Annotated in this window: 52 protein-coding genes and 13 pseudogenes (1 of these 65 cut by a window edge); 25 read left to right on the forward strand and 40 right to left on the reverse strand. The window is 68.5% G+C overall.

The window, feature by feature from the left end; all coding sequences use genetic code 11:
• The first annotated feature begins 291 nt into the window (after window positions 1-291).
• From ACFYY6_RS33480 to ACFYY6_RS33490, 3 genes are all read left to right on the forward strand, one after another.
• Entirely contained in the window at window positions 292-1104 is an 813-nt protein-coding gene (locus ACFYY6_RS33480; protein ID WP_389197102.1) for a hypothetical protein, read from the forward strand.
• Window positions 1105-1186: 82 nt separating this feature from the next.
• Window positions 1187-1837 carry a transposase gene (locus tag ACFYY6_RS33485; RefSeq protein WP_351525941.1) on the forward strand — a complete coding sequence of 217 codons (651 nt, stop codon included), beginning with the start codon at window positions 1187-1189 and terminating at the stop codon, window positions 1835-1837.
• Between the two features lie 508 nt (window positions 1838-2345).
• On the forward strand, window positions 2346-2750 hold the full coding sequence (locus ACFYY6_RS33490; protein WP_351525939.1) for a hypothetical protein: 405 nt from the start codon (window positions 2346-2348) through the stop codon (window positions 2748-2750).
• 757 nt (window positions 2751-3507) lie between these two features.
• Here the strand turns inward: ACFYY6_RS33490 and ACFYY6_RS33495 are convergent.
• Window positions 3508-4413, reverse strand: coding sequence for a LysR family transcriptional regulator (locus ACFYY6_RS33495; protein WP_389197144.1), 906 nt, complete (start codon window positions 4411-4413; stop codon window positions 3508-3510).
• Window positions 4414-4504: 91 nt separating this feature from the next.
• On the opposite strand from ACFYY6_RS33495, the gene ACFYY6_RS33500 reads away from it, so the two are divergent.
• The 4 genes and pseudogenes from ACFYY6_RS33500 to ACFYY6_RS33515 all read left to right on the forward strand — a co-directional run bounded on the left by ACFYY6_RS33500 (window position 4505) and on the right by ACFYY6_RS33515 (window position 7815).
• Window positions 4505-5647, forward strand: coding sequence for a diaminopropionate ammonia-lyase (locus ACFYY6_RS33500; RefSeq protein ID WP_386610121.1), 1143 nt, complete (start codon window positions 4505-4507; stop codon window positions 5645-5647).
• Window positions 5644-6792, forward strand: coding sequence for a M20/M25/M40 family metallo-hydrolase (locus ACFYY6_RS33505; protein ID WP_389197105.1), 1149 nt, complete (start codon window positions 5644-5646; stop codon window positions 6790-6792). Before ACFYY6_RS33500 ends, ACFYY6_RS33505 begins: the two co-directional genes overlap by 4 nt.
• A gap of 52 nt (window positions 6793-6844) precedes the next feature.
• A pseudogene (locus ACFYY6_RS33510) lies at window positions 6845-7039 on the forward strand (ISAzo13 family transposase); the annotation flags it as partial.
• A 161-nt stretch (window positions 7040-7200) separates the two neighbouring features.
• Window positions 7201-7815, forward strand: coding sequence for a TIGR03086 family metal-binding protein (locus tag ACFYY6_RS33515; RefSeq protein ID WP_389197107.1), 615 nt, complete (start codon window positions 7201-7203; stop codon window positions 7813-7815).
• Window positions 7816-7885: 70 nt separating this feature from the next.
• On the opposite strand, the pseudogene ACFYY6_RS33520 reads toward ACFYY6_RS33515, so the two are convergent.
• A pseudogene (locus ACFYY6_RS33520) lies at window positions 7886-8134 on the reverse strand (site-specific integrase); the annotation flags it as partial.
• A 333-nt stretch (window positions 8135-8467) separates the two neighbouring features.
• Between ACFYY6_RS33520 and ACFYY6_RS33525 the strand changes: the two are divergent.
• Window positions 8468-9571, forward strand: a complete 1104-nt coding sequence (locus tag ACFYY6_RS33525) for an MFS transporter (protein ID WP_389197109.1) — start codon at window positions 8468-8470, stop codon at window positions 9569-9571.
• On the forward strand, window positions 9568-9936 hold the full coding sequence (locus ACFYY6_RS33530) for a hypothetical protein (RefSeq protein WP_351523105.1): 369 nt from the start codon (window positions 9568-9570) through the stop codon (window positions 9934-9936). The genes ACFYY6_RS33525 and ACFYY6_RS33530 overlap by 4 nt, the downstream gene beginning before the upstream one ends.
• A gap of 168 nt (window positions 9937-10104) precedes the next feature.
• Here the strand turns inward: ACFYY6_RS33530 and ACFYY6_RS33535 are convergent, their stop codons facing one another.
• Both ACFYY6_RS33535 and ACFYY6_RS33540 read right to left on the reverse strand, forming a co-directional pair.
• Window positions 10105-10641 carry a hypothetical protein gene (locus ACFYY6_RS33535; protein WP_389197111.1) on the reverse strand — a complete coding sequence of 179 codons (537 nt, stop codon included), beginning with the start codon at window positions 10639-10641 and terminating at the stop codon, window positions 10105-10107.
• Window positions 10623-12125, reverse strand: coding sequence for a carboxylesterase/lipase family protein (locus tag ACFYY6_RS33540; protein WP_351523101.1), 1503 nt, complete (start codon window positions 12123-12125; stop codon window positions 10623-10625). Before ACFYY6_RS33540 ends, ACFYY6_RS33535 begins: the two co-directional genes overlap by 19 nt.
• A 1062-nt stretch (window positions 12126-13187) precedes the next feature.
• Here ACFYY6_RS33540 and ACFYY6_RS33545 point away from each other — a divergent pair.
• The 3 genes from ACFYY6_RS33545 (at window position 13188) to ACFYY6_RS33555 (ending at window position 15577) form a co-directional block, all read left to right on the forward strand.
• Window positions 13188-13643, forward strand: a complete 456-nt coding sequence (locus ACFYY6_RS33545) for a hypothetical protein (RefSeq protein WP_351523099.1) — start codon at window positions 13188-13190, stop codon at window positions 13641-13643.
• Between the two features lie 1086 nt (window positions 13644-14729).
• Complete coding sequence (locus tag ACFYY6_RS33550) at window positions 14730-14954, forward strand: peptidoglycan-binding domain-containing protein (RefSeq protein ID WP_351634083.1); 225 nt, start codon at window positions 14730-14732, stop codon at window positions 14952-14954.
• A gap of 146 nt (window positions 14955-15100) precedes the next feature.
• Window positions 15101-15577, forward strand: coding sequence for a hypothetical protein (locus ACFYY6_RS33555; RefSeq protein ID WP_351634086.1), 477 nt, complete (start codon window positions 15101-15103; stop codon window positions 15575-15577).
• 333 nt (window positions 15578-15910) lie between these two features.
• Here ACFYY6_RS33555 and ACFYY6_RS33560 read toward each other — a convergent pair whose 3' ends face one another.
• The 10 genes and pseudogenes from ACFYY6_RS33560 to ACFYY6_RS33605 form a co-directional block, all read right to left on the reverse strand.
• Entirely contained in the window at window positions 15911-16129 is a 219-nt protein-coding gene (locus ACFYY6_RS33560; protein ID WP_386610104.1) for a hypothetical protein, read from the reverse strand.
• Window positions 16130-16426: 297 nt separating this feature from the next.
• Window positions 16427-16765 carry a transposase gene (locus tag ACFYY6_RS33565; protein WP_389197114.1) on the reverse strand — a complete coding sequence of 113 codons (339 nt, stop codon included), beginning with the start codon at window positions 16763-16765 and terminating at the stop codon, window positions 16427-16429.
• A 172-nt stretch (window positions 16766-16937) separates the two neighbouring features.
• Complete coding sequence (locus ACFYY6_RS33570) at window positions 16938-17228, reverse strand: hypothetical protein (protein ID WP_386610127.1); 291 nt, start codon at window positions 17226-17228, stop codon at window positions 16938-16940.
• A 40-nt stretch (window positions 17229-17268) separates the two neighbouring features.
• Window positions 17269-17673, reverse strand: a pseudogene (locus ACFYY6_RS33575) (helix-turn-helix domain-containing protein); the annotation flags it as partial.
• A gap of 39 nt (window positions 17674-17712) precedes the next feature.
• A complete protein-coding gene (locus ACFYY6_RS33580) occupies window positions 17713-18438 on the reverse strand; it encodes a dienelactone hydrolase family protein (protein ID WP_351523091.1) in 726 nt (241 codons plus the stop codon).
• Between the two features lie 685 nt (window positions 18439-19123).
• Window positions 19124-19468: an immunity 51 family protein gene (locus ACFYY6_RS33585; protein ID WP_351523089.1), complete on the reverse strand. Its 345-nt coding sequence runs from the start codon at window positions 19466-19468 to the stop codon at window positions 19124-19126.
• Window positions 19469-19477: 9 nt separating this feature from the next.
• On the reverse strand, window positions 19478-19903 hold the full coding sequence (locus ACFYY6_RS33590) for an HNH endonuclease (RefSeq protein WP_351634098.1): 426 nt from the start codon (window positions 19901-19903) through the stop codon (window positions 19478-19480).
• A gap of 331 nt (window positions 19904-20234) precedes the next feature.
• Complete coding sequence (locus tag ACFYY6_RS33595) at window positions 20235-20429, reverse strand: hypothetical protein (RefSeq protein ID WP_351634101.1); 195 nt, start codon at window positions 20427-20429, stop codon at window positions 20235-20237.
• Window positions 20426-20680 (reverse strand): TadE family protein, encoded by a 255-nt coding sequence (locus tag ACFYY6_RS33600; RefSeq protein ID WP_351634104.1) that lies wholly within the window; start codon window positions 20678-20680, stop codon window positions 20426-20428. Before ACFYY6_RS33600 ends, ACFYY6_RS33595 begins: the two co-directional genes overlap by 4 nt.
• Window positions 20677-21069, reverse strand: coding sequence for a TadE/TadG family type IV pilus assembly protein (locus ACFYY6_RS33605; protein ID WP_389197117.1), 393 nt, complete (start codon window positions 21067-21069; stop codon window positions 20677-20679). Before ACFYY6_RS33605 ends, ACFYY6_RS33600 begins: the two co-directional genes overlap by 4 nt.
• A gap of 281 nt (window positions 21070-21350) precedes the next feature.
• Between ACFYY6_RS33605 and ACFYY6_RS33610 the strand changes: the two genes are divergently transcribed.
• Entirely contained in the window at window positions 21351-22610 is a 1260-nt protein-coding gene (locus ACFYY6_RS33610; protein WP_351634109.1) for an SLC13 family permease, read from the forward strand.
• Between the two features lie 4 nt (window positions 22611-22614).
• The gene (locus ACFYY6_RS33615) at window positions 22615-23124 is read left to right on the forward strand and encodes a universal stress protein (RefSeq protein WP_351523079.1); all 510 of its coding nucleotides are present in this window, start codon (window positions 22615-22617) and stop codon (window positions 23122-23124) included.
• Window positions 23125-23462: 338 nt separating this feature from the next.
• Here ACFYY6_RS33615 and ACFYY6_RS33620 read toward each other — a convergent pair whose 3' ends face one another.
• The 3 genes from ACFYY6_RS33620 to ACFYY6_RS33630 all read right to left on the reverse strand — a co-directional run bounded on the left by ACFYY6_RS33620 (window position 23463) and on the right by ACFYY6_RS33630 (window position 27389).
• On the reverse strand, window positions 23463-24671 hold the full coding sequence (locus tag ACFYY6_RS33620; protein WP_389197146.1) for a sigma-70 family RNA polymerase sigma factor: 1209 nt from the start codon (window positions 24669-24671) through the stop codon (window positions 23463-23465).
• A gap of 229 nt (window positions 24672-24900) precedes the next feature.
• Window positions 24901-26289, reverse strand: a complete 1389-nt coding sequence (locus ACFYY6_RS33625) for a DJ-1/PfpI family protein (RefSeq protein WP_351523075.1) — start codon at window positions 26287-26289, stop codon at window positions 24901-24903.
• A gap of 119 nt (window positions 26290-26408) precedes the next feature.
• Window positions 26409-27389 carry a helix-turn-helix domain-containing protein gene (locus ACFYY6_RS33630; RefSeq protein WP_351523073.1) on the reverse strand — a complete coding sequence of 327 codons (981 nt, stop codon included), beginning with the start codon at window positions 27387-27389 and terminating at the stop codon, window positions 26409-26411.
• A gap of 199 nt (window positions 27390-27588) precedes the next feature.
• Here ACFYY6_RS33630 and ACFYY6_RS33635 point away from each other — a divergent pair.
• Together ACFYY6_RS33635 and ACFYY6_RS33640 are read left to right on the forward strand one after the other, a co-directional pair.
• A pseudogene (locus tag ACFYY6_RS33635) lies at window positions 27589-28413 on the forward strand (transposase); the annotation flags it as partial.
• Window positions 28414-28681: 268 nt separating this feature from the next.
• A pseudogene (locus ACFYY6_RS33640) lies at window positions 28682-28882 on the forward strand (IS110 family transposase); the annotation flags it as partial.
• 1105 nt (window positions 28883-29987) lie between these two features.
• Here ACFYY6_RS33640 and ACFYY6_RS33645 read toward each other — a convergent pair.
• On the reverse strand, window positions 29988-31064 hold the full coding sequence (locus tag ACFYY6_RS33645; RefSeq protein ID WP_389197120.1) for an FAD-dependent monooxygenase: 1077 nt from the start codon (window positions 31062-31064) through the stop codon (window positions 29988-29990).
• Window positions 31065-31127: 63 nt separating this feature from the next.
• On the opposite strand from ACFYY6_RS33645, the gene ACFYY6_RS33650 reads away from it, so the two are divergent.
• Together ACFYY6_RS33650 and ACFYY6_RS33655 are read left to right on the forward strand one after the other, a co-directional pair.
• Complete coding sequence (locus ACFYY6_RS33650) at window positions 31128-31724, forward strand: TetR/AcrR family transcriptional regulator (protein WP_351523069.1); 597 nt, start codon at window positions 31128-31130, stop codon at window positions 31722-31724.
• 731 nt (window positions 31725-32455) lie between these two features.
• A pseudogene (locus ACFYY6_RS33655) lies at window positions 32456-33073 on the forward strand (integrase); the annotation flags it as partial.
• A gap of 34 nt (window positions 33074-33107) precedes the next feature.
• On the opposite strand, the gene ACFYY6_RS33660 reads toward ACFYY6_RS33655, so the two are convergent.
• From ACFYY6_RS33660 to ACFYY6_RS33695, 8 genes and pseudogenes are all read right to left on the reverse strand, one after another.
• Window positions 33108-33341 (reverse strand): hypothetical protein, encoded by a 234-nt coding sequence (locus ACFYY6_RS33660; RefSeq protein WP_351525633.1) that lies wholly within the window; start codon window positions 33339-33341, stop codon window positions 33108-33110.
• Between the two features lie 75 nt (window positions 33342-33416).
• Window positions 33417-34322, reverse strand: a complete 906-nt coding sequence (locus tag ACFYY6_RS33665) for a phosphotransferase family protein (protein WP_388653308.1) — start codon at window positions 34320-34322, stop codon at window positions 33417-33419.
• Entirely contained in the window at window positions 34306-34545 is a 240-nt protein-coding gene (locus tag ACFYY6_RS33670) for an HAD hydrolase-like protein (RefSeq protein WP_388653331.1), read from the reverse strand. The genes ACFYY6_RS33665 and ACFYY6_RS33670 overlap by 17 nt, the downstream gene beginning before the upstream one ends.
• 315 nt (window positions 34546-34860) lie before the next feature.
• Window positions 34861-34995, reverse strand: a complete 135-nt coding sequence (locus tag ACFYY6_RS33675; protein WP_351525631.1) for a hypothetical protein — start codon at window positions 34993-34995, stop codon at window positions 34861-34863.
• A 515-nt stretch (window positions 34996-35510) separates the two neighbouring features.
• Window positions 35511-35855: pseudogene (locus tag ACFYY6_RS33680) on the reverse strand (ABC-2 family transporter protein); the annotation flags it as partial.
• Window positions 35770-35952 (reverse strand): annotated as a pseudogene (locus ACFYY6_RS33685) (hypothetical protein); the annotation flags it as partial. The pseudogenes ACFYY6_RS33685 and ACFYY6_RS33680, both read right to left, overlap by 86 nt.
• Before the next feature lie 381 nt (window positions 35953-36333).
• Window positions 36334-36558: a hypothetical protein gene (locus tag ACFYY6_RS33690; RefSeq protein WP_389197122.1), complete on the reverse strand. Its 225-nt coding sequence runs from the start codon at window positions 36556-36558 to the stop codon at window positions 36334-36336.
• Between the two features lie 223 nt (window positions 36559-36781).
• Window positions 36782-37153: pseudogene (locus tag ACFYY6_RS33695) on the reverse strand (MFS transporter); the annotation flags it as partial.
• A gap of 261 nt (window positions 37154-37414) precedes the next feature.
• On the opposite strand from ACFYY6_RS33695, the gene ACFYY6_RS33700 reads away from it, so the two are divergent.
• The gene (locus ACFYY6_RS33700) at window positions 37415-37777 is read left to right on the forward strand and encodes a MerR family transcriptional regulator (RefSeq protein ID WP_351525627.1); all 363 of its coding nucleotides are present in this window, start codon (window positions 37415-37417) and stop codon (window positions 37775-37777) included.
• Window positions 37778-37848: 71 nt separating this feature from the next.
• Complete coding sequence (locus ACFYY6_RS33705) at window positions 37849-38649, forward strand: alpha/beta fold hydrolase (RefSeq protein WP_389197124.1); 801 nt, start codon at window positions 37849-37851, stop codon at window positions 38647-38649.
• On the opposite strand, the pseudogene ACFYY6_RS33710 reads toward ACFYY6_RS33705, so the two are convergent.
• A pseudogene (locus tag ACFYY6_RS33710) lies at window positions 38643-39463 on the reverse strand (IS5 family transposase). The gene ACFYY6_RS33705 and the pseudogene ACFYY6_RS33710 sit on opposite strands and share 7 nt — an antisense overlap.
• A gap of 110 nt (window positions 39464-39573) precedes the next feature.
• On the opposite strand from ACFYY6_RS33710, the pseudogene ACFYY6_RS33715 reads away from it, so the two are divergent.
• Both ACFYY6_RS33715 and ACFYY6_RS33720 read left to right on the forward strand, forming a co-directional pair.
• Window positions 39574-39802 (forward strand): annotated as a pseudogene (locus ACFYY6_RS33715) (hypothetical protein); the annotation flags it as partial.
• Between the two features lie 163 nt (window positions 39803-39965).
• Window positions 39966-40475: pseudogene (locus tag ACFYY6_RS33720) on the forward strand (IS6 family transposase); the annotation flags it as partial.
• Between the two features lie 50 nt (window positions 40476-40525).
• On the opposite strand, the gene ACFYY6_RS33725 reads toward ACFYY6_RS33720, so the two are convergent.
• From ACFYY6_RS33725 to ACFYY6_RS33750, 6 genes are all read right to left on the reverse strand, one after another.
• Window positions 40526-40681: a hypothetical protein gene (locus ACFYY6_RS33725; RefSeq protein WP_351524158.1), complete on the reverse strand. Its 156-nt coding sequence runs from the start codon at window positions 40679-40681 to the stop codon at window positions 40526-40528.
• Window positions 40682-40896: 215 nt separating this feature from the next.
• Window positions 40897-41241: a hypothetical protein gene (locus tag ACFYY6_RS33730; RefSeq protein ID WP_389197126.1), complete on the reverse strand. Its 345-nt coding sequence runs from the start codon at window positions 41239-41241 to the stop codon at window positions 40897-40899.
• 123 nt (window positions 41242-41364) lie between these two features.
• The gene (locus ACFYY6_RS33735; RefSeq protein ID WP_389197128.1) at window positions 41365-42117 is read right to left on the reverse strand and encodes an NAD(P)/FAD-dependent oxidoreductase; all 753 of its coding nucleotides are present in this window, start codon (window positions 42115-42117) and stop codon (window positions 41365-41367) included.
• Window positions 42118-42381: 264 nt separating this feature from the next.
• A complete protein-coding gene (locus tag ACFYY6_RS33740) occupies window positions 42382-43401 on the reverse strand; it encodes a cation diffusion facilitator family transporter (protein ID WP_386610304.1) in 1020 nt (339 codons plus the stop codon).
• 543 nt (window positions 43402-43944) lie between these two features.
• Entirely contained in the window at window positions 43945-44406 is a 462-nt protein-coding gene (locus ACFYY6_RS33745; RefSeq protein ID WP_351524155.1) for a GNAT family N-acetyltransferase, read from the reverse strand.
• Window positions 44407-44652: 246 nt separating this feature from the next.
• A complete protein-coding gene (locus tag ACFYY6_RS33750) occupies window positions 44653-45870 on the reverse strand; it encodes an MFS transporter (protein WP_388653319.1) in 1218 nt (405 codons plus the stop codon).
• Between the two features lie 64 nt (window positions 45871-45934).
• Here ACFYY6_RS33750 and ACFYY6_RS33755 point away from each other — a divergent pair, with 64 nt between their 5' ends.
• Window positions 45935-46321 (forward strand): MerR family transcriptional regulator, encoded by a 387-nt coding sequence (locus ACFYY6_RS33755; RefSeq protein WP_351524153.1) that lies wholly within the window; start codon window positions 45935-45937, stop codon window positions 46319-46321.
• A gap of 160 nt (window positions 46322-46481) precedes the next feature.
• On the opposite strand, the gene ACFYY6_RS33760 is transcribed toward ACFYY6_RS33755, so the two are convergent.
• The gene (locus ACFYY6_RS33760) at window positions 46482-46970 is read right to left on the reverse strand and encodes a helix-turn-helix domain-containing protein (RefSeq protein ID WP_351524152.1); all 489 of its coding nucleotides are present in this window, start codon (window positions 46968-46970) and stop codon (window positions 46482-46484) included.
• Between the two features lie 284 nt (window positions 46971-47254).
• Between ACFYY6_RS33760 and ACFYY6_RS33765 the strand changes: the two genes are divergently transcribed.
• Window positions 47255-48208 (forward strand): alpha/beta fold hydrolase, encoded by a 954-nt coding sequence (locus ACFYY6_RS33765; protein ID WP_351524151.1) that lies wholly within the window; start codon window positions 47255-47257, stop codon window positions 48206-48208.
• A gap of 315 nt (window positions 48209-48523) precedes the next feature.
• Here ACFYY6_RS33765 and ACFYY6_RS33770 read toward each other — a convergent pair whose 3' ends face one another.
• From ACFYY6_RS33770 to ACFYY6_RS33780, 3 genes and pseudogenes are all read right to left on the reverse strand, one after another.
• A complete protein-coding gene (locus tag ACFYY6_RS33770; RefSeq protein WP_389197130.1) occupies window positions 48524-48811 on the reverse strand; it encodes a hypothetical protein in 288 nt (95 codons plus the stop codon).
• 415 nt (window positions 48812-49226) lie between these two features.
• Window positions 49227-49862 carry a DUF7003 family protein gene (locus ACFYY6_RS33775; protein WP_389197132.1) on the reverse strand — a complete coding sequence of 212 codons (636 nt, stop codon included), beginning with the start codon at window positions 49860-49862 and terminating at the stop codon, window positions 49227-49229.
• Window positions 49863-50103: 241 nt separating this feature from the next.
• Window positions 50104-51159: pseudogene (locus ACFYY6_RS33780) on the reverse strand (IS110 family transposase); the annotation flags it as partial.
• Between the two features lie 9 nt (window positions 51160-51168).
• On the opposite strand from ACFYY6_RS33780, the gene ACFYY6_RS33785 reads away from it, so the two are divergent.
• Window positions 51169-51531: a DUF4259 domain-containing protein gene (locus ACFYY6_RS33785; RefSeq protein WP_386610320.1), complete on the forward strand. Its 363-nt coding sequence runs from the start codon at window positions 51169-51171 to the stop codon at window positions 51529-51531.
• A 219-nt stretch (window positions 51532-51750) separates the two neighbouring features.
• On the opposite strand, the gene ACFYY6_RS33790 is transcribed toward ACFYY6_RS33785, so the two are convergent.
• The 3 genes from ACFYY6_RS33790 to ACFYY6_RS33800 all read right to left on the reverse strand — a co-directional run.
• Entirely contained in the window at window positions 51751-52557 is an 807-nt protein-coding gene (locus ACFYY6_RS33790; RefSeq protein ID WP_389197134.1) for a class I SAM-dependent methyltransferase, read from the reverse strand.
• Between the two features lie 108 nt (window positions 52558-52665).
• Window positions 52666-54222: an aldehyde dehydrogenase family protein gene (locus ACFYY6_RS33795; RefSeq protein WP_389197136.1), complete on the reverse strand. Its 1557-nt coding sequence runs from the start codon at window positions 54220-54222 to the stop codon at window positions 52666-52668.
• A gap of 225 nt (window positions 54223-54447) precedes the next feature.
• On the reverse strand, window positions 54448-54832 hold the 3' portion of the coding sequence (locus ACFYY6_RS33800) for an alpha/beta fold hydrolase (RefSeq protein WP_389197138.1). The gene runs 452 nt beyond the window's last position; 385 of the gene's 837 nt are visible here — the last part of the coding sequence; its start codon lies off the right edge, out of view — the gene reads right to left on this strand; it ends in the stop codon at window positions 54448-54450.

The following is a 54832-nucleotide window of genomic DNA, read 5'->3' on the forward strand; positions in this document are numbered from 1 at the left end:
CTGCTCGCTCGTGTGCGCCGCTCCGTGGCGCCACTGCAAACAGTGTCCGCGCAGTTGGAGATCCTGATCCGTTCCACTCTCGACGCGGCCGCTGCAGCCTGACTGATGGTTTCAGGACGAGGTTCGGGGTCGTCTCAAGCAGATGACGCTGCACGAGAATGGGAGGTCGGCGCGTATCAGACTTCCGGCCTTATCACCACGCAATTCGGCGAGTTCGAACGTCCCGCTGACCGTCGCCCCGACTGGTTCTGGGACAACGTCCCGGAATCGGCGGAGTTGACCGTCCTGCGCATGACCCTCGATCAGTCGGTGGTCGCGGGATCGTTGAAGGACAAGCGTGGCCGGCGCGGTGTGGGCGTGTGGGAGGTCGCCAGTGGGCGGTTCAGGTGGGGCCGGGACTGGGCCGACGCCGTCCGGTTCGCCGAATCCAGCCCAATGGTGGTGGCCTTCGACGACGATCGGATCGGCCGCTACTCGTGGCCGGAAATGACCCTCGTTGACGAGGTCGGGCTGGTCGGATATCCGCCTGCTGAGACGTTGGCGCTGTCGCCGTCCGAACGTTTCGCCGTCGTCTGGCAGCGGCACCAGGGCGACGCCGGCTGCGAGGTGTTCGCCCTCGACGGCCCGATCCGCCGGGTGGCCGGCGGCACCAGCGGCGACGCGTGGTCCATGCCCGCGTTCTCGCCGTCGGAGAACCTGCTGGCGTGCTCGACCGGGTCGGGTGACCCATGGTGGACACCGGACCCGGAGGAGTGGGCCGAGCAGTGGGACGAGTGGCTGGACGTGTACTACGACGAGTGCTACATCCCCAGCGTCGGCGGCCGGGTGCGGTTCGGCCGACTGATCATCCATGATCTCCAGACTGGTGTGGGCCAGCAGCACACGCTGGAGTTCGACCTCCCCGTGGGCTGGCGGCCGGAGCTGAAGAACGACCGCTACGACTACTGGGTCTACGGAGCTTCAGGGATCGAATTCCTCACCGACGACCGCATTCGGCTGCGTCTCCCCGACGACAGCACGGCCGATCTCCAGTTGCCGCTGCCGGACGTCGTCCTGCTCCCCACGCCAGAGGCCGCGGAGGAACGGGAGGACGAGGACGAGTAGCGGACCGTCGGCCTCAAACGGTTGATTCCAGGGGCAGGGGTGTGCTTGTCGCCTGATGGGGCGGTTTGGTGCGGCTGGTCGGATGGCGAGGCTGTGGCGGCCGAAATTGGGGCCATCGAAGGTCGAGCTCGCGGCGTCGATGATCCGGCTGATGGCGGTGTGCTTGAACCGACCACTGCACGTGATCGCCGACGCTGCCTACCACGGCAATGCCCTGCGTCACCTGCCCGAGCAGATCACCATCACCACCCGGTTGCCCGCGAACGCTGTGCTGTTCGACCTCGCCCCGCCGCCCACCGGCCGACGCGGTCGGCCGCGGCTCAAAGGCGACCGCCTCGGCGTCCCCGCCGACCTTGCGCAGGCCGCGACGTTCACATCTGCACAGGACAAGCGGTGCGGGCGCATCGACACCGTGCACGTCGCCGAGGTGCGCTGCCTGTGGTATGGCTCGTCTCACACGCAGATGGTCCGCGTCATTCTGATCCGCGACGACGGCACGGACACCGGCTACGACGTGGCCCTGGTCACCACCGAACTCGATAGCCAGGCCCCGGCGTTGGTCACCGGATACGCGTGGAGGTGGTCCATCGAGGTGACTTTTGAGGAGGCACGGGACCTGCTCGGCGTCGGACAGGCCCGCAGCCGCACCGAGAACGCCACGCCGCCGCGCCGTGCCGTTCGGCCTGTACTGCTACTCGATCAACGTTGTCTGGTACGCGCTGCATGGCCATGACCCTCAGGACGTCGCCGACCGCCGCGAGCAAGCGCCCTGGTACGTCACCAAGACCGAGCCCACGTTCTCCGACATGTCCGCCAGGCTCCGCCGCGTGATCATAGCCGCCCGATTTCTCCCCGCTGCCGCAGGCCAGCCCACCGATGCCGAAATCACGGCCGTCCAGCAGGTCTGGGCTCACGCAAGGCTCGCCACGCGGCTTGAACACGGCAAGCCCGCCAGAACCGCAAAACACGAGCGGTCTCAGAACTCGCGCGAATGGATGCGGGTTGGAGGTCGGTTGGGTCTTGCTGTGGTCCGGCCGTCTCCTGGTTGACGCTGCACTCGGCTCCGGCTCCCCGAACGGATGCCGCCGTGCCCGGCAACGCTCCTTGGGCGCCCATAGCGATTTGGCAGAATCGGATCGGACCGGATATCACAAGTCAACGCCAGCAGCCGGGACTTGCGGACCGGCAGCCGACTGGATCCGCCCGTCGAACCACGCGGGCAAAACAGCTAGGAGATTTCCATGGATCGAGTTCCGGTGGACCGGGTCGACTACGAGGACGACGGTCTCCACTACCTGGACGGTGTGCCTTTCACCGGGGTCGCGTTCACGGAGAAGGGTGGCGCCCTCAGGTCCGAGGCGACCTACCGGGAGGGTCTGCGGTGGGGGCCGACGAAGGAGTGGTATCCGTCGGGGCAGCCCATGGTGGACTCGACTTTCGCCCGGGGGGTACTGCATGGACGGGTTCGGGAATGGCACCGGAACGGGCAGCTCGCGGAGGACGGCGAGTACGAGTACGGCATTGCCCTGTGGGCGAAGCAGTGGGATGAGAACGGTGTCCTTGAGGACGACCACACGCTCACGGAATCCGACTCGGACCATCAGGCGCTGCTGCACTTCCGGGCGCTCTACGGCGGAGCGTCGTGACCGTGGCGGGACTGCGACTCACCTGTCCGACGAGAACCACCAGCGCTGCGATCAGCACACCTGCAGTGCTGTGCGGCCGTGGGAGAGCGGCGTGGCGGTGCTGTCTTCCTGACTGATCGAACCGCTGTGGGACCAAATTGCCACCCTCCTGCTGCAGCCAGGCGATCGTGCGCTCGACAACTCAGCGGTGCACACCGAGGCCGGAGCAGTGGGGGGGCCTGTTGAGTCGTCACGGAGCGCGATGCCGGTGTTGCCACCGATCCGTTTGTCCGTGCCGCTCGCCGAACCCCGTGTACCGTCTCCGAGTACCGGGCTCTCCACGGACTCTGCCGTTCAGGCGTGGTTGAGGCGGGTCCAGGGGGTGAGAATCGTGTTGCCTCTGTAGCGGTAGCAGGTGACCGTCACCGGGGAGTTCACCGTCGACTACGAACGCGGACTCTCCTAGTGCCGCGACCGGGAAGGTTTGCCCCGAAGGGGCGTCGTCCGGTGCGTGCGATCGCAAGTCGGCCGGAAGCCCTCGTAGCGGGCTACGTGGGCTTTTGGCCGACGCCGCGAGCGTGCGTGCCGGGCAACGCGACGGGGCAAACGTTGCCGGTCGCGGCACTAGTCGACGAGTAGGCACGCCGCCCGCTGCGGGGCGTCCAGGCTGTAGCGGATGCCGGGTGCCCGACCGGGGAGTGTGACGCTGCGATGCTCGTGAGCGCGAGGCTTCTGCTCCTCGAATGTGGCGCCTACGGGCACCGGCCGAGCGGGATGCTCACTGTGGTTGGCTCAGTACTGCCTGGGCCAATGCGGTTTGGCATGCCTCGATGGCCGGGTGTGCCGCGTTCTCTTTGCGGCAGGCGGTGACTATGCGGCGAGCGTGCGGGCTGTCGGGGATGTCGATCAGGACGGCTTCCGGTCGGTGGTCGAGCCAGAGCAGGTCGGGCAGGATAGCGACGGCGTGGCCTGCGACGACCAGGCGACGCTGGACCAGGAGGTCGTCGGTGGTGTAGCGGATGTCGGGCTCGAACCCGGCGTTGCGGCACAGCTCCCGGATCCACTGGCGCGATGTGGTGCCGTGCGGTTCAGTGATCCACGGACGTTCGGCGACGAGCTCCCACACACGGTCGGGATCGGTACCGCGGTCGGTCGGTGGCAGAGCGATGCGCATGTGGTCCTGGCAGAGTTCCCGGTAGTGGAACTCTGCCAGGCGAGGGAGGGGATGGCCGGGGTATTCCTCGGCGATCACAAGGTCGTAGTCGTGCGCGAGCATCTTCGGCAGGGCGATCTGGGGCTCGGCTTGGAGCACTTCGATACGCAATCCGGGGTGCTGGGTGCGGAGGTTCGTAAGGACCGGCGGCAGAAGAGCCAGGAGAACTGTTTGGAAGGCCGCGATGCGAACGGTGCCGGTCAATTCCGTCAGCGACTGGGCGATCTCTGCTTCTGCCGCTTCCAGTTGTCGCAGCACGATACCGGTGTGCGCGACCAGGATCTCGGCCTGGGGCGTGAGTCGTACTCGGCGCCCGATCGGTTCGAGCAGCGGTACACCGGCCTCGGCTTCCAGCAGCGAGAGCTGCTGGGAGATCGTGGACGGGCTGTAGTTCAGCGCGGCGGCCACGGAGGTGATGGTGCCGCGATGTTTGAGTTCGCGCAGCAGCCGCAGCCGATGCAGGTCGAGTATGACCGCTCCCTCAGATCTTTCGGAATAACCGAATGCTTCCTGTCGATATCCTTCACTTTACTGCAAAGAAGTGGGCTGAAATCGTGAGGGCATGACGCAGAACAGCGCCCTGACCACGGGTTCCTGGTTCTTCAACCCGCTGGCCCGAGATTGGACCTGTCCGCCCCCACCCGCCGAGGCAGCGGGGTTCCACGCGAGGTTGCCCGGCTATGCGCCGACGCCCTTGGTGGAGGTGCCTTCGCTGGCAATCGAGTGGAGGGTGCGTCGGGTTGTCGTCAAGGACGAGTCCTCCAGGCTCGGCTTGCCGGCGTTCAAGGCGCTCGGAGTCTCCTATGCGATCTACCGCGTGCTCTGCGAGCGTGCAGACAAGGGGGCACCGGTGGCGCTCGACGCTCTCCGCACGGTGGTCGCCTCGCTCCCGACACTGGAGCTGGTGACCGCGACGGATGGGAATCACGGGCGCGCTCTGGCGCGGTTCGCGCGGCTGCTCGGGATCCCGGCACGGGTGTTCATACCGGATGTGGTCGGTGTGCGGACGGTCGAGGCCATCCGCGCCGAGCAGGCCGTGGTGACCGTGCTCACCGAGGATTACGACAGGGCCGTGCAGCGTGCGGCCGAGGACGCCGACTCGCGCCCCGGAGCAGTTTTGGTGCAGGACACCGCCTGGCCCGGCTACGAGATCATTCCGCAGTGGATCAGCGACGGGTATTCCACCTTGCTCGCCGAAATCGACGCGCAGCTTGGTGACACCTCGCCCGCGCTGGTGGTGACGCCGATGGGCGTGGGGTCGCTCGCGCAGGCCGTTGTCACCCATTACCGCAGCCGAGACATGGATCAGCCTGCGGCACTGCTCGGCGTGGAAGCGGACACCGCAGCCTGCATCCAGACCAGCCTCCGCGAGGGGCGGCCGCGCCGCGTGTCGGCCGGCAAGACGATCATGACTGGACTCAACTGCGGTACCCCGTCGTCTCTCGCTTGGCCCTACCTGCGCGACGGCCTCGACGCCGTGGTCACCGTGTCCGACGAGCAGGCCGCCGCCGCAGGCCGCGAGCTGGCCGAGCACGGGATAGCAGCAGGGCCCTGCGGAGCCGCATCTCTGGCGGCAGTGCGTGCCGTCCTGGCCGATGGGCCCCTTGAAGGCCGGGCCGCGCTCGGCTTGAACGCAGACTCCACCGTCGTCCTGCTGAGCACCGAAAGCTCCAGCAATCCCACAGAAAGCGAGAACCGCCCGTGAACATCATCGAGCAGGATGTCATCGACCTGCTGAAGAACCTGGTTGCGATCGACTCGGTCAACCCGTCCCTGTCCGAAGGGGCCTGCGGCGAGTCAAAGATCGCCCAATACGTCTACGATTGGGCGGTCGGGGAGGGGCTTACCGCCCAAATCGTCGACGACGGCTCCGGACGCCCGAACGTCCTGGTGCGGAGCCGAAGGCCGGAGAAGGACAGCGCCCGGTTGCTGCTGTGCGGTCACCTGGACACCGTTGGTATTGGTGCGATGGTCGACCCACTACTCCCGCGGGTCGACGGGGACCGTCTGTACGGGCGTGGCGCCTACGACATGAAGGCGGGACTGGCTGCCGCCCTGGTCGCCTGCCGGGAGGTCGACCGGCTCGGGCTGCCCGTCGAGGTCGTGGTCGCTTCGGTCGCGGACGAGGAGCACGCCAGCCGCGGGATCCGACTGCTCCTGCCCGACCTCACCGCGGACGCCGCGATCGTCACCGAGCCGACCGAAATGGCCATCGGAGTGGCCCACAAGGGCTTTGTGTGGGTGGACATCGAGGTGGCCGGCATCGCGGCGCACGGCTCCCGGCCGGAGCTCGGCGTGGACGCGATCGTCAAGACCGGCCCGATCCTGGTCGCGCTCGAGGAACTCAACCAAGCGCTGGACAAACAGCGGCACAACCTGCTCGGACCAGGCACCGTGCACGCCTCACTGATCACCGGAGGCAAGGAGGCATCGACCATTCCCGAACGGTGCGTGCTCACCCTGGAGCGCCGCACCCTGCCAGGCGAAACGGTGACCGACATCCAAAGTGAGATCGAGCAGCTGCTCGAAGGCTGCCGGGCCGCCGACCCTCAACTGAAGGCCGCCGCACACACCGGCCTGCACCGGCCCCCCATGGAGACGGCACCCGATGACCCCCTCGTACGGACGCTTGGCGCCGCACACGAGCAGGTTCGTGGACGTCCCGCCGCCATCGGCGGAATCAGCTTCTGGGCGGACTCCGCCTTCATCGCCTCACGAGGAATCCCCACAGTCCTCTTCGGCCCGGGAGGAGAAGGCGCGCATGCCGACGTCGAGTGGGTGAGCCTTTCAGACACGGTCGATTGCACCCACATGCTCATCATTGCCGCACGCTCACTACTCCGTGGCTGAGGGCTTGCAGAATCAAGGTGTTGCTTCGCGTGATTCGGTTCGGTGTTGCGGTATGAGCATCTCCGATGAAGTTCGTGGTCAACTCGCTGTGAAATTCCGGGTGTTGTTCCCGCTTCTGGACGAGCGGCAGCGGCGGTTGATGACGGGGGTCGAGGACCGGATCACGGGGCACGACGGAATCCGGGCGGTCGCGTGGGCGGCCCAGGTCAGCGAGACTACGGTCCGCAAGGGGGTGGACGAGTTGGAGGGTTGGGGTTTCGACCGAGTACGTCCAGTACGAGGGCGATCCTCCGCCTTGCGATGCACCGCACCGGACGCCCCGAGCTTCCCGGCAAACCTTTGCGGTCACCGCACCAGCTGTCGCGTTTGTTCAAGACTCCGGCCCTGCAACCGGTCCACGATCGGCACATGAACGGTCACGCACTTCACCCCCTCATGACTCGCGCCGCGGCGGAAGCAGCACGCATCGCCCGTGGCGTCCGAGAGGAACACCTGGACGGGCCCACCCCTTGCACAGATTTCGACACCCGGGCTTTGATCAACCACTGGGTGCTCTACACCGCCCATGGCCTTGAGCGCCGGGCGCGTCGGGAGGCACTGCCGCAGGAACTGATCGCCTGCGACTTCACCGCCGCTCCTGCCTGGGCCGATGCCTATGCGGATCAGCTGGACCGGGCCGTGGCGGCATGGGCCGAGCCAGCCGTGTGGGAAGGAGAGGTGGATCTGGGCGGCATGACTATGCCTGCGGCAGCAATCGCGCAGATGGTGATCAAGGAAATGGTGGTACACGGCTGGGACGTCGCCCAGGCCACCGGTCAGCGGCTCGAAGTTCAGGACGATCTTGCTCAGATGGTCCTTGGTGTGGTCGAGGAACATGCTGAGGTCTACCGCCAGTACGGAGGCTTCGCCGCTCCGGTGCCAGTACCCGCTGCCGCATCGCTTCTCGTTCGTGCCCTGGCTTCCTCCGGCCGCGACCCGCGCTGGGCTGCGCCCGCGGCGACGTTCCTGACCCCGCCTGCCTGATACGACCAGGACGCTCGATGCGAGCGGTCCCTCAGCGGCATGAGGCCGGGTCGAGCACTGCACTGGTGCCTCACCTGCGTGCATCGCCGGGGCCGAGCAAGCTGGTCAGCTCTGCGATGGTCTCCGGGGAGGGCTTGAAGTAGCGGCGGACGTTCTCCGGTTTCTCGTGCCGGGACTTCGCCACCGGCATCAGCAGGCTTGCCCCGGCCTCGCCAAGACAGGTCAGAGACGAGTGGCGGTACTCGTGCGGGTCCCAGCCCATCCCGGGGCCGCGTACCGCGGTGCGCAGGCCGGCGAGAAGTCCGCTCCCAAGCCGCGCTCGCACAGTACGCCGTCCGGCGACTGCTCCGCCCCGGCCGGACGCGAGGCGTACCGCACGTGTGCCGACCGGATTGTCGCGGCCACACGGACATCCTGACGGCGGCTGAGTCACAGCCCACAAGGCAGCTGCGGAGACGCGAGGTCGGCTGCATCGGCAACGGCGTCAACTTCACCGTCCGTGAAGCCGCCTGCTCCGCCGCCGACGAGATTACCGCTCCGAACATCATCGCCTACTCCGCCTTCGGCGCCGAACGAGGCGAGCCCTTCCGCAGCCCCAGGGAAGCCGAGCAGTGGATCAGCGAGCAGGCCGGGGCACGGGGAATCAAGTTTCTTGGCGCCCCGCCGCCTGTGGCACGAGGCCGCCGACCCCGGCAGCTCGGTATGGGACGACACCGTCGACGAGCTCGTCTCCCTCGGCACCACCCTCGATCCCTCTCTCGCCGTCTACGTCGCTTCGCGTGACGCCGCCCAGGCCCGCGGACGTGAGTACCACCGCGACTACACCTCCCCGCAGGCCTGGAAGTTCTTCCAGCCCAACCCCGAAAGCCACGGCTCGTACTTCCAGGACTGGGGGACGGAGGAGGAGGTCGCCTGGAAGGAGAACTACCGCCTCTGGATGGCCTTCGTCCGCGACTTCTACCACCGCGGCGGACGAGTGACGGTCGGCTCGGACACAGGGTTCATCTACATCCTCTACGGTTTCGGGCTCGTCGAGGAGATGGAGCTGCTGCGCGAGGCCGGCCTCCACCCGCTGGAGATCATCCAGTGCGCTTCGCGCCTACTTCGCCGGACAGTTCTTCACCGAGGACGCCGGCGGATCCAACGGCCTGCTCGCCGCCTTCGGCATCTACGCCATCGGGTTCTTCTTCCGCCCCCTCGGCGGCGTCCTCTTCGGCCACCTGGCCGACCGTTTCGGCCGCTCGGTCGTCTTCAACCTCACCGTGTTGATGACGGCCGCGGGCTCCTCCTCATCGCGGTCCTGCCGACGTACCACTCCATCGGCATGGCCGCACCGCTCATCCTGCTGTTCGCGCGCGTCGTCCAGGGCCTGTCGGCGGGTGGCGAGATGCCTGCCTCCACCGTCCTGATCACCGAGGCCGTGCCGGAGCGGCGACGCGCCTTCTACTCCTCGGCGATCTTCGTCGGCGTCGGCATCGGTGTGCTGCTCGCCTCACTGCTCGGCTGGATCCTCACCACAGTCCTGAGCGACCAGCAGGTGATGGACTACAGCCGGCGGATCGCGTTCGGCATCGGCGCGCTGGTCGGCCTCTACGCACTGGTTCTACCCCGCTCGCTGCACGTCGAGGAACCGGCCCACGACACCGCGGAGCAGGCCGAGCAGACCACTGCCACCCCGCTCCCCGCGAAATCCGGCATCGTCTGCTGCCGCCCTTCACCGGCCTGCTCTCCGACCACTTGGGCCGCCGCCCCGTGACGGGTTTCAGCTCGCTCGCCCTCGCCGTCGTCCTGGTGCCGCTGGCGAGCCTGCTGTCCACCGCCGTCGCGGTCACGCTTCCCATCCTGCTGGTGCTCGTCATCCTCCTCACCAGTTTCCACGGGCCGTTCCCCGCGCTGATGAGCGAGCAGTTCTCACCCGAGTCGCGCGGCCTCGGCATCGGCCTCACCTACTCGGTGGTCACCGCGGCCTTCGGCGGAACCGCCACCTACCTGGCCACCTGGCTGGCGGACGCGGGAAGCTCCCTGTGGTACTTCGGGTACGTCGCACTGACCGCGCTCATCGCCGCGGTCTGCTACTTCACGATGCCGGAGACGTCGCGGGGCCGGGACTCGCTCGCCTGACCCATGCGCGACCGCCCTCTGCCCGCTGCCTCCTCCGCGGGCAGAGGGCACCCAATTCACCCGAAACATTGGGGTTGACGTGAAAGTACGTCAAGGCAGCCCACCCACACCGCTTCACGAAGGACCCCACCCAAGCATGACGAGCCGGCTGGTTCGCGGCCCCGCTGATCAGCGGGGTCTGGCACAACTCAAGCGGCAGATGTCCGACCGAGCCAAGTTCTCGCCACTTCGTAAGCGGGTTCTACTCGCATGACGTCGCCGCACCGGGGGTGCCTGAATGGCGGCATATCCTTGCAGTGAATCCCGGCATCCTGCCACTACCGCGGCTGGAAGTGCTTCAAGTCGCGACCCGAATACCCTTTGATCTGAGAGGAGTTTCTCCACGGCGGGCATTTCCTCGGTGCTCACCACCCCTTGTTGCAGAAGGTGCGCGAGGTGCTGCAACTGCAGGCTGGCCTGTCGCAGATGCTCGAATGTCTGCTCCGTGCTGTCGACCACGCTGTCCGGCGCCTCCACGCGCATGAGCGAGAGCGTCTTCTGCGCGTTGGTGAGGTCGATTCGCTCGCAGATAGCTCCGGCTTCGCGCCACTCCCTGACAGCAAGCCTTGTCAGCGCGTCCTTGTACAGCGCGCAAGGCTGCTCCGGGCTCGCGACGAACTCGGCATAGGGGGTCTCCGGCGTTTCGGTCAGCGCAGGCCGTTCCACAGCAGTCGTTCGGGCCGGGCGGGGTCCTGATGGACGGCGGGTGCGGTGGCGTCCAGGAACATGACGGACCGGCCGGGCAGGTAGGCGGGCCAGGGTGGCAGGTGGCCGGTGGTGGGACGGCCGTGGCGGGCGAAGGAGGTCCAGGCGCCGCGTATCCGTTCGGACAGCAGCGGATGGGCCGACGTGTCCATCAGCGGGTCGTGCGGGTTCCCGAAGACGGGGCCGAGTTCGGCCATGTGGCAGGCGCCGAGGGAACCGTTCAGGGCCGGGGAAGGTTGGGTGAATTCGTAGAAGTAGGTGTCCGCGCCGTGGGCGGCGCGGGCCTCTGCGATGCGGACCGCTGGCAGACGGTAGCCGTGGTCGGTCATCACTGCCGAGAACAGGTCGGCGGCACTGGTTTGCGGTCGGGCCTCGGCGTAGACGGCCCGCGCGGCCACGGGCTCCAGCCCGAGAGCGTTGAGGAAGCCGTGCAGGAAGCCGTCGTCGATGCGGTCGGCCATGCCGAGCGGTACCAGGAACAGGCGGAACTCCTCAGCGGTGACGCCCGTGAGCAGATCCAGCTGGCGGCCGGCACCGGCGGCGATGGCGTCGACGGGGCGCTCGGGCAGCGTCGCGGTCCCGGCCACCGGGAGAACGGTCGTGCCGCCTCCTGCGGACTCGCCCCACTGGCCCGGATCGGTACTGCGGGCGATCTCCTGAGCGAGTCGGCTGTTGGCTGCAACCAGGTCCTGCGGTGGGACGGCGGCGAGGGCTTCGACGGTGCACCCGACACCGACGAGTGCGGCCAGACGTTCGGTGATGCGGCGCGCGGTCTCGGGCGTGTGCGCGTGGTGTCCGGCACCGCTCTGGGTGATGGCCCGCCGGAACAGGCCCTCGGCCCGGGGCATCGCCATGAGCGCGGTGATGCTGATCGCTCCGGCAGACTGCCCGAAGACGGTCACGTTGCCGGGGTCGCCGCCGAACGCGGCGATGTTGTCGCGCACCCACTCCAGCGCGGCGATCTGGTCCATCAGACCGAGGTTGGCGGTGCCGTCGGGCAGCAGGAGGAAGCCCTCCGCGCCCAGCCGGTAGTTCAGGGTGACACAGACGACGCCGTCACCGGCGAGGACGGAGCCGTCGTAGGTGGGCAGCGAGCCGGACCCGTTGCGGAAGGCACCGCCATGGATCCACACCATGACGGGCAGTCCTTCGCTGGACTGGAGCGGCGAAGGTGTCCAGACATTGAGGTTGAGACAGTCCTCGCCCTGGGGGCCGGCCTCCGTGAGAAGACCGGCCATGGCAGGGGCGTAGCCCGGCTGCGGTGCGCTCGGGCCGTGGACGAACGCGTCACGCACGCCGCTCCACGGCTCCGAGGTACGGGGCGGACGCATCCGGTTCACGCCGAACGGCGGTGCCGCGTAAGGGATGCCCAGAAACGACGCTATGCCGTCGTGGAAATGACCGCGGACCTGACCGCAACGAGTGCTGACTATGACATTGCTCATCGGGAAGTCCAGTTTCGGAAGAGCTTGGGATGTTCGGAGCGGTAGGAGCCTCCCTCCCGCCCAGCACGACCGCAACCAAATTCCCCCTGCTCGGCCCGCATGGTCAAGCCCCACCAGCCGATCACGCCACCGTGTCGGGCACAGCGGCCGGTCTGGAGTTGGCGTCGGCAGCTCGCCCGCTGGGACACCGACCCCGCCGCCGACGCGCCCCGCGGCACCTCCTGCCCCGACCCACTTCCGCCTAGACCCCGGGCACGGCCCGCACCCGCGTTTCACAGCGCCCCCACAGCAACGGCCCGAGCACTCCCCACGACCAGCCCGGCCCAACCGGCTGAAACGGCCGGGGAGGCCGAACCGCCGGCCCCCAGCCCCGGCACCGTCGACCGGACCAGCTACAAGGCCACCATCAGCATCGACATCCTGACCACACCAGACCCCGTGGCGGGCATCCGCAGACCCTGTCTACGCGGCATTGTGGCTAGCGCGGTGGCCGGAAGGGTTTGCCGGGAAGCTCGGGGCGTCCGGTGCGGTGCATCGCAAGGCGGGGGATCGCCCTCGTACTGGACGTGCTCGGGTGATGCGACAACGCGGCGAGGTGCCGTGCCGGACGTCGCGAACCGGTGAACCTTTCCGGTCGCAGCACTAGCCTGGCGACGACCCCTCGGCGCTCATCCCCCGCATCCGGTGCGCCGCCTTCACGCACGGCGCCTTCTTACGGCATCCGTACCCGGACGACGCCTGCGGATGCGAGTGCGACGGCACCCGGCGCTTGGTCTGGGCACCCGGCGCCGAATCCGGCGCTGTCCCGATCACCACCGTGCGGCATCCGGCCGCACCGACGACGGCAGTCGACATCCCCAACCCTGATGAAGGTGCGCCTGCGACCTGGGCGGCCTGACAGCCGAAGGCCCGGTTCCCCCACTCCCGGCCCTGGTCGCCCGAGCGATCCGTGTTCGCAACCGTGAGGTCGAAGTCTCCCCTGCCGCAGGTCCCTCAAGACGCCTGTCCCGCCCGACCCAGCATGCTCTGGCTATGCGTTGGGACGATCCGTACTGTGCCGCCATGGAATGGACAACGTTAGTAAGTACGGTGTTGGGCGCGATCGTTGGGGTCGGCAGCACTCTTCTCGCTGATCGGGTGCGGTGGCGCCGGGATGTCGGTGAGCGTGACAGAGAGACGCTGTGGTCTTCGTACGTCCAGTTCCTGGAAGCGCTGACACACGCGAGGGACGTCATAAGCGAGGCAAGCCGCGCATCGGACTCGTCGCAGCAGGAGCAGGTGCAGAAGGCTCTGCTGGAGCATGGGGTACATGCCAAGCAGTACCAGGTCGAGCTGCTCGCACCGCCACAAGTCGTGCTGAAGGCCAGAGACGCAGGCTACAAGCTGGCCCTGTACCGGGACGCGGTGGTTGCCGGTGCGCGGCGCGAGGATCCCGAGTGCGCTGAGGCGCGCCGAGTCTTCCGCGCGGCTCGCGAGGAGCTGATGGAGGCCATGCGCCTCGCTGTGGTGCGATCCTGAGGCGTTGAACGTTCTGTTGCGGCGACATCTCAAAACCCGGTCTGAGACCAGGGTGAGGAGTTTGAGAGGCCGTGCGGGAGGGCCGGGTTCAAAGCCGGGTTTTGAACTGACACGCTCGAGTACCCCCGGGCGAGGGCATACGTGGCACCCTGCCCGGTCGGCTGGTGCCGGCCCGCCGCGCTGGGAAGCATGTGGAGGAACAGTCCGCGTTGGACCAGCCCGACCAGGCCTGCTGGGACGCCGTACCTGGACGACATCGTCCGACAGCGCTGAGGGCTCGTCCCGGACTCTCGCTGGCAACCGGCAGCGCCGCTCCGCTCTGGGCGGCGGTCGGAGAGGTAGGCGGGGACGACTTCGAGCATCAGCTCCCCCACCGCGCGCGTGGCGGCGAGCTCGTCGAGGGCCTGGAGGCCGCTGTGAGCGAGTACGGCAAGCCGGCGGGTAGATCATCAAAGCCGCGACGTCGCTGGTCCGGGCGGAGACGGCGGTCAGGGCGCGCTGGGACAGGTCGTCGTCGAGCACGGCCGCGGTCGTTGCGTTGGTGTCTCGCATGCGAGACGACGGGGTTCCTACGGTCACAGCGGTCTGGATGGCGCCCACGGCGCGGGCGATGTCGGGCAGCCGGTACGCCTGCGCCCGGGAGGTGCCGAACTCTGCAGTGGAGTACGCCGCCCACGACGGGGAGCCGGGCGGGGCTCACACGTCTCCTTCCTTCTTCATCGACCGCGTGGCGCGGCAGCAGACGGGCGAGGCGGCCTCGGATCCGCTTCGATTTCCGGACTCAAGAAACGTCGAAGGTTCTTCCAAGGTGGCTGAGCGAAGCTGGTGGCAGGGCTCGGGGATCCGGGCCGGGCCGCTCGGGATTCCGGTGAGTACGTGGTAACCCGTCCCGCGACAGCGACAGTTGACATTGTTCGGAGGGGGAAGAATCACGTCGTCAAGTCTGTATGCACGACCCTGTCGGGGTTGGCCTTCGCGGCGGCAGTCGCCGCCGTGGCGAGCGGGGCAGTTGTCCAGGCTTCAGCGCACGCCGCCCCTGTCGCGCGCAGCACGGCTGCCTACAACTGTGGTTACTACACCGGGTCCGTGCTGACGGTCTACGGCGACACGGGTAGCAGGGTCTTCGAGGTGCAGTGCCTGCTCATCAGGGTCGGCTACCGGTTGCAGCTGGACGGGATTTTCGGCAGCGGAACGCTGGGTGCCGTGAAGGATTTCCAGGCCGCATGGAACGGTATGACGGGGGCACACCCGGCGGTCGACGGCAAAGTCGGCTCGGCTACCTGGGCTGCCCTCCGCTCGGCGGCAGGTTGATCCGTCGTCCCGGTCATGGCCGTTGCGGAAGCGGCGCCATAGCCGCTACTTCCAGGCGTACGTCCTTGCTGAACATCCACGACACACCGCTCGGCTTCCATCACTACGCCTACTGACCCCCTGCACACGCAGGAGAGGGAGGAAACATGCGACTCAAGAGCACTCTCGTCGTCGGAGCCGCGCTGGCCGTCGCGACGACCGCAGTACCCGCCCAGGCTGCAGCCGCGATGTCCCCCGGGACGTCCGCTGCCGTGTCGTCCATCTGCTACGCCGACGACGTGAACGTCAAGAACCAGTACGGCCAGAACGGCGCGTATGCCAGGACCGGGTGGTGTCTGCGGGACGACGGCTACTTCGAGACCACGACGGGCTGGAACTCGGTCAAGGACCTGGTCAGCGGTGACGGCGTCGCGGCGCGCCTCTGGGTCCGGGGTCAGTACCAGGACGGCACCAACTTCGAGACGCTGCGCGCGACGGACACCACTGCCACCTCGGGGGCGACCACGTGGGGCTTCAGCGGCTATCTGAACAGCATGTCGATCTGGGTATGCCTGGGTACGGCGGCCCCCGGTGCCACCAACAGCAACTGTCAGGACATGAGGCCGCCCGTGTTCTGGCCCTAAGGGCTGTCCCGTAATCCCTGACGGGCGCCCGACGACAGCCGCGGCACCTCGCCGCGTTGTCGGAACGCCCACATACGTCCCGTATGCGGGCGCCCCTCCGCCTTGCGATGCACCACATCTGACGCCGCGCGCCGATCCGCCACGGATTACGGGACAGCCCTTAGGCGGGGACAGGCGGGCCAGGATGCCGGCGGGTGCGGGGAGCCGCCCGCCGTCGTCGCCGTCTCGTGTGTGCCGACGGCGTGGGCTCGGCCCTGTCGGCACCGTGATCGGCGGCGGCCCCGGTATCGGGCGCCCTCCTCCTGGTACCGGTGCCCGCTGCCCGCCACCACGTCAGGTGAGCTGCGAACGGGCCAGCCCGGCTTCTGTCCGGTCATGTGCGACGTCGGCACTCCTGCCCAGCAACTCGCCTGCGATGGCTGCCTGGTCGAAAGCCTGGGCCAGCCAGTAGTAAGCGTTCAGCCGTCGCCCAATGGCGGCGGCCGCCGTGGCGCGGAGCAACGGGATGCGAGGTTGGCCGACGGCGAGCTGGGCGTGGCCGGGATTCGGCAAGGTGGCCGCCTCGCGCCATTCGTTCGAGCACCCGCAGGAGACGTGCAGACGCCGCGCCGTCGGCCTTCGTGCAGGTCGCGTACGCCGGGCGCGTACCCGGTAGGCGCACCGTACGCCCGGCTCACCGACCAACCCCCGCGAGGCACTCAGCGCCACACCTGGAACCCTTGGCCCGACGATCTTGCGAGTGACCGCCCCAGACCCACGCTTGGAAGGTAGGACTGGGTGTTTTATCCCTTACGACCTCGTCCACGACGAGGTCGTAAGTGGTCGGCTCCGTAAATCCTTCAGGGTTGATCACGTTGCCCGTCCAACAGAGGATTCTTCCTGGTGATCGGCGGTGTGCCGGTCGAGCCTGGCCAGTAGATCTTCCAGGTCGGAGGTGGTGAACTTCCACTGGAACGGCTGTGCTGTGGCGTTGTAGCGGTCTTCGAAGGCTCGGAGCCGGTCCCTGACCTGAGCAAGGTCGGTGAAGTCGTTGGGGTGGACGACCTTGCGCTGCACGACGGAGAAGTAGATCTCCACTTGGTTCAGCCAGGAAGCGTTCACTGGGGTGTGGATCAGCACCGCGTTCGGGAAGGCGGCCGACAATCGGTCGGCAGCCTTCTTGCCGCGGTGGTAGGAGCCGTTGTCCACGACCGGAACACGCGCTTCGCACTGGCGTAGGGCTCGCGTTTCATGACCTGGGTGACCAGGTTCATGAACGGGTCGATGCCGGTGGTCTTCTCACAGCGGCCGAACACCTTCGCGGCGTTGACGTCGTAAGCGGCCAGGTAGGCCAGGGCGCCGCCGCGTCCGTAGGTGTGGTTCACCCGCATCGCGCGGGCCTGGCCCGGGGCGAGGGTGAGGGGCAGCGGCAGCGGGCCTGGATGGAGGTCTTCTCGTCGGCGCTGATGACGTACTCGTCGGCGTCGAGCGGGGTGCCCTGCCAGGTGCGGGCGTACAGGTCCAGCACACGCTGGGCTTTGGCGCGGAAGTCGGGGTCGGTGATGAAGATCCAGGAGCGGTGCTGCCAGGGCTTGAGCGCGTCGTCGGCCAGCCAGCGGCGCACGGTGGACGCCGACACGAACGCGGCGATGCCCCCGCCGGGTGGCCTCATAGGCCAGTTCCGGGCATGACCAGCGCGACAGCGGCACTCCGCTCTCGGCGGGCAGCCGACAGGCCAGCGCCTTGACCTCGGCAACCTGCAGCGGCGTGAACACCGGCGGGCAGCCGCAGCGTTGACCGTCTTTGAGTCCGGGCAAGCCCTGTTCGGCGAACCGGTCACGCCAGCGGCGCACGGTGTCCAGGTGCAGCCCCGTCCCCTGGGCGATACGCGCGTTGGAGCGTCCGCGCGCGGCGTGCAGCACCACCTGTGCACGCACCCGCAGCCGGTGCTCGGTCTTGTGGCCGTAGGCCATCGTCTTCAGCCGCGCGCGTTCGGCGGCACTCGGGGCTATCGGACAGGCAGTGCGGAGGGGCATGGCGGGCGAGCCGATCGCCCGAAGTGGATCACTTGCAAGCCGCAGCCTTCCCCGCCTGCCGTGGCAGTGGAGCCCAGGCATCGCGGCGGTCAGCGGGCGCCCGAGCTTGGACTGACCAGATCACTCCGTCACGGGCAGGCACTCGGCGAGCAGGTCGATGACGTCGCGCCAGGCTCGCTGTGCGTGCCGTGGGTGGTAGCCGACGCCGGGGCGCACGGGGTGGTCGACCGGCGGGTGGTGGAAGGCGTGCAAGGCGCCGCCGTAGACTACGAGGCGCCAGTCGACGTCCGCGGCCTGCATCTCGGCGGTGAACGCGTCCCGTTGCGCGGGCGGCATGATCGGGTCTTCCGACCCGACCCCGGCCCACACCGGGCAGCGAATGCGCGCTGCCTCGCCCGGTCGGCCCGTGATAGTCGCGTTGACTGTCCCGATCGCGCGCAGGTTGACGCCGTCGCGCCCGAGTTCGAGCGCGACGGCGCCCCCGGTTCCGTAGCCTACGGCGGCGATCCGGTCGGGGTCGGTCCGCAGTTCGGCGCGCAACACATCGAGCGCCGCGTGGCCGATGCCCCGCATCCGGTCGGGGTCGGCGAGCAGCGGCATGCAACGGGCCAGCATCTCCTCGGGGTTGCCCAAATAGCGCCCGCCGTGAAGGTCGAAGGCCAGCGCCACGTATCCCAGCTCGGCGAGAGCATCGGCCCGGCGGCGCTCGACGTCGCTGAGCCCCGTGCCCTCTGGTCCGAGCAGCACCGCGGGCCGACGGTCGGCACCGGCCGGGAGCGCGAGGTGCCCGATCATCGTCAGACCGTCGGCCGGGTACTGGACCGTGCGCGTGGTAATCGTCGTCATGAGACTGAACCGTAGTGATCGTCGAGTCCGGTCGGGCCGGGGTTCGCCGCTGGCAGAACAGCGGGGTGCCCCTCTGAAATGCGGCGGTGGCTCACAAGATCCGTCACAACCCCCGTTCCCACGGCAGCACCTGCCCCGGCACCACGCACGACACAGGTTCCGGAGTCAACCCCCGAAGGATTTACAGAGCCGACCACTTACGGCCTCGTTAGTGGGCACTTCATTGCACTTCACGTGACGGATCGTTTCGGGTCGGCTGATGCAACAGGTTTCTGCTGTGGCAGGCGGGGCGGGTGTCCGCCCTCGAGGATCCATTTCGATCCCTTCCCTCCTATCTGATCCCAACACGCCCCCTATCGCGCTTCTTTGCGCCGAAGATGCCGAAGGCGTGGGAGACGTCGACGAGAAGACCGTCCGCGGCGGGCCTTTCCCAGCGCATCTCCACGGGCGAGCAAGGTGACCGCGAGACCTCGAACCACTCGCCACCCACATGGGTGGCGGCCTGGCACCAGGGACGGGATCAGATCTCGTCTTGCCAGAGAGTCGGCAGCGCCGGCCATCGCCACATCGCTCGTCCGCACACATCGCACTCCACGAGCGGATCCTCACACCCCTCCGTGCGCGGCCCAAATCCGCTGGCACCGCATGACTCACCAAACACTACCCAACGGGATGAAACGCCCTTTTAGGCAATATATTCCCTGAGTACGGATCGGTCCCGCCATGCCTCTTGCAAAAGCTGCCCCAGGACCTTGAGGACATCGACATCCTCTCCGTAGGCGCAGAACATACCGGCCTCGGAGTCGAAGTTGAGGTCACAGTTGAGTCGGCCGGCCAGTTCCGGAGCGCGGGCACACAGGGCCGACTTGGCCACGTCCTCCCAACCGTAGCCATTGCTGTACTGCCCGAACTCGCCAAACACATCGTCATGGGCAACCATGTGGCTGTCACTCAAAATCAGGCAAAACGTGCCCGGCTTGTGGTCGTACTCGAAAAACACCAAGGGGGAAAAGGTTGCGCGATCAATCATGCATTGACCCTACAAGCCTGCACCGACAGGGCCCGATCCCCACAAGCGGCACCTTGAACCGCCGTTCCCCCGCTGATGCCGTTCGGGGCCGACGGAGTGCGTCTGTGAAGTGCGAGCGGGTCCTCCGGGACTTTCGTAGCCGGCAACCGCTTCCGTTGGGCCTCGAGCAACCGTGTGATCAGCTCGGGCTCCTGGAAGCTCAGGCAGTCGCCCACATTCGGAGTGCACAAGGCGAAGGTTGCTCCGCTCGTCCGTGCCGCCGTCTTGCCGGTATGTGAAGTGATGCTTGTGAAGCATCTTCTTCGTCGCCGCGAACCAGTTGATCCACTCGCGTGGGCTGTCCGGTTCATACTCGGCTCCGACGATCAGCGCCTGTTTGCAGAGCGGGCACAGGCCCTTCTGTCGTACCGCGAGATGGAGACTGATCTTGTCCATCGGCGGGGCGCCTTCTTGCGACGACGGTCTGTCCAGTACTGGTCGAGGGCGGGGTCATCCAGTGACGCTGTGCCCTGGACCAGTTGGTGGGCCGCCCTCCGAACCCGCCGTCCGCCCAGCCGATGCATGTCAGGGCGACGAGGAAAAGGGTGCTGTCATCCTGTGCGGTGAGGTCGATACCGCTGGCGAGTTCGGTGGGCTGGTGGCCGACGGTCAGCAGCAGCCACGGGACACCGATGACGAGGGCGGCCAGGGAAGCGAGGCCGGCCAAGGCCCGGAGCAGGACGCCGAGGGCGCGCAGCAGGGCGGGGTGCGGTGGGCCATGGTCGGCTCAGCCTCCGTCGGCTTGGGTCTGCGGGTGTGCTGTGGCGGTTCCGGTCACGCTGATCGTTCCCTGGCCTGTGAGCTGCGCGAAGTGGGCGTGGTAGGTGTCGGTCACGGTGACGGTGATGCTGCGTCCGCTGTCGGTGATTGCGGTGGTGCCCTGGACGTTGGCGGCGGCGAGGTAGTCCTGGGCGGCTCTCACGGCAGCGTCTGGGTCGATGGTGATGGCGGTGCCTTCGATCGCCTGGGCCGGGTGATTTGCCGGCCGGCGGCACGGGCCGCTTCCTGGGCCAGTGATGTGGCGCGGTTGCCTGCGTTGAGGGCTCCCCCGCCGTCGACGAGCAGGCCTATGACCATCAGGATCGCGATCGTCGACAGGGCGAAGAAGACGGTGGTCGAACCGCGGTCATGGGACTTCGGCGCCGTGCGGGTGGCTGCCGATTGGCGGGTCATTGGCGTCCCCGGTAGGTGTCGACGGGGCTGGTCCAGGAGGCGCTGAGGGTCTTGCTGCCAGGCAGGCCGGGCAAGCCGATGTCGGCGAGGCTCGCGGTGCAGGCGATGGTCGTGGTGACGGTGGCGTCGGTTCCGATGTCGAGCGAGTAGCCCGTGGTGTCCACCGACACGCTGGAGGTCTGGCAGGTGATTCCTTCCCCTTCGAGGCTCTGTGCGGCTGCTGTGCGCGCTGCTGCCTGCGCGCTGCCCGCGTCGCGTTCGAGGGAGGCGGCGCGGGCGGCAGCTCGGGCGGCGGAGTCCACGGCTCCTTCGGCGTCGATCATCCGGCCGAACGCCACCATCAGGAGTAGCAGCGCGATCATCGCCGGGCCGAGCACTGCGGTTTCCACGGCGTAGCTGCCCCGGTCTCGGTGCAGGGCCGGGGGGAGGCGGCGTGGATGTGTCCGGGGGTCGTGGGGTGGTCCAGCGCTCGATGGGGGCGTCGGCGTACTGGGTGACATGAAGAGTCAGGCCGGGTACGAGCGTGGGGGCGTACGTCCTGGAGCTCGACGTCGACTTCGCCCCGTTGCGTGAGCAGGACCTGACCACGGCCGGTTTCGGCACGGCCGCCTGAACTGGACGCGGCTGTGTCTCTGCAAGAGCCAGGCGCCCGGCCGGAGAGGATAGGGCGGTGAGTACTGCGCTGGCAGAGGTTCTTTCCGCCGTTCTTCTTGTGGTCGTGCTGGCGTGCGCGGTCATCCGCCCGTTCGGCTGGCCGGAGGCGGTCGTCGCCGTCCCTGCCGCCGGCGTTGTCATCGCCACCGGGGCGATCTCACCGGCCCATGCGGTTGACGAGGCCGCCCGGCTTGGTCCGGTGATCGGGTTCCTGGCGGCCGTGCTGGTCCTGGCCCAGTTGTGCGACGACGAGGGGCTGTTCCACGCGTGCGGCGCGTGGATGGCCCGCACCGCGGCCGGGCAGCCGCGCCGCCTGCTGGTGCAGGTGTTCGCCCTCGCCTCGGTGATCACCGCCGTGCTCAGCCTGGACGCGACCATCGTGCTGCTGACACCGGTGGTGTTCGCCACCGCCGCCCGGCTCGGGGCTCGGTCCCGGCCGCATGTGTACGCCTGCACCCACCTGTCGAACACCGCGTCCCTGCTGCTGCCGGTCTCCAACCTGACCAACCTTCTGGCGTTCGCGGCCAGCGGGCTGAGCTTCACTCGGTTCGCCGCCCTCATGGTGCTGCCCTGGCTGGTGGCCATCGGCGTAGAGTACGTCGTCTTCCGCCGGTTCTTCGCCACCGACCTGGACGCCGGCGCAACGGCCCCGCCCGGCGCCGAGCCGCGTGAGGTGCCGGTGTTCGCCCTGGCCACGGTGGTGTGCACGCTGGCCGGGTTCGTGGTCACTTCCGCTTTCGGGATCAACCCGGCCTGGGCGGCGTTCGCGGGCGCCGCCGTCCTCGCGGTCCGCGCCCTGGCCCAGCACCGCACCACGCCGGTCGCCATCCTGCGCGCGAGCGCGGTGCCGTTCCTCGCCTTCGTGCTGGCCCTGGGCATCGTGGTCCGCGCCGTCGTCGACAACGGCCTCGACACAGCCCTCGGGCACCTGATCCCAGGCGGCACTGGCCTGCCCGCCCTGCTGGGCATCGCCGCGCTGGCCGCCGTCCTGGCCAACGTGATCAACAACCTGCCCGCGGTGCTGGTGCTGCTGCCGCTGACCGCCCCGTCCGGGCCCGGCGCGGTCCTCGCGGTGCTGCTCGGGGTGAACATCGGGCCGAACCTCACCTACGCCGGCTCGCTGGCCACCCTGCTGTGGCGGCGCATCGTCCACGCCCACGACGCCGAAGTGGAGCTGAAAGAGTTCACCCGGCTCGGCCTCTACACGGTACCGGCCAGCCTGGGCGCCGCAGTACTGGCACTGTGGGTCTCACTGACCGCAATCGGAGGAGGCTGACCCCATGGCCGTGGTGGTCTGGATCGCCGAGGGCACCTGGCCCGCCTGCGTGGACGCCGCCCGCACCCACGCCCCCGAGGGCGCGGACATCGTCCTGCTGCACATCACCCCGGCCGACATCCCCGGCGCGGCGCACGGCGCGTTCGCCGGCCTGCTCGGCCGCGGCCACCCCGAACGCGACCCCGGCACGACGCTGGAGCACATGGCCACCGCCTCCGCCGGCCAGCTCCTCGCCGACGCCGCCCAGCGTCTCGGCCGTCCCTGCACCCGGACCGAGCGCACCGGCCGCGTCGAGCGGGAAGTCGTCGCCGCTGCCGAAGGCGCCGACCTGCTCGTCCTCGCCCGCGACGGCGACCGCACCCGCCTGGGCCCCCGCAGCCTCGGCCCCGCCAGCCGCTTCATCATCGACCACGCCCCCTGCCCCCTCCTGCTGGTCTGGCCCGAGACCGCACCCGGCATCGCCACCATCCCGCCCCCGCCACCACACCCGCCCGGCCCGCCCCACCATCGGTAGTGCCGTTGGACCGGCCGGCGGGGGCGGTTCCGCCCCTGCGCCAACTGTCACGACCTTGCTGTCGTGCTCCATGACGTGGGTGACCGCGTTTCTAGGCGCTGCCGGTCCGCAGGCTTCCTGGGCAATTGGGCTCGGTCGCCATCGCGAGGTAGCCAAGAGCCGAGGGCTCGTACCTTGGTTGCCTGTCGAGCAGTGAAGGGCCTGCTTTTCATCTCCACGCCCAGGCGTTCTTGAGGACGTGGCGGCGTGCCCCGGCGATGCCACGTCCAGATCCTCTGGGGCGGCGTTGGAGGTGATTGCGCACAGGTCTGGCGGCGGGGGCGGGCTGGTGTCCGCGGTCAGGGTACGGATGTGGTCGGTGAAGTCGGAGTCGGTAAGGGGAGGGTCGAAGTCATCGACGTAGCCGACGGCCGCCGGTACGTAGTCGAGGACCGCGTCGACAGCAGCGGGCAGGGATGTGGTTTCGGATTTGAGTGCGCCGAGTATGCGTAGGGCGGTGGGTAGCAGGTTCGTGCTGGTGGACGTGACTTCGGTGAGTGCGGCGGTGACGGCTGCGGGAACGTCGTCCGCAGGCTTGACGGGTGCACCCCCGGCGGAGTCGGTGGCAGGGAGAGGCTCCTGGACGAGTTCGGTCTGCTGGTGCCACCAACGTGCTTCGCTCCGCTCTCCGAGGGCCAGGTGGTGAAGATGGAGGCAGTACGAGGAGGCAGGGTCGCCTGCGCCGACGGCGTACTGCCACCAGAAGCGGGCGTTTTCCTCCGATTCGGCCAGCTGCAGAATGCCGCCGAGCACCTGTGCCCCGGGCGGTTCGGGAAGACGTGGGGTGATGAAGTCGTCCAGGGGGTGCAGGCCAGTACGGGTGACCATCGTTTCGCACAGGGTCTGAAGGTTTTGCGCCGCGTCGTGTTCCGGGGTCTCCGGGAGCATTGCTGGTCCAGAGGGCGCGGGGGCCGGGGGCCGACCAGGAGGCGGTGTTTCCAGCCGGGCAAGGAGTGGGGCTTCGGCGGCGTCGATGTCTTCCTGGGTCCTTCCACGGTGGTGCGGTCCAGGCCGAGAATCTCGTTCAGACGGCGCAGGGAGCGACGGATGGTGGAGCGGACGGTGGCACTGGTCATCCCGAGGACGGGTGCGGCAGCGGTCGCGGGCAGGCCGTGGGGGTAGGTCATCACCATCACGTCATGCTGGCGTTCGGTGAGCTGACGTAAGGCCCGCAGGAGGGCGAGTGTTTCGGTGACCTGTCCCATCGGATCGATCGCATCGCGCAGGGCAACGGTGTCGAACGCGGCGTCGTCGATCGGCGGAGGGCGGCGGTCACGGGCCCGGGCGTGATCGATGACGTTGTTGCGCAGGATGGTCCAGGCGGAGGCGGCCGGGTTCTCCTTGGGCAGGACCTGGTCCCACTTGCGGCAAAGCTGCTCGAATGCGCTGTCCGTCGCCTCTTCGGCGTCGTGCCGGTCATGCAGCAGGGTCTCCGCGTAGCGCACGTACTCCGCCCGGTTCATCTGGTGGAAAGCGCTGAAGGCGACGTCCGGGGGCTGCTGGGGCATCGACGGTGTGCCGGGCGTATCGGAGGTATGGTCCTTGGTCACCGGCCGCCCCTCTCGACGTCGTGACGGCGGCTCATCTCCGATACGCCGGCGCGTACCCCGACGGCTGCGAGACGGCGCAGGAGGATGGCGGCGTCACGGACCGTCCTGAGTCGTGATCAACGGTGTCGGGTTCGAGCCGGTAAGGGGCTGTGGGCTGGGAGAGCACCCCGTGAGGTGCGACGCGCTGTCATGCTGCCCGCAGGTGCCGCACAGCCCGGCGGATCGCCGTCGGAAGGAACCCCGCACCGACGCTGACCACGGCCGCCGCGACGGCCAGCAGGGTCGACCGCCAGGGCCAGGCCGCCCCGGTGAGCGTCAGGTGGGAGGAGGGGTACTCCGAGAACTTCGCCGTGACCCGGGCCGTGGAGCGGTCGCTGTGGCGGGCGAGGTCACGCAGGACAGGATCGAAGCCGAACTCACCGTCATGCCGTCCCCCGCCGGGCAGTTCGACGGCCAGCTTGTTGCGGTGGGCCCAGGTGCGCAGCGACGTGTCGACAGCCGACACGTCCGCGACGCCCGGCACCACGAAGCGGTCTACTCCGTGGGAGCTGGAACCTGTCGGCTGGGCGATCAGGACGAGGCCGTGACGAGTGGTGACTGTGCCACGGCTGCCGAGGACCACCGTACGTGCGCTGAAGGACACCCCGCCGTACGCTTCGAAGGCGGCTGCGGCGTCAATCTCATCGACGCCGTCGACCAGGCCGATCCCCACCGTGGAGCGCAGCCAGGGGAACGCGGCGTTCAGCGCGTACGGCAGGTCGCCGGGGGTGAGGTGGTTTGCCGGGATCGTGGTTGGCCCGTCCGGAGTCCAGCCCGGATACGACAGGCCCTTCCCGATTCGGGTGGCTTCGTCCTTGCCTGCGAGTTCCTCCACGACCCGCAGGGCTCCGACCGTGCCGGAGGTGACGCCGGCGGTGGTGGTGACCCGGTCGTCCTCCACATATCGCTGGCCGCGCTTCCAGTGCACCTGGGGGTATTGGCGCTTCAGGGAGCTGATGTTGGACCAGAACGAGGTCGCGTTCCGACCGTCCAGCAGGCCGGAGGCCGCCAGCAGCTCCGAGCCCGCGCATACTCCCAGAACACGGGCACCCTTGCGGTGCCGCTCCACGATCCAGTCACGCAGCCGCGCCTCCTTGGCGTCGGCCGGGTCGGTCACCGCGGGCACGACCACCACATCGGGCTCGGGGACCACTCCCCTGTCCACCTCGGCCAACGTGTGGTCGGGCAGGAGTTGGGCCCCGCCGGACAGCGGGGAGACGCGGCGTTCGGCTGCCACGGTGTAGACGAACAACTTCTCCGACTCGGCGAACACCTGGTACGGCGCCATCACGTCGGTAGCCACGGACCCCTCGTTGCTGACCACCACTGCCACCGTGATCCGGCCGCTCGGAACGGCCCGCGGGGTCGGCCACGCACCCGCGTCCGACGCGGCAGGCGCGGGCGCGAAACTGTCCGCCATCGACGTGCTCACCCCCGCGAAGGCGATCCCGGCGAACGACGCCACCGACAGCACCGCGCCCATGAGCACCCAGCCCGCACGGCGGACCGCCCGGCGCCTCCTGTTCAACCTTGACACGACATACCTCCATAAAACGGTTGATCGATGGCGGTGCGGCACACGCAACCGCCCCCATAGGGACAACAAGAAAGGAATTGGCCGAGGGAAGGCGTCAGGAGCCGTTCCCGGCGGGCGTTTCAGCTGGCGGGGCGCAACTGCGTGCGGAGCCGGGACGGCGGAATGCCGAAGCTCTCGGTGACCAGACGGCGCAGCTGCCGTGCGTCACGGAAGCCGCACCGGGCAGCGACCGTCTCCACCGTCAGGTCGGTGTCCGTCAGCAGGGCACGGGCCCGTTCCAGGCGCAGCCGGCGCTGGTAGGCCAGCGGAGTGATCCCGGTGGCTGTGGTGAAGGCCCGCGTCAGACCACGCGGCGACAGATGGGCAACGGCTGCGAGCTCGTCGAGGGAGTGCGGGGCATCCAGGTTCTGAGCCAGGTGGTCCTGCACCCGGTGCACGGCGGGCTGCACATGGTCGCGGTAGCGCAGGAAAGGGCTGATCTGGGCGGCATCGCCGTCCCGCCGTAGATAGAGCACCAGTTCACGGGCGACGGCGGCGGCCAGTTCCGGGCCGTGGTCGCGTTCGACGAGGGACAGCGCAAGGTCGATCCCGGAGGAGATGCCCGCGCTGGTACTGATGCGCCCGTCGTGGACATACAGGGCCGCCTCGCGGACCCGGGCTGCCGGATACCGCTCGCGCATCGCTCCGGTCAGCGACCAGTGCGTCGTGCACGACCGGCCATCCAGCAGCCCCGCCTCTCCCAGGGCCGCGGCGCCGCTGCACACCGACGCCACCCGCGCCCCCGCGTCATAGGCATCCCGCAGCCATCGCACTGCGGCGCTCGACACCAGCCGGTCGGATCCAGTCAGCCGTGGCCCCGGGACCAGCACCAGGTCACCTGGTCCCGCCTGCGTCGCCGCAAGCGCCTGGAGCCCGGCGAGCTCCAGCCCCTGCGCCGAGCGCACCCCACCGGTCTCGGCGACGTACTCCAGCCGGTAGCAGCCGCCCAAGTGGGCTGCCGCATAGAAGACCTGTACCGGGCCGCCGAGATCCAACAGGTTCACCTCGGGCAGCACCAGCACGACCACCCGTCCCGCACACCCGCTCGTCACGTCACTCACACGGACACAGTAGGCAAGCTCCACCGGCACGCACGAGGGCAATCAGCGCCGGAGACCGGACGGATCAGGCACTGCGAGGTACGCACCCTTGATCAATTCTCGGTGACGCAGGAGCCGACCGAGTGGGGTGCCTACCGAGTCCTGATCAATCTGTGGGATTCGCTCTCGGGGCGGGGCCCGGGTCGGTAGACCTTCTTGCGTGACGCGAGCGCGACTGACTGACGAGGAATCGGAGTTCGTCGGGCCGCACCTGCCGATCGGCGAGTACGGCCCGTATCCCGAGCGGTTACGGCAACGGTTCGAGGGTGTGATCTGGCGGTTCAAGACCGGCGGACTGTGGCGGGAGCTGCCGCAGGAGTTCGGCGCCTGGTCGACCGTCCACAACCGCTTCCGGCAGTGGCGTGACGCGGGCGTCTTCGAGGCCCTGCTGGAGGGCCTGATCGCGGAAGCGGCGAAGCGGGGTGAGGTTGACCTGTCCCTGGTCAGCATCGACTCCACCGCCACGCGCGCTCACCACGACGCGGCTGGGATGCACCTGGGCGAGGACGTCCTCATTGCCCTTGAGAAGGGCTGCCGCCGAGGCGGAGAAGGCCAAGCCAAAAGGGGCAGCCTCGAAGAAGAAGACGGACAGGACACCGATACCGATCCCGAGCGGGAGCGGCGGCGTATCCGCCATCGGCGAAAAATCCGGCTGAAGGCCGCCCTTCTCGGACGCTCCAGGGGCGGGCAGGCCAGCAAGGTCCATCTCGCCGCCGACCGGAAGTGCCACCTGCTGGCGTTCGTCCTGACCGCGGGCCAGGCCGCGGACAGCCCGCAGTTCATCCCCGTGCTGGGCAAGATACGGGTCCGCGGGCGCGTCGGCCGCCCCCGCACCCAGTCGGCCACGGTCGCCGGGGACAAGGCCTACTCATCCCGCGGCAACCGCACCCACCTGCGGAATCGCCACATCAAGGCAGTCATCCCCGAAAAGAAGGACCAAGCTGCCAACCGAAAGAAGAACGATTCCAGGGGCGGCCGGCCTATCGTGTCAGGCTCCTTCAGCCGCAGTGCCGTCATTTCTCATGAACACCCACCGCGATGCCGAGCATCGACTGCTGCTGAAACAGATCAACAAACACTGTCGCTTGAAGTGAACAAAGCCAACCCTGCCCTCCGGCAGGCGCTGCCTCCTTGGATGCGGTAGTTACGGCTGGCCCTCCCAGATGGCAGGCGCCGGCCGGTGGGGTAGGTCGCAGGGCGAGCAGGGCGATGTCGTCGGTGCTGTCTGCCCGATCCCTCTCAGCAGTTCGTCGCAGAAGACGATGTTCCTGTCCGCGTTCGCCGCCCTGCACGACCCCGCCTCCCGCAGCTACTACGACCGCTGCCGGGGCCGGGGGCAAGACCCACACACAGGCCCTCCTCCGCCTGGCCCGCCACCGCATAGCGTCCTGTTCGCCACGCTCCGTGACGGAACCTTTTACGAATCACGCCTCCCCGAAGCGGTCACCGCATGACCAGCTCGGGCTTGACGAAAGACATAGGTGCGCCGTGAAGCGCGAGTTGTTCGAGTGGCGGTGAAAGGACGCCACCGCCGTCCTGTCGCAGCAGGGCGGTTGAAGCTGAGGGCAGCCCGACCCGGAAGGTGCCGGAAAGGGTGGCAAGCGGCCCTGGCAAAGCCGGGACGTATCAACCAGGCGTGCCATGCGTTTCGCGGAGTCGTGGAGCCGGACCTCGCTGATGGCGCGCATGCGCAGCCGCCGGTGCCCGGTGGTGCAGATGGAGGGTTTCTTGACGTCGTGGTGAGGCTGAACGCGTCGCGGGCCCGGCCCTTCTTCTTGAACCGGGGGCAGCCGACGCGGCGGCCCGCGCGGTGGCCGCGCAGTGAGTCCAGCCAGTTCGCCCAGGCGCGGTCGGCGTCGATGAACGCCGACTGGAAAGCGTAGGTGTTGACCTCGTGCCACCACGGGCACGGCCTCGCCGGTCCGAGGGCTCCTCGGGCAGGTCAGGTGTGCGGGAGTCGCCCTTGATCCGGTTCAGATGTTTCCGAACCGCCGGCTTCGTCGGGACCGGCACCCGGACCTGCTTGCGGGCCTCCGCCTCGGAGGCCCGGCGCCGACGGCGATCCGCACCGAGGGCATCGCCGGGCCTCTGCGGCTGCACTCGACGGTGAAAGCCGAGGTCGGCGAGGGCTATCGCGGTCTGGCCAACGAGTTCGCCCACCAGGTCACAGCACCCCCGAGAAAGCCGAAGGACCTCGACAACGCGCCGCTGACCGAGCGGCGTGGATGGCGCGAGATGCGACGTCGGCAGTCCTCCCGCCGGCACCTGCGTCGAACATGCCAATGCCGAACACAGGCAGTGGCAGCCGCTCCAGCGGTACACCGGACGCCGCGAAGACTACGGCAACACGCGCCGGGCCATCGCTGGCCTGGTCTCCGACCGTGCCGCCAGGCGTGCCACCCGGCGTAGGCCGAGCACTGAACTCGTGCCCGTCAGCACGACGGCCTGCTGCATCGGCCATCAGCGAACGCCGGGGCCAGCACGCTCCAACATCCATCGTGGGGCAGCCCGTTAGGGGGCTGGCCCGGAGGCGGTGGTGCAGGATGCGGCTGGCGGGAGTCAGGCCGGTGGCCTGCCGATGGTCAGGAACAGCCGCATGGCCGCGTTCCGTACCGGCGCGATCCGACGCGGGGTGTGCACCGCGCGGTTCATCAGCCGGGCGGCGCGCGCGAGCCGCTGGGTGGAGCGGCGACGGGCCGCATCGTAGGCGGCGAGGGCGTCTTCGACGCGCGCGCATACGGTGAGCTCACGGGCGACGGTGACGCCGTCGACGAGCGCCTCGCACGCCCCCCTGCCGAGGTCGGGGGTCATCGCGTGGGCGGCATCGCCGATGAGGGCAATGCGGCCGCTGACGTAGCTCGGCAGGGGCGTGGCGAGGTCGTAGAGGTCGTTGCGCTGCACGCCCGTGCCGCCGGCCTGCGCCAGGTGGTCCAGCACCCGGCGCACGCCGGGGTGCCAGTCGCCGAACCACGCCTGCAGGGCTGCCAGATCGCCGCCGGGCACGGGCACGCGCTCGGCTGCCGGGGCACACGCGAACCAGTTCGTGCGGCCGCCCGCGCGCGGGATGACGCCGAAGCGGGCGCGCCGCCCCCAGGTCTCGGTCATCCCGTCGGTGTCGAGGTCGGCGGTGCCGTGCCAGGCGGTGACGCCGGAGTAGCGGGGGCGGTGCGCGTCGCCGAAGAGCACCGTGCGGGCCCGGCTGCGCAGGCCGTCGGCGGCGATGACCACGTCGTAGCCGGTGAGCTCGCGGACGTCGGTCACTGCGGAGCCGTAGCGCACGACCCCGTCGGCGAGCGCGGCAGCCAGCGTCTGCAGCAGCGCTGGCCGGGCGGTCACGTGGACGGCGTCGCCGGTGCGGCGGCGCAGAGCGGCCATGTCGACGTTCCCGATGAGGCCGCCGTCGGCGCGTACGAAGGTGCCGTAACGCGCCGGCCGGGCGAGCCGGCGGGCTGTATCCCCGAGGCCGAGAGTGTCAAGCGCCTGCAGCGCGCCGGGCCACAGACCGAGCGAGGTGCCGGTGCCGGGCGGCGCGGGGGCGCGTTCGTGTACCTCAACGTTCCAGCCGTCGGCCTGCAGATGCACGGCGGCGGCAAGGCCCCCGATGCCGCCGCCCACGATGATCGCTTTTCTGGGCATGCCACCACGCTACTATGTTTGTAGTAGGAGTACTATATTTATAGTAGAGGACACGACAGGCCGATGGAGAAGCGGGCGCGGATGCCGGGCAGGCGCGATCAGGTGCTGGACGCAGCCGTGAAGGTGCTGGGCACCGGCGGCCTCCGCGGCCTGACGTACCAGGCCGTCGACAAGGCGGCCGTGGTGCCGGCCGGCACCACGTCCAACCACTTCCGCAGCCGCGACCTCCTCGTGACGGGCGTCGTGGCCCACCTCGAGGCGCTCGATGCCCGCGACTGGAAGCGCTTCGCGGCCACCCCCGTGGACGGCGACCCCGAGGGGCTGGCCCGCGCCCTGGCCCGGACGGTCCAGCACGTGCTCGGCCCCGCCCGGCACCGCACCACCGCCCGCTACGCGCTGACGCTCGAGGGCATCGTCCGCCCTGCGGTGCGCGAGCCGCTGAGCCGCGCGCGCGAATCGATGATCGAACTGACCTCGAAGTGGCTGGCGGACCTCGGGTCGCCCGCACCGCGGGAACACTGCAGGATCCTTTTCGACTACCTCGATGGCCTGATGTTCAATCAGATCGTTATGCCAGATGCAGAGTTCGACCCCGAACCAGGCATCCGCACGGTGCTCAGCGCGTTCCTGCCCCCGGCCGCACCGGATCGACCGAGCTGACGAAGCGTCGGCCGCGACGGCCCCATCCCCAAGGGGCGCGTCCGCGGCACCGGCACCCTCGGCTGAAATCGCGCCATGGACCAATTCACGCTCGCCTAACATGGGCCGCGCAGGGGTGGGCTTGTTGTTACCGAACCCCAGCGCCAGAAGGCCCCGGTCAAACCGGTAGTGGAGTTCGTCTACCACGAGGCCGGCGCCTACCTCGGCGTTGCTAGTGCCGCATCAGGCAACGTTCGCCCCGTCGCGACGCCCGGCACGCCCTCTCACCGCACCGGCCGAAATCCCAAGTACATCCAGTACGAGGGCTTCCGGCCGGCACACCGAGAGCACGTACCGGACGCGCTCCTTGACGGGCAAACGTTGCCTGCCGCGGCACTAGTGCCGTGACCGGCACTAGCGACGGTCTCCCCGAATTCGCCATGGGCCTGCCCGTACACCTGCGCGGCAAGCCGGACGCGGTCATCTGCCCGGTGGCCAGCCGCATTCCGGCACTGCGTAATCGCCTCGCCCCGCTCGTCCTCTTCGCCAGCTCCGGGCGGGAACACAACCACATCGCCGTCGCGCCCGACCAGGGCTGGCTTTGCACGTGTCGGCCTGTCCAACGTTGCGCTTGCCGATAACCTCATCCGCCCTGGTCGGAGCTGGTGTGCGGGGTGTACGGGATGTCGAGCGCGGTCGGTCGATTCTGCGCCGTCGCGCGGCTATCGATCAACGCGGCATGATGACCAACCGTGCTGCTGCGACTGGCCTACTTGGGCATGGCGAACGCGTTCACCATGCTGCGCCTGCTACCGATGAGCGATCGGGACAAGGACGTGGAGATCCTCGCCCTGCCCCACCAACTGTCGGTGCTGGAGCTCCAACTCGGTAAGGAGAAGGTGCGGTTCAGCCCGAGCGACCGGGCGTTCCTGGCGGCGCTGCTGCACCGGCTGCCGCGGGATGTGCTGCGCAGGCTGCGGCTGCTGGTCCGGCCGGACACGGTGCTACGTTGGCACCGCGACCTGGTCGCCCGCCGCCACGCCGCCGAGTCCGAGCCGAAGCGCTCGGGGCGGCCCCGTACCGTGCGCTCCATCCGTGCCCTGGTGCTGGGCGTGACGGTGGCCCCCTCCACGGTCTGGGAGATCCTGAGGGAGGCCGGGATCGATCCGTCACCCCAACGGAACTCAAGTACGTGGGCGGACTTCCTGCGCTCGCAGGCCGACGCCCTGCTGACGTGCGATTTCTTCGAGACGGTCACCTTGTCCGGGGCACGGATGTACGTGCTCGCAGTGATCGAGCACGGCAGTCGGCGGATCCGGGTTCTGGGCGCCACGGCACGCCCGGCCACCGCCTGGGTGGCGCAGGCCGCGGGTACTTGTGGATCGTGATCATCAGGTCGTAGCGCTACGCAGGGATCGTGGCCAGTTCGGCCGAGCCCGGTGAAAGGTCCTGGAGGCGCACGGACCGGACGTTCCAGCCGCCGCCCGCATCGACGTCCCACTGGGTGCCGAGCAGATGGACGTCGGCTCCCGCCCGGCGGGCTCCGACGGCGACGGCCCACAGCCAGCGCTCGATGCCGCCGTAGCCGAGAGGGGGGAATCCGTATCGGCTCGGGAAGTCGCAGATCGCGGCACGCACAGAAGTCTCCGTTTCGTAGATCCGGTGTCAACGCTCCGACCACGGCCGAGAACAGAAGGGCGGGCGATGGCCGTGTCAGGCGGGCGGGAGCAGGTACTCGTGCAGGGACCGCCGCACCTTGTCCAGGGACTCCTCCAGTTCCTCGGGGTCGTCGTGGCGCAAGGACCAGGTGACGCCCCGCAGTTCACGTCGGACTCCGGCCAGCCTGGTCTCCTCGTGCAGGACCTCGTAGTCACAGGAGTTCCGGGCCGCGTAGGCACTCACCATCTCCTCGGCGAAGTCGCGGCCCAGGTACCAGACGCCGCACAGATCGACCGCCCGCGGGCCGACCCTCGCCTCGTCCCAGTCCAGGACGCCCGACAGCCTCCCGGAGGTGTGCAGGAGGTTGCCGGGCCAGACATCGCCGTGGATCGGCACGACCTCGGCACCGGCGAGCCACCGCCGGTAGGCCGTGGCCCACCGCTCGAACACCTGCCGCTCGCGCCCGGCCAGCCGGTCCGCGGTGGCTGCGGCCGTCCCGGCGTCGAGGGCGTCGATCGCCCGTCCGGCCCCGTCCGCCCCGAGGACGCCCAGCAGCGGTTCGTCGCCGCAGCTGTGCAGCGCCGAGACGAAAGCGGCCAGGTCGCCGGTGAACGCTTCACGGTCCGCGCGAGCGACGTCGTCGTCCACGACAGCGCCCGGCAGCCTCCTGAGAAGCAGTGCGCCGAAGGGCAGCCGCGGCCCGGTCGGAAGCATCCCGAGCACCTCGGGGACGGCCAGCGGCAGGGGCGGCAGTCGCCGCAGGACCTCGGCAGTGTGCGTGCTTCTGGCCTCGGCCTCGGGAGTGCGTGGCACCCTGACGAGGACGTCGGTGCCGACCCGGAGCACGACGTTCGAGAAGCCCCAGCCGACGATTTCGACGGGATCCCCGCTCCACGGGAACGGCAGGTCCCGCAGGCTCGATGCGACGGCTTCGAGCGTTGCTTCAGTTTCGAGGAGCATGAGCAGTCCTTCGCTGTTCAACGGTGTCGGCGTAGGCCGACAGGTCCGGGAAGCTTCCGAGGTACCGGGGCCCGCCCGACACGGGCGCCACGCCCTGGCCGCTTCGGACATGGACGCCCCAGCAGCCCGCCGTCTGTGCGGCCCGCAGGTCCGAGACGTGATCGCCAACCACCACGGTCCGCTCGGCGTCGACGCCGAACCAGGCCACGGCTGAGTGGACCATCCCCGGCGCGGGCTTGCGGCACCAGCAGTACGCCTCCGGGCGGTGCGGGCAGTGCAGGACCGGCGGCCGCGCCACGCCGGCCCCTCGCCAGGTCCTCGGTCATGCGCCGGTGGATCGCCGCCGGCCCAGACGGCGGGAGCAGACCGCGACCGACGGCGGCCTGGTTCGTGACCACCGCGATCCGGCCGCCGCTCGACTCGCTCAGCCTTCGGCACGCGTCGAGCGCTCCGGGCAGCCACCGCCACTGCTCGGTCGTGAGGACGTGGTCGGGCCGGTTGGCGTTCAGCACGCCATCGCGGTTCAGGACGGTGGGCATCACGAGCGAGGCGCCGTGTCCAGGACCGCGGCGAACGCGTCGGCGACGCCGTCCATGTGGTCGTGGGTGCCCAGCAGGGCGGCGTGCTCGAGCATGAGGGCACGGCGGTAGATCGAGTTCGCGGTCGGAAGCATCGTACGCGGCCAGCCCTTTGAGGATCTCCGGTCCCGCACGGCGAATCCGCGCCCGGCTCGACGGCCGGTACAGCGGGTTGATGTCGAGCGGGCGGTGGCAGCGGCCCACGGGCGTCCCCAGCCATCTCGTCAGCTCCGCGCCCACGGCGTGCAGGTCGATGTCGGCCGCGAGCCCCTCGTCGAGCGTCACGACATAGGAGTAGTAGGTGCGCAACGTCGTGCCGGCCGCCGTTTCCTGCGGCTTGAGGCCGAGCCGCTTCAACCGGTCGTCGAGCCGGGCGGCGTTGTGCAGCCGGGTCGCGTTCTGCTCGTCGAGCCTGGTCAGTGGTCGAGGAGCACCGCGGGCTGGAACTCCGACAGGCACCGGTTGCTGCCCGTGATCTCCGCGCTCTCGACCGGTTCCATCGCTCCGGCCTCCGTGGGAGCGTCGGCGTATGAGCGGCCGTCCGCACGCGGCCGAGCTTCCAGAGGCGGCGCGAGGCCGCGTAGAGGGCCAGCCCCATCAACGGGGAGACGGTCACCAGCCACCCGGGGATACCGGGGGCGGGACGGCGGTCGCGCGGCGCGGTGGCCGGAAGGCAGGCGACGAAGGCCAGGGGCAGAAGGTACGTGAAGAGGTGGCGGGCGGTCCTCGGCAGGATGTTCAGCGGGTAGATCCCGAAGGTCCCGATCAGCTCCTGCAGCCAGCCTGTCCAAGGGGATGCCGCCGGGTAGTGCAGGGCGGCGGACGACACCGCGGTGACGACCGCCGCTTCGGTGAGCGCGCCTCCGACGACGGCGGCCGCCAGGTAGCCCGCGGTGGCCTGGCACCCACTGGGTGGAGCCGACCTCGGTCTTGAGGAGTACGTCGGCCTTCTCACCCTGGAAGATCAGGTCCGAGCTCTCCTTTTCCACCCACACCGGGGGCGAGCCCTCGCCTCCGGTGTTCGGGTCGATCCCGACGAACCGTAACGTCATCGCGTGCTCCCGTATCGAGTCGGTTGCGCTTAGTTGCGCGATGACCGTCCCGCGCACCGGCGCCCTCGGTCAAGGCTGCGGCTCGGCTGGCTCCCAGAGCGGGCGGGCAAGCCCGATCCCGTCACAGTGAAGGCAACGGCCTCCCCCGGGTGATCGGATCGTTGAGGTTTGTGGTCCGAGCCGCCCACAGGGATCACCTCTCACCACGCCTGGAGCCGCCGAGTTCTGGAGCAGACCGAGGGCCCTGGAGCCGGCTGGGGTCACGAACGGCTGATCGGATGCAGGGCCATCGAGCCCTTCCATTGGGGAGACGCGTGCCCCCGCACGGCTGCGACCAGCAGCACGCCCCCGACTGAGAGGACGAACACGACGCCATGACCGTCACCTGCGGGATCGACTGGGCCAGCGACCACCACGACGCCCCAGAGCGTGGCGGCGCCGTAGACGGGCCAGGGGCACCGAGGTGAGCAGGGCGGCGGCGAGGACGGCGGTGGCGAATGCGAGGAGCCCGCAGGCGGCGAGGGTCAGGGTGCGCAGGTGCCGGTCGATCAGCGCCCCGGTGGCGAGGATGCTGACCAGCGAGGACAGGCCGAGGACCAGCAGCACGGTGTCGGTCCGCCCTTCGAGGTCCAGCGGTTCGAGCAGTGCAGCGACGTAGGTGTAGAGCAGTTGTGGGCGGGGACGAAGGCAGCGGTGACGCCCAGGACGGCTGCCACGCCGGGGCTCCGTAGCACCTCCCGGAGCGGCGGGCGGTCGTGCTCGTCACGGCCGTGAGCGGCCGGGACGCTGACGACGATCCATCCCACCAGGGCCAGCGCGATCACGCTCATCAGCCCGAAGGCGACCCGCCACCCGGCAGCACCCGCGAGCAGGGTGCCGGCCGGCACCCCGCCGAGAGGGCGACGGTCGAGCCGCTCATCGCCACCGCCATCGCCCGTCCGCGCTGCTCCGGTGCCACGATGCTGCGGGCGTACCCGGCCAAGAGCGCCCAGAGCAGCCCGGCGACCAGGCCCGCCGCGAAGCGCTCGGCCATGGTGAGCGGGTAGTTGCCGGAGACGGCGGTCACCGCGTTGGCCGCCGCGAAGCCGCCCACAGCCAGGAGCAGCAGCCGCTTGCGCGGCCAGCCGGCCGTGGCGGCGGTCAGCGGGATGGCGGCCGTGATGGAGCCCACCGCGTACAGCGTGACGGACTGTCCGGCGCCTGACTGACTGACTGACGCAGAGGTCCGTGCTCATCGCAGGCAGGACACCGGCCGGCAGGGCCTCCGTCATCAGGGTGACGAACCCGGCGGTGCTCAGGGCCAGCAACGCCGGCCAGGGCAGTCGGGGCGAGCTCGCGGGCGGCGCCATCGGACAGGTGGGGGGAACGGAGTTCGTTCGTCGACATGGGCCGATCGTCTATCGTTGACACGGATGTCAAGGTCCAGTCCGGGGCGGCCCGGCCAGGACGTGAGGACGGTCACATGCGAATCGGCGAACTGGCTCGGCTGACGGAGAGCACTCCGCGCCTGCTGCGCTACTACGAGAAGCAGGGCCTGATCACCCCCCGTCGCGAGGCGAACGGCTACCGGGACTACGACGACTACCTGGTAGACCGGGTGCTGCAGATCCGGGGGCTGCTGGACGCGGGGCTGCCGACCCGGATCATCAAGCAGATCCTGCCCTGTCTGGACACCCCTCGGACGATCCACTTCGCGGACGCCACCCCGGAGATGCTCGACACCCTGGAATCCGAGACGGAGCGGATGACCCGCCGGATCCAGTGCCTGACCCGCAACCGGGACGCCATCATCGAGTACCTCTCGGTGGTCAGAGAGCTCGCCTGACCCCCGGTCGGGACCGGCTCGGAACTGCCCGCTTGACCTTGACACGAGTGTCAAGGTTGGAGGCTGTGGCCATGACCGATTCCGCCATCCGGCACACCGCATTCGGTGACGGCACGCCGCTCGTCCTGATCCACGGCTACACCGTCGACCACCACGTCCTGCTCCCGCTCGAACCCGCCCTCACCGACCGCCCCGGCTGGCGGCGCCTCTACCTCGACCTCCCCGGCCACGGCGCCAGCCCCCGGCTGCCGGGCCCGACCTCGGCGACCGCCCTGGCCGAAGCCGTCTTCGAATGGATCGACGCCGAGCTGGGCGACCGCCCGTTCGCGTTGGTCGGGCAGTCCTTCGGCGGCCAGCTGGCCCGGGCGGTGACGGCGCGGTACGGGGAGCAGGTGCTCGGCTCGGCGCTGCTGGTGCCGGTGGTGTGCTGGGGCGCTGACCGGACCTTGCCCGAGAAGACGGTACTGGAGCGCGACGAGGAGCTGCTCGACCGCCTCCCGGCCGCCGACCGCGAGCTCTTCGGCTACGTCATGGCCCGCCTGGACAAGCCCAGGTGGGAGCTCTTCGAGCGATACGTGCTGCCCGGCTGGCGGGCCCACGACGAGGCGGCCGCCGCCGAGCTGGAGACCGACTTCCTACTGCCGCACTGGCCGGAGCACCAGGCCCCCGCGCACCGCGGGCGCCATCTGCTGGTCACCACCCGGCAGGACGCCCTGGTGGGCTGGCGCGACCAGCTGGCCCTGCTCGACCACTACCCCCGGATGGCGGCGACGGTGCTCGATGCCGCCGGGCACAACCCACAGGTGGAGTGCGCCGAGACCGTACGGGGCCTGGTCGGGCACTGGCTCGACGGGATCGCGCGCCCTTACTGATCGTTTCGGCATGCCGTCCGGAGTCGCCGGAGGCAGATGATGCTGCAGGCGAGTTCGAGCAGGCCCTGGTGGAGGTCGGCGCGTCGTTCGTAGCGGGTGCGGAGTCGCTTGAGCTGGTGCAGCCGGGCGACCGCGCGCTCGACGACCCACCGGACCTTTCCCAGCCCGGAACCATGGGCGACGCCGCGTCGGGCGATCAACGGTTTGATGCCGCGCTTCCACAGCAGGCGACGGTACATGTCGAAGCCGTAGCCGCGGTCGGCGTACAGGCGCCGGGGCCTGCGGCGGGGGCGTCCCCGCAGGCCCCGGACCGGCGGGACGGCATCCAGCAGCGGCAGGAGCTGGGTGACGTCGTGTCGGTTGCCGCGGGTGAGCGTGACGGCGAGCGGGGTTCCGTGGCGGTCGACGATCAGGTGGTGCTTGGAGCCGGGGCGGGCACGGTCGACAGGCGAGGGGCCGACATGGTCCCCCCTTTCAGGGCCCGGACATGCGAGCCGTCCACGGCGCAGTCGTCCAGGTCCAGCGAGTCCGTGCGGCGCAGTTCGCTCAGCAAGGCGGAGTGCAGGCGTGGCCAGACGCCCGCTTCGGTCCAGTCCCGCAGTCGGCGTCAGGCCGTGACGCCGGAGCAGCCCACGGTCTCGGCGGGGACGTCGCGCCAGGCAATGCCGGTCCGCAGCACGTACAGGATGCCGGCGAGAGCCGTTCTGTCCGGAACGCGAAGTCGCCCGGGGCGGCGGTGACGTCGTTCGGGAGCGGGTGGCAGCAGCGGAGCTGCCCGATCCCACAGGTCGTCCGGCACAAGATCAGCACGCACCTGAACACCTTGCCGACCAAGATCGCCAAGCACAGGACCCGCGACCCAATTCATTCTGAAACGGGCACTGTCACGTTGACTGACCGGGTGGGATGATCTCGGAGTTGATCATGCCGGGGAGAGGTTCGCTCGTGTCGTCAGCGCCGCCGTACAGGGGACACCGGTGCCCGGTCGAGGTGATCTCCCACTGCGTGTGGCTGTACTTCCGCTTCCCGCTGTCGTTCCGTGAGGTGGAGGAGCTGATGCTCCAGCGCGGTGTGATCGTCTCCCATGAGACGGTCCGCCGCCGGTGTATGAAGTTCGGACAGGCCTATGCGAACGGACTGCGCCGCCGCTAGTGCTGTGACCGGGAAGGTTCACCGGCTCGCGATGCCCGGCACGGCACCTCGCGGTGTTGTCGCATCACCCGCGTACGTCCAGTACGCGGACGATGCTCCGCCTTGCGATGCACCGCACCGGACGCCGCGAGCCACCCGGCAAACCTTCCCGGTCACAGCACTAGCCGCGGCCGGGGGATAAATGGCATCTGGACGAGGCGTTCGTGAAGATCAGCGGGGAGCGGAAGTACCTGTGGCGGGCCGTCGACGCCGACGGCACCGTGCTCGACATCCTGGTCCAGGGCCGAAGGGACACCACTGCAGCCAGGCGGTTCTTCCGCCGCCTGATGAAGAAGACGTGTGCGGTGCCGCGGGTGATCGTCACGGACAAGCTCCGTTCCTACCACGCGGCCCACCGTGAGGTCATGCCCTCGGTCGAGCACCGTTCCCACAAGGGCCTGAACAACCGAGCCGAGAACTCCCACCAGCCCACCCGGCAGCGCGAACGCGCCATGAAAGGCTTCCGCAGCGTCGGCGGAGCCCAGGAGTTCCTGGCCGCGTTCAGCGGCATCTCACCCCACTTCCGCCCCCGCCGCCACCTGATGACCGCACTCGACCACCGAGCCGAGATGACCGTCCGCTTCGCGATCTGGGACCAGGTCACCGGCGCCGCCGGCCGGCCCGCCGCGGCCTGAGCACGAAAGCCGGAACCCGGCCCCATCGCACCCGGCACACCGTCAGGCACTCACACACTCGACAACGTGACAGCGCCGTGCGGCAGCACTCCCTCGAAAACGAGCCGGTACATCACCTGGCGCAGCGTGACGCCGCCCTTGTAGCTCTCCACGATCTGCCGGGCCCGGTCCACGACGGCCGGCCACCGGTTCCGTTCACGCGCCATGCCGGTACATGTACATGTACCCCCTCCGGTGCGCGTGTCCTGCCGCTGCCCGGGTCGTTGTGCCGGGGGACGCGTGCGTGATCCGCCCCACGGCAAGCGCGCTCGAGGGCCCTGCCCGGCCAGGGCCCTCACCCATCCCACGGCTCTGCGGGGCTTTCGCTCACGTCGCGCTCCACTGATGGGGCCGGCCACCGCGCCACTGCACCCAGCGCGATTCATCCAGCGCTCTCTCCGGGTCGATCACTCCGGCCGCTCCAGGAAGTGTCGCGGTCGACGCCGTGCGCGATGATCGCGCCGCCATCCTGGGTGGGGATGGTCTGGCCAGAGACCAGGAACGTCCCTGCTGCGAGGTGACGCTCCAGGTAGGCAACGTGACCGGCGATGTGCGGGCCGGCGTCCTTCGAGAATCTTCGATCAGGCTTCGACGCGTCGAGCCAGACGCTCGGCATCACGATGGACGTATCCCAACAGGGCTGATCCGCGATCGCGCTGCCAAGAGCGGCCGAGAACGTACAGCCCAGGTATTGCGGTCGCTCCGTCTTCTTGAGCGAGAACACCATGAGCGTCCAAAGCGCCTGGGATTTCTATCCATCTGTCATCGTGCTTGTACCCTGTGGCCCAGATGACCGCTTCAACGTCTACGTGTTCGCCGTCGGCAAAGAGCAGCCTGTTCCCCTTTGCGCTCACAGTGCGTGGCAGAATTTCACTCCGGCATCCTGCAGCATTCGTCGCGGGGCGCCGATGATCGGCTCGTTCGCCCTCATGCGTCGCCCCGTCCGAGAGTCGCCCGGCGCATGGATGAGCCGCGTCGAGGTCAGCCACCAGAACAGATCCCGGCCGAGCAGCCGTTGAGGAAGCGTCGGAAGCTGGGCGCCCTCGGACAGCGCAACACGCTTCCCGGCTTGAGCCAGTTCATGGGCGATCTGAAAGCCGGAATTTCCTCCACCGACGACTGCTACATTTTCGGGCAGCATATTCGGGTTGCGGTACTTCTCCGCGTGCAGCTGCGTGATGTCCGCATCCAGAGAATCCGCCAGGGAGGGAGTGAATGCCTTGCCGAACGCGCCTGTGGCTATGACGACTTGACGCGACCCGATCTGCTCACCGGTGGCGAGATCCAGGAGAAACTTCCCATCCACCCGAGACAGACGGGTGGCCCGAGAGCCGGTCTGGACAGGCAGGGCGAAATGATGTGCGTAGTCCTTCAGATAGTCGGCGACCTCGTCCTTGCCCGCGTAAGACCACGTGTCGCCGGGAAGCTCCAGCCCCGGCAGCGAGCTGTACCGGCGCGGCGTGAACAGGGTCAGCGAGTCCCATCTCTGGGACCAGGACGCTCCTACGCGGTCAGAAGAGTCCAGCAGCCGGAAGCTCACCCCCAGCCTGTCGAGGTAGTACCCCAGCGCGAGCCCGGCCTGTCCAGCGCCGACCACGGCCACGTCCAATGATTCTTTGCTCGTCCTCATGGGGGAGTGTCGGGACATTGCAAACCTCCATTGGTTAGGGATTTCTTGGATTGAGGAAGGGGGGCGGGCTGCGGACTGCCTCGTCTCGCCGTTCTTCTCGGGCTCGTCGCCGAGTCGGGGCACCGTGCTGGAGTCGGCCGTCGGCACCGTTCGCGCGACCGCCATCACCCGGGCCGGAAGCCCCGCTGACGGGGCTTCCGGAGCATTGGGCGCATCGGGCGCGTGGGGTTGAGCCGGTCAGTGTTCGTGGGGTCCGGGGTGGTGGACGGGGCCGTGGGGTTCTTCGCAGTGGCCGGCTCCGGCGCCGATGAGTTCGGTGTGCTGGGCGTGGTCGACCTGGAGCGTGCTGTGGGTGATGCCGTATTCGGAGGCGAGGAGCTGTTGGAGGTCCCGGCGTGTGGTGTGGCAGTCGGCGTCGTCGTCGACCAGGACGTGGGCGGACAGCGCGTTCTGGCCGGAGGTGATCTGCCAGACGTGCAGGTCGTGGATCTCGACCACCGGCGGCTGGCCGACGAGCCGGTCGCCCAGGGCGTCGGGATCGATATGGGCGGGGGCCGCTTCCAGGAAGACGCGGCCGGATTCCCGGATGAGGCCGTAGCCGGCCTTGGACATCAGCACGACGACGACCAGGGTCGCGATGGCGTCCGCCTGGACGAAGCCGGTGAGTACGACGATCAGGCCGGAGACGGCGGTGCCGATGAAGGCGAAGAGGTCGTTGAGGATGTGCTGGTAGGCGCCTTCGACGTTGAGCGAGCTGCGGTTCGCCTTGGAGAGGCACACGGCCGCGACGATGTTGACGGCGATGCCCACCAGCGCGGTCACGAGGACCAGGCCGCCCTCGACCTGCGGCGGGTCGATCAGGCGCTGGACGGCCTCGTAGGCGAGCCAGGCCCCGAGGAGGAGCAGGGACACCCCGTTGAGCTGGGCGGAGAGGATCTCGGCACGCTTGAGACCGTAGGTGAAGGCGCCCTTGGCCGGCTTGGCGGCGAGCCGCATGGCGATCAGGGCGAACACGATCGACGCCGCGTCGGTCAGCATGTGGGCCGCGTCGGAGATGAGCGCCAGGGACTTGGCGGCGATGCCGACGACGACCTCGACGGCCATGAATCCGCCGATGATCGCCAGCGCCATCGTCAGCCAGCGACGGTCGGCATCGGCCGACACCCCGTGGGAGTGCCCCCCGTGCCCGTGGTCATGCCCGTGGTGATGTCCGTGCGTCTGGTCGTGCCCGTGACCGCGGTCGCGTTTCATGCTCATCGCCGGTCCTCCCCGGTGGTAGCGGTGGTGACTGACCAGAGTGAAGCGCATAGGGCATATACATGGCAAAGACCGCATTGGTGACCGTTGTCATCACCATCGAGATACGTTCTGACCTGCGGAAATGCTCTCGGCGAGGGGTTGTGCGGTCCGGTCCTCCGGCACCGGGGAGGAGACCGAGCCGGATGCCGTCGCCGTGTCATCCGGAGTGCGATGCGCGCCGCGAGGCCGCCGATCGCCGGCGCCGGACTCAAGCAGGCCTTCCGCGAGCCGAATGTCTCGCTGTCACGGCTCCGGCGGGACCGCATCCTCCGCGAAACCCGCAAAGCCGACGCCGCTCTCCGCCTCGTGCGGCAGTGAACCGCCGCCATGCGCTGCATCTTTGACGCCCACCCCGAGGAGACCTCCCGCCTCCCACGTGGAATCGCCGGATAAGCGATCGGGCCGCACTGCGGCCAACCATGCCCGAGGCAACCCGGAGATCATTTACGCGACAGCGCTTACGATCTGGGAAGCAGGGCCTGTGATGGGCTGGCTGGTCGCTCAAGGCTGCGCTGGGTCGAACGGCAGAATGCGATGGAAGACGACCCTGGCTTGGCCGGGGCCGTTGTAGTCATCGACGGTCTTCGCATCGAAGCCGAGGCGGCGATGGAATGCAATCGAGCTGGTGTTACCGGGTGACGTGATCGCCTTCAATCGGAGTGCGCCGTGGAGATGCGCGGCGTCAGCGAACGCCGCATACAAACGGCGCCCGAGACCGGTGCCGCGGGCGTCGTCCCGCGTAGCGATCAGATGTACGTACCCGGTGCCGGTCGGGGTGACGAACCCGATGACGTACCCGTGGATTCCGTCCTCGGCTCGGGCGACCAGACAGGTTTCGCCGAACTCTTGCACCAGCACCGGAAGGTGCAACGACCGAAGGTCGCGTTCTCCCCAGTATCGGTGATGATCAGCAAGAACCTGGTGGATGTCGGCCATCTCGGCCGATGTGATCTGTGTGCGCATGACAGGGATCATGGCAGGCGCCTTGCCCGTTTGAGCAGCGAAAGTGCTGGCCAGCCCGTGACATGGCAAGGGCCGCAGAGATCGCGTGAGTTAGTTGTGACGCTTACCTGGGCCCGTGCGGCCTGCTCCCATCCTGCCCTGTCCGGGGTCTCTCGCGCACATTTCGGCGAGTTGCTCGAAGAACTCGCCCCGCAGTGGGAAGCGGCCCGGGAGTCGGCACTGCGCGACGGTCTTCGGCGTGTGTGATCAGGCGCTCGCACCCGGGCGTCCTGAGGGGAAGCCGTGCCTGCGGGCGGTGATCACCATGACCAGCGCCGGAGCAAGGAGGACCAGCACGGACCACGGGAATGATGCGGGGCCCAGGTTGTCGAGGAGGAGGCCGCCGACGATTCCGCCGGCGGCAATGGCGGTGTTCCACAGGGTGACGAGGATGGCTTGGGCAGTGTCGGCGGAGGTACCCGCAGCATCGGCCGCGGCTGTCTGCAGGAGGGTGGCAGCACCGCCGAATCCCAGTCCCCACAGTGTCCCTGCGGCGTAGACCGCGACGGCGCTGTCGGCGAGCACCGCCAGGACGGTGGCCGCCAGGGCGAACAGGATGGTGCCGGCGATGGTGAGGAAGCGTAGGCGACGGTCGATGTGGGCGCCCACCACCCAGATGCTCACCACCGATGCCAGGCCGAAGATGAACAGCACGAGGTCGACGGCGTCGGCCATGTGGAGTCGGTCAAGGAACGTGGCGATGTACGTGTACAGGATGTTGTGGGCCAGGACGAAGGCCATAGTGACGATCAGAACCGGTGCCACCCCGGGCAGGCGGAGGGTTTGTGCGATAGGGGCTCGGCCTCCTCTGGGCTGCCCGGGATAGTCCGGAACCGCCAGAGCGATCCATGCGAGCAGGACGATGGCGAGCACGGTCATGGACCAGAACGCGATGCGCCAGCCGAACGCCTGACCGAGGAGGGTTCCTGCGGGCACCCCCAGCGAGAGGGCGAGTGTTGCGCCCGCCATCGCGATTGCCGTCGCCTTTCCCTGGAGCGGGCCGGATGCCATGCGCCGCGCGTAGCCGGTCAACATCGCCCAGACCAGACCGGCGGCCACTCCGGCGACGAACCGAGCAGCCATCGTCAGCGCGTAGTGTCCTGAGACGGCTGTGACCGTATTGGCGAGCGCAAAACCAGCCACGGCTGTCAGCAGCAGCCGCCTGCGCCGCCATCCGGAGGTGGCTGCGGACAGCGGGATCGCCGTGACGGCGGAACCAATCGCGTAGATGGTCACTGACTGCCCCATCGCAGATTCGCCGACCCGCAGACTCCTGCCCATCGAGGGCAGCACCCCCGCCGGCAGTGCCTCGGTCATGATGGTGATGAAGGCGGCGGTGGCCAGCGCGGCCAGGGCCCCCAGAGGGAGCCGCTGATCTCTGGTTCCGTCCGCGGCGCCGGTCGGCCGCACGGTTTCGGTTCGCATGGCAGCTATGCTCGAACCATCACATTGATGTGAAGGTCAAGCGAGCAAATGTGAGGTCGGGCACATGCGTATCGGGGAACTGTCAGAACGCACCAGCACCCCCCGACGGCTCCTGCGCTACTACGAGGAGCAGGGCCTGATCGCCGCAGCCCGCTCCCCGAACGGCTACCGCGACTACGACGACTACCTCGTGGACAGGGTCCTGCAGATAAGGGGACTTCTCGACGCCGGCCTGCCGACCCGGATCATCAAGCAGATCCTTCCATGCCTGGACAAGCCCCGGATTATCTACTTCTCGGACGCGACACCCGAGATGATCGGCACGCTGGAGCGTGAACGCGACCGGATGACCGAACGCATCGAGTGCCTGACCCGCAACAGAGACGCCATCGGCGAGTACCTCAACGCAGTACGCGGCAACAAGTCGGCAACGCCACCTTTGTGTGGCTGAGCGTCTCGGTCGGCACATCTGAGCGTCGTACGTGGCCGCGGGTCAGCGACCGGTTTACATGCGTAGTGATGTTTGGGGGATCCGATGTGGTCGCGCACGCGCGGGATGGAGGACCCGGTCGCAATCGAGTGCAATCGGCCGTTCACCCGGTGGTCGCGGTCTACTCCCCCGGCGCCATCAACTGCGGGTCGCCCAGGCGGGTCTCGGTGTGGCGCAGCGGGGCGCCGTCAGGGCGCACATAGGTGACGCGGGCCAGCGGTTCGCCAGTGCGGGAGTCGATCAGGGGGCGGTAGGGGGTTCCGGGTTCGATGGCGTGGCGCTCGCCCCACTGGCGCAGGGCGACGATCAGGTCGAAGAGCTCGAGACCTTTGTCGGTGAGCGCGTAGGCGCGATAGCTCGTGCCGTCGGAGGCGGGCTCGGTGCGCAACACGCCGACCCTCACCAGGCCGGAGAGCCGGTCGCTGAGGATGTTCTTGGCGATGCCCAGGCTGCGCTGGAACTGACTGAACCGTCGGATGCCGGTGAACGCGTCGCGCAGGATCAACAAGGTCCAGCGGTCGCCGACCAGGTCGGCCGTACACATCACCGGGCAGGTCGGCGACACGGCCTCGCCCGTGACGTTCGCGCCCTCGCCGTTTGGATCGACCACCGGTCCCTCCGCTTGCGTTCCGGCTGATAGCTGGTTTCCACACAAGACTACCCCGGTTGCAAAAGAAGACCACTCTGGTTGTGAATCAAAACCACCTGTGTCTATGCTCCAAACGAACACGGCGGACGGCGACCCGCCGCGGTGTGGGGTCTGGCCGTCCCGGGACACTCCCTGCCCGGAACGACCGGCCACGCCACGGCCACGACGTCGTTCGCCCCGTCGCCCCGTCCTTCCTCCCGCCGGCCCGAGCGCCGGCGGCCACTCTCCGAGGAGTTCTCTTTCCGATGATCGCGGCGCACGAGACCTTCGACGGCACCTTCCCTTACGTCCCGCACTTCAGCTCCGCCCCCGGCTTCCGCATGCACTACGTCGACGAAGGCACTGGCCCGGTGCTGCTGTGTTTGCATGGCGAGCCCACCTGGGGCTACCTCTTCCGCAAACTGGTCGCCGGCCTCTCCGACACCCACCGGGTCGTGGTCCCGGACCACATGGGCTTTGGCAAGAGCGAGACGCCCGGCGACCGGACGTACTGGCTCCAGGACCATGTCGACAACCTGGAGGCGTTCGTCATGGACCTGGGACTGCGCGACATCACCCTGGTCATGCACGACTTCGGCGGCCCGGTCGGGATGGGCCTGCTGGCCCGACGCCCCGACCTGGTCACCCGGATCATCGCCCTCAACGCCCCCACGCCGTTCGGTCAATCCGACCTGGCCCGGATCCTGGCCACGAACGCCTCCCAGTCGCCCTGGTTCCGCTGGATCGCCCGCGCCGAGGCCGACGGCACCCTGGACCATGTGCTCGGCTCGCTCGGCTACAACGCGTTGAGCACCCTCAAACTCAACGGCTTCCAGGACAACGCGGTGATCACCCCTGCCTGGATCCGTGCCTACGAGGCCGCCTTCCCGACCCGGGAAGAGACCCTCGGCGCACTGGGCTGGGCCAAGGGCTTCCCACTCGGCAAGCACCGCTTCGAGATGCCATCACGCGAGTCCCGGGCAGCGGCGACACAGCTCCCCGCTCTGACTGTCTGGGGAACACAGGACCGAACACTGCGCGCCGAGCACTTCCTGCCGCTCTTCCGCGCCGCCTTCCCTCACGGTCTGGTCAGCGAGCTTCCGGCCGCCGGCCATTACAGCCCCGAGGACGCCCCCGACGCCACGATCGCGCTGGTACGGCTGTTCCTGGATGCAACGGCCGAAGTCTCCGGGCTCCCGGCGGCCGTTGGCGCTGCTTGACGCTCAACCACAACCCTCAGTCACGCCTCGAAGTGCCTACAACGTCATGTTCCGCGTCCGACCGCCCTTCCATTTCGTCGCTCGCTGACCCGGTGCGAGCCTGAGCCTGGAAGGCGCCCGGCTCCGGGCCTCGCGTGGAAGGGCTTCCGTTGCCGTGGTCGCCATTGACCCCCGTGGTCAAGGGCGGCCACAGCTGTTCCGGGCCGGGTCCGCCCGAAGGCAGGCTTCCTGCGGGTGCAGGTCATGAGTTGCATCGCCGATCGGACCGATGCTCGGAAGACTCGGCCTGGTGGGACGCAATTCATGAGGCGGTAGTTACCTCGCATGGGTGACTTCTGCTGAAACGCGGATCTTCCAGGAGTGCTTGGCCTTTGGCTGCTGGATGAAGGAGCGGCCGAAGTACTTGCGTCTTCCGGCCTGTTGGGGGGTCCCGCGTCGACGGACGTCGTCGTGCAGGGCGGGACGTCGACGGCCCCGGCCCGGTGCCCGGCTCGTGCGGAAGCGGACCTCGACCGGCTGCGGGGAGCGGACCCGGCCGAGCCGCACCACGTGGTCGAAGTGCAGTGGCGTCGGCCGCAGTATGGGCAGCGCGGGGTACCTCATGGACCAGGCCGACGGTGTACGGTGCTCGGTGACTATCCCAGGGACCGGGCCTCGGCGTCACGGCCGCCAGCCGCACCCTCGCCGGAGGCTGGGCCGAAAGGCCCAACGGCATCTGCTCCGGGCAGGCTCGGCGTGTGGGGTCAACGGGGGGGTGCCCCTATCTGTTTCGTCAATCCCGGCGGCGGTGTTTACGGGGGTTTTGCTCTGGCTTTCGGGAACGGCCCGCGAAGCGGGACGTTCCCGGCGGGGCAGGCGCTGTGGGGGCAACCCGCCCGTTCGATTTCCGACCGTCCACTCCCTCCGGCACTGCGGCAGTATGGAAGTACACCTCACCCCCCGTCGGACGCGATCACACTCACTCGACGCCCGCCGTGCCGCGTTGCGGGCGTTATTCCGCCGAACCCACGGCGACCGGTCACAGAGTTCCGGAGTCCGGCCAGTTGGACCAGTGGGTATTGGGTGAAAGTCTCGGTCGGTAGCGTCCGACGTCACCAGATGCCAGGACTTCCGCGATCTGCTGGTAGGTCTCACTCGTGCTGGGAGGTGTCTCGATATCCTCCGGCTGGTGCCATTCCTCCAGTTGCAGAACCTTCGGCAGGTCCCCGGGAATCCTAGACCGCACTTCGGCTTCGTCGGCAAGGATCAGATCCCGGTGCTCCGGCACCAGTCTGCGGAACACGACTTCGAGCGGCTCGCCGGGCTCCGCCTCCACGGCCAGCGTTCGGCCCCTGACAATCACGGGAATACCGCCTGCGTAGGTCTCCTGATCGTCGATCTTCTCCATGTTCTCGACGCGATCGTGGAAGCCCTCGTTCCCCCAACCCGGTTCACCGGTGGTCAGGCAATTCCCGTAGGTGCCCACCACATTGACGAGGTTGCCCATGCGCGGGTTGTATCCGACGGTCTCGATGATCAGGGCCCAGCGCCCCGCGTCACGGTAGAGGTGCATCCGCACATCCACTGCGTAGAAGTAACCGTTGTCGGGATGAGGGAGCTTGAACTCGGTGGCGCATTTGTCCAGTTGGGCGAGAATATCGCTTGCTTCGATCACGTCGGCGGACGCTACCAGGGATGACTGACTGTGGAGCTTGCCTCACTTCGTTTGGAGGAAGCCCTCGATGTCCGCGGCGACTTCCCGCGGCAGCTCGACGCCCGGGAAGTGCGTCTCACCGTTGAGCCGCGAGCCCGGCGGGTCAGGTGCTGTGCGGGCTGCCCATCGGCCGGCATGGCGGAGATGGCGATGCCGGTGGGCAGACGTGACGGGGCGGGAAGAGCAGGGGGCGAAGGGCCTGTCAGGCAGCGAGGTCGAGGGTGCGAGGCTCGTAGAGGGTGCCGTTGCGGATCACCGCGTGGATGACGTTGACGCGTTGGCGGGCGAGACGGAGCACAGCCTGGGTGTGGGTCTTGCCCCGGGCGCGCTGGCGGTCATAGTAGATCCGGGAGGACGGGTCGGACTTGCAGCCGATCGCGGCGAAAGCGGCCTGGAACAGTGCGCGTTTGAGGAGCCGGTTGCCGCGGTGGGGTGCGTGCTCACCGCGGATGGAGGTTCCCGAGGACTTCGTGGCGGGGGCGAGTCCGGCGTAGGAGGCGAGGTGTCCGGTGGTGGGGAAGGTGGTGCCGTCACCGATCGCGACGATCACGGCCGCTGTGGTCCTGACGCCCATGCCGGGCAGGGACGTCAGGAGGTGGAAAAGAGGGAGGGCCTCCAGCAGGGCGGCGATCTCCTGCTCGGCCTGACGCCGCTGGGTGTGGGCGGCGGCGAGCTGGGCGGCGAGCCCTGGCACGATCAGCGCGCTGGCCTCGGTGCCGGGAACCACGAGGGTCTGTTCGGCGAGGGCGTCGAAGATCTCGCTGGTGAGGTGGTGGGCCTTGCGCGAGCCATGGGCCTTGAGCAGGGCCTCGCAGCGGGTACGGCCGAGTTTCTTCAGTTTGGCCGGGGAACCGTGCCGCTGAAGGAGGGCCTGGATGTAGGGGTAGGCCAGGCGCGGGCCGACCACTCGTTCCAGGGAGGGGTGGATCTGGGAGAGCAGGCCGCGCAGCCGGTTGGTGGTGCGGTTGACCTCGCCGGCCAGGTCGTTGTCGTAGCCGGTGAGCATGGTCAGCTCGGCCAGCGTCTCGTCGTCACGGTCCACCGCGCGCAGGGTGTGCGGCATGGTGCGGGCGGTGTCCGCGATGACGAACGCGTCGCGGGCGTCGGTCTTGGCCTCGCCGGGGTAGAGGTCGGCGGCCCGGCGCATCGACAGGCCGGGCAGGTAGGCGACCCGGCAGCCCGACGCGCGGGCGGCGGCGATCGGCAGGGCGCCGATGTTGGCGACCTGGTCGACGACGACCAAGACAGTGCCGAACTTCGCGAAGCCCTGATCCGAGGCGTTCTCGTCCGAACGATCGACGCAACCGGCTATCTCATGGAAGCGGAAGAGGCGGTGGCCGCCGCCGCGTTGATTGCGGCGCAATGCCCGGAAGGCGACCCCGTCGAAACGCCCTACGGCCCGAAAACACCTATGCCCCTGTTCCCTTCCGACCCTCGCGCACTCGCCGATGAAGCCCTCGCCCGCATCGCCGACGACGAGGATGGGCCCAGCCTCAGACTGGGTCGACCCGGAGGACTGGAAGCAGTGGCGAGCCATACTCACGCGCCTTCGCGCAGTGCTTGCCCCGCCACCCCCTTCCATCGCTCTCTTCGACATCCAGCCGTAACGGAGCGTCACTCAGGAAGTTGAGCCAGGACCATCACTCGTGATTAAAGCCAGAAGGTACATGCGTCAAGCCGGTGTGTTACCAGGGGAGTTGACACAGGTCCAAGTCTGTCAGCCCATCACCAGCCATAGGGTACGACGGCCTCCTTCTCACCCGATCTGCCGCACTCCAGCTCACACACCCGCCAGCGTTGGCCGTCTGCGAGGGTGAGGCCGGCCCGGCCTGCCTCACGTGGCATGCCGTCAGACAAGGCGACGCGCCCGGACGGAGATCATGACCAGACTGATGTCCATGAAGGCCGGATCGTTGAAGGAGTCGATGCCCGCCTGCCACTCTTCCTGCGAGAGGAGTCCTGCGGAAATCAGAGGAGCGCGCATCTGTTTGATCATAAACGTCCAGTGGCGGTCACCCGCGCCCCCCTGCCCGCACTGCATTATCCGGGCGGAGACGGACAGGTCGGCCAGGCCGTTCCGCAGGGCCAGACCGGGCAGAGACCTCGACCACCGCAAGTCCGCGCCGTGCCTTCCCCAGAGAGTTCTGACGGCTCGGGTCATTTTGCTGAACTCCGGGTAGGGCGATTCGCGATCATCGATGATCACGGGTTCCTCGGTCACGAGCCATCCACCAGGAGCGAGCCACTGAGCGGCGCGCCGATAGATCTCCTCCCGCTGGGGGAGGTGAACGAGCAGCGCACGTGTGTGGATCAGGTCGAAGGACTGCGGAGCGAAGTCACACTCAGCGACATCCTGCTCACTGATCGTGAGGTTGCGGAAGGCCCCCTGGTCGAGGAAGCGGGTGTCCAGGTCGACGGCGGTGGTGCGCCCCTCAGGGCACATCCCGGCGAGCCAGTACGCGATCGATCCGGCGCCTGCCCCCAGCTCCAGACAGCGCCAGTCCGGCTGCACCGTGCAGTCGGAGAGCATGCCAATGGTCTCGGGATCCAGCGCGTCCTCCAGGCGGCGAAGCCTCTCGAGTTCGCTGTGCACCTGATGACCGATCGAACTCTCGTTGTACCCGTACGCGGGGCTTTGCAGCTGGTTGCTGGTCATCATTCAGTGCTCCTTGCGTCTCGCTGCAGTCGGGGTATGGCAATGCAGAAGTCATCTGATTTGATGAGTCTGCGGTAGCAGATGAGGGTGCAGGCGCTCGGCCCTGCGTCAGCTCCTGAGCGCGGAGAAGACGAGAGCCGGCAAGCGCCTTGCCTGCGGTGCGGCGACGAAGCGGGTGAGTCGTTCAAGAGTCGCGCGCCCGGTGCGACTCGTGGCGAAGTACGGCGGGCGAGGTGAGAGCGACGGAGAACCGGCGAAGAGGCCACGTGGGGCCGGTGCGAAGGGTGCGCGGAGCACGGTCTTCTCAATCTCTCCCAGCATGAAGGCGTTGTGCACGAATCCGGTGCCGCTGCCGACTGCCTGTCGGGTGTGGCCGGGGTAGGCGCCCCAAGGGGTGTAACCAAGTAGGAACCCCACCCCTGGCCAGCAGTTGATGCCCAGGGTCCCGTAGCGCAGCGCGGCGACGGCGTCCCGGACGGCGGGGTATGCGGCCTTTTCCGTCCGTGGGTGGACGAGGACTGTGGCGCCCAGCGTCCCGGGCAAAACATCGTTGGCGAAGTCGATCGCGCGGCGGAGAAACTCGCGCGGACTGTCGCCAGGAAGCTCGACCACCCCCAGGGCGCCGGCGAAGATCTCGGCCGTGATGAGCGGATCGTTCTGGTCGTGCAGTTCCGATACCAGGACGAGGCCTGTGGTACCGAGGATCTCGGCCTCCGGGTGGCGGGCCAGGACTTCCGCCAGCCGGTTCTCGGTGCCGGGGTAGTAGCCGGCACGCGTCGGAAGCGCACGTGCGAGAAGGCGGATCTCGTCCAGCAGCCGCTGGGATCCGGTCCAGCCGGACGGCACGATGAGAACCTGACTGGCGACGCAGTTGTGGCCCGAGTTGTTCATCTTGCTGGTGACGATGTGCTCGGCCTGGAAACGGAAGTCTGCGTCACTCCAGTCTCCGGGTACGACGATGACGGGGCTGACTCCGCCCAGTTCGCTGGTGAAAGGCTTGGTGACCAAGGGAGTGTCTTCGCGGCGCCGCTGCTCGGCCAAGCCGTCGGTGCCCCACACAATGGCGTCGTGAGTGCGGTCGCTTCCTGTCACGTGAATGGAGTCCACACCCGGATGTGTGGTGAGGTACGCGCCCTCCGCCTCGCCTCCGTCGACGAACCGCAGCCAGTCGCGCTCGACGAACTCGCTGAAGATGCGCTCGAGGTGGGGCCGAAGGTAGGCGTTGACCGGGTGTGTCTTCGCCACGGCGACCTGGCCAACGGTGTAGAGCTTGTGGAGAACGTCGAGCGCGGTGATGGAGGCGACATTGCCGCCTCCGAGTACCAGTGCGACGCCAGGCGGGCTCGCAGCGCCACGGTATTCCTTTGCCGCGCCAGCCCGAACACTCTCGGGCGTGGCGCCCTCCTGCATCTGTACCTCGGCACGATGCCCGTTGAGCAGGATCCGGTCCCACCCCGTGGCGGGGAAGACGTCGACCGCGACGCGTCCGTCACGGATGCGCACCGCGTGGGACTCCACCGGGTCCCTTCCCTTTGCTATACGACGCAGCACCTCAAGGCGGGCATTGACGCCCTGGAGCAGGGCCCAAGGGCCGCCGGCCCAGTCCTCGGCCGCCCACGGGGAGTCCGGGGCGTAGCCCTTCGCGCGGGCTGCCGCCGCGACCATGTCCGAGGCCACACTGAGGATCCTCGGTACGAGTCGTTCGAGCAGGGCGATGCGTTCCTCGAGCGGAGTGGCAGCCCATGAAGGGGCGTGTCGCCGCAGTGCGTCCACGGCCTCGTCCATGACTGCCGTGCCCGGAACAATCCTATCCACGACAGGTCGCCTCCCGAGCGCACACCCGTTTTCCCAAATACCCATTCTCGGCCGGAGTTCGCACGGGGAGCAGTATCATTTCCCCTCCTTGCACAACGTGTCCAGGAATTCCTGGATCTCTCTGCTCAATTCTTCCGGGCATTCGAGAGGCAGGAGATGGCCGGCGCGAGGGATCACGGCCAACCGGGCGGAAGGGAGCTCTTCGGAGAGTAGCCTCATGTATTCACGCGAAGCTATTCTGTCACCCTCCCCTGCCGCTATCAGGACCGGAACCCTCCTCATGGCGGCGAGATTCGGCAGCGAGAACCTGGAGAGCAGTCCGAGCATGACGCTCAGCGTGTACGGCGGAGTGCTCGAAAGCATGGTCGAGAACTTGTATCGAGCACCCCTGGAAGCGCCAGCCCCGTAGAGGGGCCACCGCCAAGTACTGATCACCCTTATTGCCTTCATCGCACCGCGT

The organism is Streptomyces sp. NPDC001750 (assembly GCF_042892615.1).
Classification (GTDB): Bacteria; Actinomycetota; Actinomycetes; order Streptomycetales; family Streptomycetaceae; genus Streptomyces.

What these genes read in the sequence shown, in the direction of transcription:
- ACFYY6_RS33650 (WP_351523069.1), top strand. Translation starts at nt 31,128, where the DNA reads ATGGAGAAGCGGGCGCGGATGCCGGGCAGGCGCGATCAGGTGCTGGAC.
- ACFYY6_RS33570 (WP_386610127.1), bottom strand. Translation starts at nt 17,228, where the DNA reads ATGAGGCCACCCGGCGGGGGCATCGCCGCGTTCGTGTCGGCGTCCACC.
- ACFYY6_RS33480 (WP_389197102.1), top strand. Translation starts at nt 292, where the DNA reads ATGACCCTCGATCAGTCGGTGGTCGCGGGATCGTTGAAGGACAAGCGT.
- ACFYY6_RS33755 (WP_351524153.1), top strand. Translation starts at nt 45,935, where the DNA reads ATGCGTATCGGGGAACTGTCAGAACGCACCAGCACCCCCCGACGGCTC.
- ACFYY6_RS33580 (WP_351523091.1), bottom strand. Translation starts at nt 18,438, where the DNA reads ATGACGACGATTACCACGCGCACGGTCCAGTACCCGGCCGACGGTCTG.
- ACFYY6_RS33665 (WP_388653308.1), bottom strand. Translation starts at nt 34,322, where the DNA reads ATGCTCCTCGAAACTGAAGCAACGCTCGAAGCCGTCGCATCGAGCCTG.
- ACFYY6_RS33670 (WP_388653331.1), bottom strand. Translation starts at nt 34,545, where the DNA reads ATGGTCCACTCAGCCGTGGCCTGGTTCGGCGTCGACGCCGAGCGGACC.
- ACFYY6_RS33675 (WP_351525631.1), bottom strand. Translation starts at nt 34,995, where the DNA reads ATGCTTCCGACCGCGAACTCGATCTACCGCCGTGCCCTCATGCTCGAG.
- ACFYY6_RS33555 (WP_351634086.1), top strand. Translation starts at nt 15,101, where the DNA reads ATGCGACTCAAGAGCACTCTCGTCGTCGGAGCCGCGCTGGCCGTCGCG.
- ACFYY6_RS33600 (WP_351634104.1), bottom strand. Translation starts at nt 20,680, where the DNA reads ATGACCCGCCAATCGGCAGCCACCCGCACGGCGCCGAAGTCCCATGAC.
- ACFYY6_RS33540 (WP_351523101.1), bottom strand. Translation starts at nt 12,125, where the DNA reads ATGAGCAATGTCATAGTCAGCACTCGTTGCGGTCAGGTCCGCGGTCAT.
- ACFYY6_RS33490 (WP_351525939.1), top strand. Translation starts at nt 2,346, where the DNA reads ATGGATCGAGTTCCGGTGGACCGGGTCGACTACGAGGACGACGGTCTC.
- ACFYY6_RS33500 (WP_386610121.1), top strand. Translation starts at nt 4,505, where the DNA reads ATGACGCAGAACAGCGCCCTGACCACGGGTTCCTGGTTCTTCAACCCG.
- ACFYY6_RS33790 (WP_389197134.1), bottom strand. Translation starts at nt 52,557, where the DNA reads ATGACCAGCAACCAGCTGCAAAGCCCCGCGTACGGGTACAACGAGAGT.
- ACFYY6_RS33590 (WP_351634098.1), bottom strand. Translation starts at nt 19,903, where the DNA reads ATGGACAAGATCAGTCTCCATCTCGCGGTACGACAGAAGGGCCTGTGC.
- ACFYY6_RS33545 (WP_351523099.1), top strand. Translation starts at nt 13,188, where the DNA reads ATGGAATGGACAACGTTAGTAAGTACGGTGTTGGGCGCGATCGTTGGG.
- ACFYY6_RS33585 (WP_351523089.1), bottom strand. Translation starts at nt 19,468, where the DNA reads ATGATTGATCGCGCAACCTTTTCCCCCTTGGTGTTTTTCGAGTACGAC.
- ACFYY6_RS33725 (WP_351524158.1), bottom strand. Translation starts at nt 40,681, where the DNA reads ATGGCGCGTGAACGGAACCGGTGGCCGGCCGTCGTGGACCGGGCCCGG.
- ACFYY6_RS33770 (WP_389197130.1), bottom strand. Translation starts at nt 48,811, where the DNA reads ATGAGGTACCCCGCGCTGCCCATACTGCGGCCGACGCCACTGCACTTC.
- ACFYY6_RS33620 (WP_389197146.1), bottom strand. Translation starts at nt 24,671, where the DNA reads ATGCCCCAGCAGCCCCCGGACGTCGCCTTCAGCGCTTTCCACCAGATG.
- ACFYY6_RS33700 (WP_351525627.1), top strand. Translation starts at nt 37,415, where the DNA reads ATGCGAATCGGCGAACTGGCTCGGCTGACGGAGAGCACTCCGCGCCTG.
- ACFYY6_RS33705 (WP_389197124.1), top strand. Translation starts at nt 37,849, where the DNA reads ATGACCGATTCCGCCATCCGGCACACCGCATTCGGTGACGGCACGCCG.
- ACFYY6_RS33765 (WP_351524151.1), top strand. Translation starts at nt 47,255, where the DNA reads ATGATCGCGGCGCACGAGACCTTCGACGGCACCTTCCCTTACGTCCCG.
- ACFYY6_RS33750 (WP_388653319.1), bottom strand. Translation starts at nt 45,870, where the DNA reads ATGCGAACCGAAACCGTGCGGCCGACCGGCGCCGCGGACGGAACCAGA.
- ACFYY6_RS33615 (WP_351523079.1), top strand. Translation starts at nt 22,615, where the DNA reads ATGGCCGTGGTGGTCTGGATCGCCGAGGGCACCTGGCCCGCCTGCGTG.
- ACFYY6_RS33730 (WP_389197126.1), bottom strand. Translation starts at nt 41,241, where the DNA reads ATGGTGTTCTCGCTCAAGAAGACGGAGCGACCGCAATACCTGGGCTGT.
- ACFYY6_RS33645 (WP_389197120.1), bottom strand. Translation starts at nt 31,064, where the DNA reads ATGCCCAGAAAAGCGATCATCGTGGGCGGCGGCATCGGGGGCCTTGCC.
- ACFYY6_RS33745 (WP_351524155.1), bottom strand. Translation starts at nt 44,406, where the DNA reads ATGCGCACACAGATCACATCGGCCGAGATGGCCGACATCCACCAGGTT.
- ACFYY6_RS33795 (WP_389197136.1), bottom strand. Translation starts at nt 54,222, where the DNA reads ATGGTCGCGGCGGCAGCCCGCGCGAAGGGCTACGCCCCGGACTCCCCG.
- ACFYY6_RS33485 (WP_351525941.1), top strand. Translation starts at nt 1,187, where the DNA reads ATGGCGAGGCTGTGGCGGCCGAAATTGGGGCCATCGAAGGTCGAGCTC.
- ACFYY6_RS33740 (WP_386610304.1), bottom strand. Translation starts at nt 43,401, where the DNA reads ATGAGCATGAAACGCGACCGCGGTCACGGGCACGACCAGACGCACGGA.
- ACFYY6_RS33515 (WP_389197107.1), top strand. Translation starts at nt 7,201, where the DNA reads ATGAACGGTCACGCACTTCACCCCCTCATGACTCGCGCCGCGGCGGAA.